Genomic DNA, 40652 nt, shown 5'->3' on the forward strand with positions numbered 1-40652 from the left:
TGAAGGCTGGTCTATCCCGTTTGATTGTTATTGAAGGTGACCTGAAATTATTGGTTGAGCAACTCACCATGTTGGCGGCAGGAAACCAAGCACCAGCTAGACCCGATCCAATAATGTCTAAAGCGACTAAACAAATGCCAACGTCCGTTTCGTCAGATTCAATAGCAGTAGCAAGTTCAACGATGGAGGTTAAACACCAAATTTCGAGCCAAGTCAGTGACAATAAAGTTGACGAAGTACAGGTTGAGCAAATGGTTGCAGCTGAGAGCTCGAAAACAGAGGTTAATGTGCCACAAGCTTTAGCTATTAGAAGTTACGCATCAGCATATCCGGGCGGGCCTGAGCAACCTATCGAGTCTAATCCAAAGGTTTTGAACTATGCGAATAAGATGCAAGCAGAAGCTAAAGCAGCAGGGAAGAAAAGTGGTTTTGCATTGCAGTTATCATCAGTGGATAAATTCTCTCGTATCGAGCCTACTTGGTTTGAGTTAAATAGTCGTTTTGGCACTCAGTTAGCTCGTTATGTGCCGAGGTATGAGCGTGTTTTAGTTAACGGAAAAACATATTACCGAATTAAAGTTGGCGAGTTTACCCAGCGTCAACAAGCATTGTCAGCTTGTACTAGCATGAAGCAAAGCGGTTTGGATTGTATTATTGCAACCAGCACAGGTATTAACCTTTATAGTAGCTAGTCCACGCAATTGTTGTTGATATGATGGGTTAGTGAGTCTTAATATTGGATTTTAAAAAGTGGGAAAATTAATTGTCCACTTAGGTTTCTAGTTTGCGTAATCCCTATGGTTAGTCATGCAATGCTAAAGCAACGCCAAAACCGATAAGCGCAACGCCACAGAGTTGGTTGAGTCTACGTTGCGCTTTCATTAATACGCTTTGTAGCGGCTTTGAAGTGAATAGTAGTGCTACCAGAAGGAACCAAAGCAAATGTAATAGCATGATATACACGCCATAAAGTAATGCCACTTCATTATTGCTATCTAAAGTCATTACTTGACTAAAAATACTCAAGAAAAACAACATGGTTTTTGGATTCAATACATTACATAAGAAGCCTTCTAGTAAGTAACCAGAATAATTCTCAGGTATCTCTGTATCCGCTTGGACGCTAAGGTTTTGAGGTTTAGCGAGCAAGCCAGTTATTCCCAAATAGATAAGGTATAGAGCGCCTGCATATCGGATAAGGTTAAATAGCCATTGGTTGTGTGAGACTAGGTAACCAATTCCCAGTAATGAATAACCAATATGCACACTAATTGCTAAGCTAATGCCTATTGCTGTATAGCATCCGGCTTTACGACTTCGATTTATACTATTTTTAAGCACTAATACAAAGTCGGCCCCAGGACTAATAACAATAATAACTCCTAAAATAGCTAGACTGAAAATTTCCACAACACCTCCTGAATTCGATAAGTAAGGCGGCATTGTAGGAGGCTTTATCGCTAGTTATAATCGAAACAACTTCACTATACCTGTGAGATATATTCACATATGAGACATTTGAAATCATTTTATACTTTTCATGTTGCAGCTTCCTCTCGCAGTTATAGTGAAGCAGCTAATAAACTGCATATTACGCATGGGGCGGTGAGCAAACAGATAAAGGTACTGGAAACCTATCTCGGCGTGCCACTTTTTTATAAGCAGGGAAGAAATGTTCATCTCACCCGAGAGGGATTGGAGTTGCTGCAAGTAACTCAGCAAACATTTGATACGTTAACTTCTGGGGTTAAACGTGTTCAGCAGTTAAATCAGCATTATCTTGAGGTGAGCTGTGAACCAACATTGACCATGCGTTGGTTGATGCCAAGATTATCAGCCTTTAATGAACAGTTCGGTATTGATGTTAGGCTTTCAACTGCTGGTGGACCTGTTACGCTTGGGGCTACTGGTTTGTCTATGGCGATTCGTCGCGATGATTTCATTATTCCTGAATATTATCTACAGCAGGCACTTGTTGAGGAGTGGGTTGGTCCGGTTATGTCGCCCGATTATTGGCAAGTCATAAGCAAAGATCTGTCCAGAATGAAGCTGCTACATAGTCAAACAAGACCCCAAGCATGGGAACGCTGGTTAGAAACTATAGCTGAACAGCCAAGTCATAAACTGGAGCAGCAGACGTTTGCGCATTTTTATTTTTGTTTTCAGGCTGCAGTTGATGGATTAGGCGCAGCACTAGGTTCGTACCCTTTAGTTATTGATGATTTAAGGAGAGGTAACCTAGTTGCCCCTTTTGGCTTTGTGCCATCAGGTCATAAATATGTGGCTATAACAGATGCCAATTCAGTGAATGTCGATCAGCAGACATTTTCAATATGGTTAACGCAGCAATTAGCGAGTTGTGTGCCTTTAGCTGAGGAGCTTGGGAAAGCAGATGTTCCCAAGCTTACAGAAGCAATTATCATTTAAGGGTTAATTAAGCAGTTCATGCTCTGGGGGTAGTTGGCGACTGATCCACAATACCAGTTTGTGCTTCATATTGGGGCCGTCTTCTTTGTCTTTTGAAAGAGCTTGAATAAGGTTGTCTTGTACTAATAAGCGGTAAATACATTCGACCTTGTCTTTGGGCGAAATCCCTTGGCCAAAATCGGCAAAGCCTCTTTTCTTGGCGTAGCCAACACCAATTTCCATCGCGAGTTTCAGTAGCTGTGCATCGTGCTTTCCTGGCTTCATAGTGACGCTTCTTATGTAGGTTGATGTTGTTCTAACGTTACCTGAATATCACATGATAGCAAGTGTGAGCATGCTAATTAAATCGTTAAAATTCTATTTAGATACAATCTACTATTTAACTTTCTGCTGTTTGTACTGGAGCGGTGACAATCCATACCAGCGTTTAAATGCGCGCGTAAAATTACTAGGATCTTTAAAGCCTAATCGAAATGAAACATCGATGACCGCCAGTTGGTCATTGGTTAAGTATTTTATTGCTAACTCTTTACGAACGTTTTCAACTAACTCGCTAAAACTGGTGCCTTCTTGGCGTAATTTACGTTGGAGATTACGACTGCTCATATGGAAAGATTGAGCAACCGTATCACGCAAAGGATTGCCTAGGCTCATGGCAATGGTAATAGCTTCAGTCACCTTCATGCTGAAGGCGTGCTGACTAATCGTTTGAAAGTAAGCCTGAATAGCTTCATCGTTGCTTAATGCGAGTTGTCTATTGGCTGACGGGAAAGGCTGTTGTAGATCGCTGTTGAAGTAATAAATTTTATTGCTGTTGGCGGCATATTTAATCGGACAATTAAATAGGTCGTTAAAAGGTTTTGAATCAAAAGGCTGTCGACGTTCAAGCTCTAATCGACAGGGGGTGACTTGCCCATGGCTGACCTGAAATGCCATTAAATAGCTAGTGGCCATAAACGCATCTATGGCTTCATCTGCATAGTGCCTTTCGGCAATTTTATTAAAACATAATGCCGACTCATGTTCGCCATGCTCTATATCCATCTCGAGTACATTACTGATAATGGCGTAATAGCGTTTTACTCTTGCCCAAGCATCGCTAAGGGATTCACTCACGAGTAAAGAAAAACTCAAAGCATTAAAGCTAGTTGGCTGGACAAAATTGGCGACTTTTAGCCCAATTGCTTCATCCCCTGTTAGCAACACAGCTTTGCGCCATAGCTGTGTCATTTGGCTCACAGGTAAGCGGGCATGGGGATCAATTAATACAGAGGGCTCAATGGCAAGTTCGTCCAGAATTTTTTGACTGTCAATACCCGCGGCATCAATGGTGCGGCACACTGCTAATGCCCAAGAGGCGATAGTTGTAGATTCTACTTTAGTTATACTCTTGTCCTTTAAAGTCATAAACCTGTCTCTCGCCGACCATTAATTCAAAGCATCTTAGTTTAGGTTACAAATAAAGCGGCTTAAGCTCAATATTTATCCAATATACAGTTAACCAGACATAATTGGATTTGTATCGGGCATTAAGAGAGAGGCATGCTGCCGAGTAAATTAATAAGGAATAATAATGAAAAGTTACTCATTTCTATCAACAAGGCGATTAGCCAAGAGGTTCGCTACTGTTTTAGGTTGCTTGTCTGTAGCATTAATTGCTGGCTGTGACAGTGACTCTGGAGCTCAAGAACTAGGTAAACAGATTGAGCCAAGCGCCTGTTTTTGGGTTGGTCCTTATAATATAGACCATCCTGCTCGTAATTTTGCTTACCCGGATACTGGCGCTAATTACTGGCATGCAGGATACATTTTACCAGAGGGAGCTAGCCTGACTTTGCACGGCGAGTACCCATACGCTCGTTATATTTCGCTTAATAGCTATCGCGCAGATACTTCACCAGCAACAGCGATAACAGACAATCAAATTTTGCCTGATGAGGGTTCTTATAACCCATTTTTACAGGGAGCTGAACGACAAAAGTTGCAACGAGAGTTCACTTTAACAATTGCTCAAGGAGAGCCTGATGGTGAGATCCCTGCAAATACTCTGTACGATTACGCCAGCCTTGGTAATAAGGCGGTGCTGATTTACAGAGTATACGTTGCTGATGATGGCCGCGATGGTCAAGGTGGAGTCGAGTTACCGGCGGTTGAGTTAACCTTATCAACAGGCGAGCAGCTCTATGGGCAACAAGCTTGTGACGCGCTGCAAGTCGACACTGATAATCTAGCAATTCCACTGGTGCCTAAAGAAACTTATGCCAAGATCCGCTCAAATCCAGCATTTGACCCCGCTAAAAGCCCTGCAGTTTGGCGTGCGGCATATAACGGCGCTTTTGGGTTGCAGTGTAATTTTTTAGGCCAATGCGGTGGGGAGCCAAAGCGTCAAGTGAATTATTACGCTAATGCTGATAACCAATACGTAAGTACTTTTTTAGACAATCGTTTAGGAGAGGTGGCAGTAACAAGAGGTAAGTTACCAAAGGTGCCGAATACATTAGCTGCAGATAGCATATTCGATGAAGTTGATTCGCAAATGCGGTATTGGTCAATTTGCCAGAACGAATACTACTCGCAAGTGGTTACCGCATGCCTATTTGATGAGCAGCTGATTACTGACGAAGAGGGCTATTACACTGTGGTCACGAGTCCCGGTGCGACTAAACCAAGTAACGCGAGCATTGAATGTGGATACAACTATTTACCTTGGACTGAACAAGGTGATGGCTTTGGCCGCGTGGTGGAAGGAGGATCGAATAAGTTTAATGAAGCCTTACTCATAGTGCGGAATATGTTACCAAAAGCCGACTTTGCAGAAGCGATCCAAAATACTCAGCGTCCGGGTGATGAATTCGCGATAATGGCAGAGTATTTACCAACAACTGAATATATGTCCCAAGCTGATTTTGAGGCTTTGGGTTGTAATACCAAATCTTTATAGTAATTGGTATAAGTTATAGTAATGCAAAAAACCACCTCAAATGAGGTGGTTTTTATGTTTTAAAACAAACAAGCTCCTATTGAGCTGAGAAGTCGTTCTCAACTAACTGCTGCTTGTTTTCAGCTTGCGGCGTGTGGCACTGAGTACAGTTGTAGTACTCGTTGTTTAACTTGCCATCAGCCAACATATGCGATGGATCCACTGCTGTCGCCTTCATGCGTTTGGCTTTAGCTGGACTATGACAACTGATGCAACCATTACGCTTAAGCGTGATTGGGTAGTCTGCTTTATGCGGGATCATCGGTGGTTGATGCACAAAAGTCCGCTCAATAGATTTACCACGCTTTGGATATAGCGGCGCAGGATCTGCTGCACGAATATCGGTGATTTCAGACTTACCCAATGAGCTGATGTTTACAGGCTCTGCTTGAGTATTCGCTTGCTGACCAGAGCAAGCACTAAGCGCCATTACTAGCGCAGCTAAGGTGAGTACTTTTTTCATTGGTTGTTCTCCGCCTTTAGGGCAATTCGATTTTGATTCTTTCGATTCTGAAACTGGAAAACGCGTTGGGCGCAAACGTCGATACAACGGCCGCATTGAGTGCAATCACTGTTGGTGATCATAGGCTGTTTACCTTTGAGTGCAGGCTTTAATACCTGTCTTTCAGGGCATACAACAAAACAATCCATGCAGTTGTCGCAGTCTTTTGCATTTACAGCAGATACCTTTACCGGGCTGACCTTGCCAAGCAGACCAAAGAGTGCACCTGTTGGGCACAAATGTCCGCACCATGCTCGCTCACTGATAAACAGATCCAGTAAGAAAATGGCGGCCAATATCCATAAACCACTGCCTGCGCCAAATAGTGCCGCGCGGTACAAAACAGGAACGGGGTTAACCCATTCCCATACTGTAATGCCGGTCAATACTGGCAATAGCAGTACGAGTGCAAGTAGGTAATAGCGTAAGTTTCTTGGCATCTCTGAGGTGCGAGGCAAATTCATCTTACGGCGTAACCAACTCGCTAAGTCTGTCACCATGTTCACGGGGCAGACCCAGCTGCAAAATACTCGACCGCCTAATATTGCATAAAACAGCGCAATAATAACGGCACCTAGTATTAGGCTTAACTCGGGTAAATGGCCTGTCATTAGTACTTGCAAGGTGGCAAGTGGATCTGACAAAGGCACAACGCCGAAAAGTTCGCTGGCAGAAAGGTTACCTTTAAGTAACCAAACGCCAGCCCACGTTGCGATAAAAGGGCTAAGGGCAAACATGGCAAAGACACTGGCCTGACTTATACGGCGTAAGAACAAGAACTTGTGGGCGCGCCACCAGCCTAGCTCTTTTACCGCCGCATCAGCAAAGCCATGTGTTGTCGGTTTTTGCTTTAGTGTCTGGCTCATAAAACAAGCCCCTTGTTTAGCATCTCAAGCGTGGTTTCTTCGGTGTTGATATAAGTATCGTGTGCGGCAGTTTTACCAACAGCAATATGAGTCGGTAGCACTTTGATAGCAGCTTGCTCAAGCACGCAAGCATGTTCACATTTACCACAGCCAGTGCAGCTGTCGCTGTTGACTGTAGGTAAGAACATAGCGTGGTGGCCACTGCGTTCATTGTGCTGCATTTCAAGGGTTATCGCATCGTCAATTAGCGGGCAAACCCGGTAACAAACATCACAACGCAACCCTTTAAAGTTAAGGCAATTTTTCTCGTCTATTAATACCGCAACACCCATCTTAGCGTCTTCGATATCCGTTAGCTCATGGTTAAGCGAACCCGATGGGCAAGCTTTAACACAAGGGATATCTTCACACATCTCACAAGGGATACTGCGCGCAGTAAAGTAGGGCGTCCCCGTTGGTACACCTTCAAACCAGCGTGCTAGTTTGAGGGTATCGTAAGGGCACGCATCTACACACAAACCGCAGCGTACACAGGCTGAGAGAAAATCGTTTTCACTTAATGCACCTGGCGGTCGAATCGCGAGCGGGTCTAACTTGCTTGATTGCTTAGCAACAGCTGTTAACCCCATTCCTAGTAAGCCCATTGCACAGCTAGCTTTTGCCGATGTGGCTAAAAACTGACGGCGATTGACGCCTTTGGCTGTGACCTTACTTTGATTGACCGTACTCATTTGCGTTAATGTTCTCCGCTTTTGCTCAAGCGATTAAAGTTAAGTTTGTTAATGAGAGCCTAAGCTTTCATTACTTTTACTGGACACTTCTTGAAGTCTGTCTCTTTTGACAGCGGATCAGTTGCATCAAGTATTAACTTGTTGACCAGCTGGCGCGCATCGAAGAATGGCATAAACGCCACGCCTCTTGGCGGCTTGTTACGGCCTTTAGTTTCAACACGGGTTTTCACTTCGCCGCGAGGTGAAGCAACGATGACTTCATCACCACGTTTTAGACCACGAGCTTTAGCATCTTCTGGGTGCATAAAGATCTGTGCATCTGGGTAAGCGCGATAAAGCTCAGGTACACGTGCAGTCATTGAACCTGTGTGCCAATGTTCAAGTACACGACCGGTAGATAACCAGATATCGTATTCTTCATTTGGCTCTTCAGCTGCAGGCTCAAATGGTAGGGCGAAAATAACCGCTTTACCGTCTGGCTTGCCGTAGAAGTCAAACTCTTCACCGTTCTTCACATACGGGTCGCCCTTTGAGAAGCGGCGTAGAGTTTCTTTACCATCAACCACAGGCCAGCGGAGACCGCGTGTTTCATGGTAAGCATCAAAGTTTGCTAAATCGTGAGCGTGGCCGCGACCAAACTGGGCGTACTCTTCGAATAGACCTTTTTGCACGTAGAAACCAAATGCTTCAGACTCGTCGTTGTACTCGCCTTTACATTCGCTTGCTGGGAACTTGTTGACCACGCCGTTGGCGTAAAGCACGTCAAATAGCGTTTTATCAGCCAGTTCAGGTTGCTTAGCAATTAGCTCTGCAGGCCATACTTCAGATACTTTAAAGCGCTTAGAGAACTCCATTAGCTGCCAAAGATCAGACTTAGCACCTTCTGGTGCTTTAACTTGCTGGTGCCACATATGAGTACGACGCTCTGCGTTACCATAAGCACCTTCTTTTTCTACCCACATTGCGGTTGGCAGAATCAAGTCGGCTGCCATTGCTGTAACCGTTGGGTATGGATCAGACACTACGATGAAGTTTTCTGGATTACGGAAACCTGGGTACATTTCATCGTTAATGTTTGGACCCGCTTGCATGTTGTTGGTACACATGGTCCAGTAACAGTTCAGCTTGCCATCTTTAAGCATACGGCTTTGCAGTACAGCGTGGAAACCTGGCTTAGGCGGAATAGTGCCTTCTGGTACTTGCCATAGTTTTTCAGTAATCGCGCGGTGCTTAGGATTATTTACTACCATGTCTGCTGGTAAACGGTGCGCAAACGTACCGACTTCACGTGCGGTACCACACGCTGAAGGCTGGCCTGTTAGCGAGAACGGGCTGTTACCTGGAGTGGCGATCTTACCGGTTAGCAAGTGGATGTTGTAAAGCATGTTGTTCGCCCACACACCACGGGTGTGCTGGTTAATACCCATGGTCCACAGGCTCATCATCTTCACGTTTGGATCTGCGTAAGCTTTAGCCATAAGCTCTAGCTTTTCAGGCTCAACGCCACTCATTTCAGCTGCATATTCTAGCGTGTAAGTGCTAACGAATTTCGCGTACTCATCGAAGCTGATTGGTGCGAACTTGCCGTTGCCTGGGTTTTTGGCTTTTTTCTCAAGCGGATGATCTGGACGCAGACCGTAACCGATATCGTCAGTACCTAATGCAAAAGTGGTGTGCTTGTTCACGAAGTCTTTGTTTACTGCATCGTTTTGAATGATGTAGTTGGCTATGTAGTTAAGGATCACCAAGTCAGACTGTGGACGGAACACCATCGCGTTGTCAGCTAAGTCGAAGCTACGGTTTTCGAAAGTCGATAACACGTGGACGCGGCTGGTTGGGCTGCTTAGGCGGCGATCTGATAGACGTGCCCATAGGATTGGGTGCATCTCTGCCATGTTAGCGCCCCAAAGCACGAATTGGTCTGCAGCTTCTAGGTCATCGTAACAACCCATTGGCTCATCGATACCAAAGGTACGCATAAAGCCAACAACCGCTGACGCCATACAGTGACGCGCATTTGGGTCGATGTTATTCGTTAAGAAACCGGCTTTGTGTAGTTTAGAGGCGGCATAACCTTCCCATACTGTCCACTGGCCAGAACCAAACATACCAACTGCAGTTGGGCCTTTGGTTTTAAGGGTGTTTTTCCACTTGTCAGCCATGATGTCGAAAGCGCTATCCCAGCTGATTGGGGTAAATTCACCTTCTTTATCGTATTGGCCGTCTTTCATGCGAAGTAGCGGCGTAGTTAGACGATCTTTACCGTACATGATTTTAGAAAGGAAGTAGCCTTTAATACAGTTAAGGCCTTTGTTCACAGGGCTTTCTGGATCACCTTTGGTGGCAACCACTTTGCCATTATCTGTGCCCACAAGCACACTACAACCTACGCCACAAAAACGACAAGGTGCTTTGTCCCACTTGATGCTATCTTTTTGCTCTGCTGCTTCAACTATCTTAACAGGCAGAGTCGCACCTACGGCTGTTGCAGCGGCAACGGCGGCGTTGGCTTTTAGAAACTCGCGACGGCTAATGCTCATGGTGTTCCTCACTCTTTTTCTCTACTGGATCGACTTGATGATAAATTAGACTGCTATTTAACACGCCTTCTAAGGCGTTAATCGCTTCAACGCTATCGAGGATGGCTCGTTGCGTCTCACCTTCTACGGTGACCACAAATTTACCTTCATCAGTAACGGCATGGATTTCGGTGCCATTAAGAGCAGAAATTCTGCTATTAATCTCGGCAACAGCATGTGGCGCGGCATGCACAACTAAGCTGGTAATGTGAAATTCTTGGCTCATCTGTTTACCTTTTATTGGCTGGTAAATAACTTAGATTGAAGTCGGTTAGCTGCTATCTACCAAGGTTAATATCGAGTCTAGACCTCATATAAATTGTGGGTATACCTCACAAGAGGTAATGAGAGTTTTTGTCGACCAAGATCAACTTTTTGGTGGTGATCTAGTTCTCAATTTTACTAATAAATATTAGGCGGCTGTTCGAAAATTGTCCATCTAAAATGTTAGCTTGCGCTACATTAAAAAACCAAGATATTCAAAAGCTTGGTTAATGAGAATGGTTCGTATTTGCTGGTGGTGAAAATGGCAAAAAAGGCAATGTTATTAACCTTAATTCACTCAGTTTTATGGCTAAATCGATGCTGTGGTGATCAGATTTAAGTATTGAAAATTGATAGGGTTGTTATGAGGCAAGCAGTGTAACTTGCCTCATAAGATATAGTCTGATTGTGGGTGGATATTTGACGGCGAGTATAGAGCTTGAAAAGTACTTGCTAGTATTTTTACCTAATTGGTTACCAATCGCTCCCGAGTCGAGCAAGTGATTAGTAGCCAGTTAGCTCCATATAACCCATACCGCTATGGCTGCCCGAAATCGTAATTGGCCCTTCCCAGTAGGGCACTGATAACGGCATGCTAGCATCAGCATTTAGCGCTTGGGTGGATATCTTTATCGACTCAGATTCAATGCTAATATCCCAAGCCACAGGATAACGGCCTGAGTCGGTTTGTTGCCAGTCGGTGGCTGTCATTGAGATCTGGTCGCTACTAATAAGTGTGCCGCTGCCATCTGGATACATGCGCTTAGCACTGTAAAAGTCTTGCTGTTTGCCGCTGTTATCCCTTAGTTGAAACAGCATTAATGCTGAGCCGTCATTCAGCCTCAGGGCAAACCAATCCCAGCCTTGTTGAGTCTTAGATAAAAACTGCGAGCTCCACTCTCTATCTAGCCAGGCATCGCCGCTAACTTTAATGGTTTTGCCATTACGTTCTATGCTGCCACTGACTTGAATAAAAGGCTGACTATAGTAGTAGCTCGCTACCGTGCCTGTGGCGTTTTTACGGCTATAGCCGTTATCGCCTTGCAGTTGAAAAGGTGCTTGACTGTCGAGTTGCAATTGGTAGCTAAAATCCGCTGTAGTGACATCAAGCGTTGCAGGAAACAGTTGCTGATTGTGACTGCGCCACTGCCAATCATCTTGTTGGATAATTAAAGGGTTGGCTTGTGTGCCAGAAAAGTTAGCGTTACCTCTAGACCATCTTTCAGCTGCTAAATGCTCATTTGTTGAGGTGAGAGCGGTATGCGACATATAAAGCTGCTCAGTCTGCCAGCTGTTTGGCTGAGCAACTGTCTTATTTTGGCTATGAGTGGCCGTTTGAATTCGTGGCTTAGCAGCCGACTGCTGCATGACAGTAGCTTCAGTTGTGCTTGGCGGCGCTAAGGCGATGCGAAATTGGGTCCACTGCATACCAAGTTGTTCGCCGGTTTCAGTGGTTAGGTTGGCGGTTAAGTACCACCATTCTTGGCGAAAACTATCATGGGCCTGATGATCTTCTGGAAAACTTAATGTTATTCCGGGCACTACGGGGCTGTAGCCGTCAGTGTCACCATCTAATAGTTGCCCCATGCCTGCTGTCGGCTTTTCGCTGTTATTAAAACAACCGCTAAGCAAGACACAGGGCAGCAAAGCGAGTAACGCGTAGTTAACGGGCTTCATAGTGCCTCCTGCTGCAAGCTGCTAATCAGTGGTTTTCTGGTTTGCCAAACTAACGGCGCTATAACTGCCACGGCGCTGGCTAAAACGGCTATCAACAATACTCTAAAGTAAGCTTGCCAATCCCAAACCATAGCTATGCTCCAGCCAAAGGCTTGCAAGGTCACTTTATTAATCAGCAAATAACCCAGCAAGGCTCCCGTTGGTAGTGCTAATAAGCAAGTAAATAGCACGATTAACAGCATTTGCCCTGACACTAAAGCGCGCAGTTGATTACGGCTTACGCCCAGTGCATAAAGGCGTGCCAAAGGTGCTTGCCGAGCCTGAGTCAGCATCAAGCAAGCGCTGAATAACCCGATAGCAGCAACCAGCAAGGTCAAACTATTTAGCACAAGTGTGATTGAAAAAGTGCGTTTGAAAATCTCCAATGCTCGCTGTTTTATCTTAGTTTGGTTATACATTTGCGCTTCGCTGAGCGACAGCTTTTGCTGCAGTAGGGTTTCCAGCTCAGTGATGTTATTGGCGTAGCTAGCGGCAATGCTGGTGGGCAATTCTGATAAGCCCAGTTGTTGCCAGGTTGGTTGGCTTACAATTACTTGGCCGAGGGGATTACCATAATCATAAAAAATAGCGCTTATCATTAACGGCTCAATGTTTGCCTGTTCAAATTCCGGCAAGTTGATTTTGTCACCCACATTGAGTTGGTATTTAATGGCGAGCGGTTCACTGATCATCACACTTTTAGCGTCGAAGAATGATTGCCAGTGATTGTTACTGCTGACTTTTATTTGATTACTATTACGCAAAGAGTGGGCATCGCGCGTCAGTAAACTCAGTGGTACTTGTTGATACTGACTGTTGTGGACCCATTGACCAAAGATGGCAGTGACTTTTGGCTGTGTGCTCAAAAATGCTTGGGTGGCGGCAATTTTGTCATTAGGTGGGCGAATATATAGGTCGGCATAAAGCCTGTCATGGAGCCAACTCTTCAAGGTTATTTCAAAACTGCCAACTAAAGTATTCATCGAGATATTGGCTGTTAGCGCAAGTAACATCGCCATCATGGCTAGTGATAAAGGTGCAATAAGTTCTTTGCTTTCAGCTACTGCATATTGCCACAGACCATTTTTAGTAAAACGCTCAACTAAGGTTAAGCCGCTTTGCAATGTAAAAGGCAATAGCAAGGGAATGGCAAATGTCACCACACCAAGCAGTGCCAAACTATGCTGGTAATCACGAGTTAGCGGGAACAGCAATCCTGCAACCCCAAGCAGACACAGTGCAATAATAAATAACTTTTTATGTTTTTGCTTGGCTTGGCTTTGTTGTTCAAAGCGACTGGCACTGCGCGCCAATGGTTGTTTTGCCAAGGTAGTAAATAGTGGGTAACAGGCGAGAAGCGCCGCCACGAAGGTCAGTCCAATGGCTTGATACAGCCAGCTCCATTGCCAAAGCCCCGGCAGTAGGCGAGCACCGTAAAGCTGCTCAAGCGTTAGGGCTATCATAGGTTGTAACCAGTGGCTGAGTTGCAGACCAAGCACAAAGCCAGCAAGCGAGCCGATAAGTACTAAACTAAATAGCTCGATGAGTAGGGCAAACAGCAGCGCCTGTTGTGGCACACCTTGTTGTTGCAGCTGAACCAGCAGTTTTTGCCGCTTAAGCAGGCTATAGCGTACACCGTTATACGCAATAAAAAGGCCGACAACAAAGGCGAGTAGGCTCATGGCGGTAAGGTTTAAATGAAAGCTGCGGGTGAGACTAGTGAGTCCTTCGCCATCATCTTGCACCGCAATATCAAAATATTGGCTGGTTTGATGATTAAAGACTTGATTGAGCTTTTGCGTTAGCTGTTCTGTTTGACCAAATAGCGCGATATAACTTAATTGCCCGGGACGATTAACCAGACGTTGGCCCAGTGATATATCCATCAAGATGGCATTGCCAAGCCCTAAGTTGTCGGGGAGTGTAATAATGTTGAGGTCGACGCCATTGAGTCGCATGCTTGCCGATGGAGCAACTTTATCAGCAAAGCTTTGACTCATTAAGATGTAAGGCGCACCAGTGAGTAACTTATCTAAAGGCAAATCGACAGAAAGTAAAGACGCACTTTGTTGCTCATTGGCTGGCGTGTATTTATCAGGCTGCTTTTGTTGTGCGGCATCTTGGGCTGTTTGAATTGAAAGGGCGGCGACTAAATCACTGGCTTGTATATCCCAGCGCTGGCCTTGTTCATCGGTAACAGTATCGTTAAGTACTGCTAATGCTTGAGTGACTCCGGCTTGTCTGAGTTTAAAGTAGATCTGCTCATCGACAGATTTTTGTGCAGCACTTGGCGCTAATAGTAGTTGCGCTCTTTGGCTCAATAACTCAGTGGCTTCTGAATAGCTGCGTACCGCATTTTCGTTAGTCGCTCTAACGCCTATCAGCAGCGTTACCGCTAGAATGATACCTAATAAAATTGCGCCAGCTTGTAATGGAGACTTGAGGTAGTGGCGAGCAAACACGCCTAGACCTAGGCGTATCGTCAGTCCTAGCGCTGCAGTAGAGCTATTCATGAATTAACCCTTGCTCTAAATGCCAGCGCCTTTGCATAAACGCTGCGCATTCATTGCTGTGGGTTACCATTAAAATGCTGGTTTGGGATTCTTGGGCTAGCTGTGTTAGCAGTGACATCACCTGCTGCCCGGCTTTTTCATCTAAGTTACCGGTTGGTTCGTCAGCTAATAACAGGCTTGGCTTGTGGGCGAGTGCACGAGCAATAGCTACGCGTTGCTGCTGACCGCCAGAAAGGGTTTCTACATTACGGTTTTTGACTTCATCAAGACCAAGCTGACTTAGTAAGTAGTCACACCATGGGCTCCAGTTTTGTTGATTTAAGCGCAGCGAAAAGGCAATATTGTCGCGTACATTAAGCGGTGTGAGTAAGTTAAATTGCTGAAAGACAACACCTAAGTGTTGGCGACGAAACTGGCTCCATTGTTTATCTTGCCAGTTAGAGGTATCGCTGCCATTTAGCAGCAATTGGCCTTGTTTGATAAATTCAAAGCCACCAATGATATTTAAAAGGGTGCTTTTACCACTGCCACTAGGGCCTGTAAGAGCAACGGTGTCAGCAGGATTAATGCTGAGATTAATCCCTGTGAGAACTTGATGGTATTTATCACCATCGTTAAAGCCTTTTGAAACCTGACGCAAACTAACAATAGCGTGACTCATGACTTCCCCTGTAAAACCTACTTCCTTGAGGCAAGGTTAATTTAGCATGTTTTTTGGTCTATACGTATTTGTATCTCAATAAGATCTCATATTCTTAATTAGATGATTTTAGAGGGAGGACTAAACCTTTTGGGTATAAACGAGATAATTTGATAAAATATCGAGCTTTGTTTATGTTGGCATTCGTTCTCCTCTCTATATTGTGCAATATCAGCTGTTATTTTGGTGGCTAAATGCTTACCTTTCTATACTTGAATTAATTGAGTTAACGTACAGACCTTATTGGTTGCAGCACTTTATAAAGTGGCATCCTTATTAACAACGTCCTAGTTACAGTGGAATAGGAATATGAGCAGACTTCGTACTTTTCGCAGCCGTATATTAGCGCAAATTGCTTTGCCATTAATTGCCATTATGGCAATGGTGTTCGGCGCCAATGCTTGGCTGAATTATCAGAGCGAAAAGCAAGATATTTATGATCAGTTAGCACAAGGTGCAGATAATGCAGCGCTGCATTTGCAATATCTGCTTGAAAGTGCTGAAACTGATACTCGCTCTACTGCTGATTTGCTTACCGAAGCCAGCCATCAAGGTATGTTGCCTGATGAGGAAAGATTAAAGCTGCTGCTTATCCGTCGGCTAGAAAGGCATGAAGACTTTTATGGTAATACGATCGCATTTCGCGAAAATGTGGTCGCAAATAAGTCAACATTCGCACCCTATGCTTACCGTGATGGCAGTAAAATACTCACGCTTGATATTGGGTCTGAAGGTTACAATTACGCTAATGGTGAGTGGGATTGGTGGAGCCAAGCGATCAATAACGATAATGGCTATTGGACTCCTTCCTATTTTGATGCTGGAGGGGGGAATGAGCTGATGATCACTTATGCGCACTCATTCGGTGAGCAAATACCTTATCTCGGCGTAGTCACTGTTGACTTAGCTCTAAGTCAGATTCCTAAAATTCTTAACATTGCAGCTAATAAAGTGGTCATTATTGATGATCAAGGCCAGCTCATTTATCACAATAATCACAGTTTACTACTTGAACAAGGAACCGAGCATTGGTTGGCTAAATCAAAAGGTAATCAGGCTTTTTTAGATATAGTTGAAACTGGTGCTGCGGGGCATGCAAGGATTGAAAATGCAGAGGGTGATAAATATCTTGCCAGCATTGCTATTGTGCCTGCACTCAAATGGCGAGTCGTCACCCTGACATCAGATAAGTTACTTCATGCGGAGTTACTAAAAGACATCTTATCGTTGGGCTTAATCTTATGTTTATTAGCTATTTTGTTGCTGCTAACAGGCTACCTTACGGCAAAACGTCTTACTCGTCCGATTGAAGAATTAGCTGAGGGGATCGTTGCTTTTGGTGCAGGGAATACTAAACGCATTAGCAAACCTGTAGGTGCAGCAAGCGAGATTGTTACACTTACAAATAAATTCAATGATATGGCTGAAGTGTTGGAGCAAAGAGAGGAAGCGTTGCTTGACTCTAGCGGTAACCGGTTCGCCAAACTGATAGATGGTATGAGTGATAAATCTTTTTATTGCTCAGTGTTTCCAGATGGCTTGTTGGGTCAAGTTAGCGCTGGTGTCGAAAAAGTACTGGGTATAACGCCTGAATTGTTGAAAAGAAAGTATCAAAGAATGTTCTCAGGTAACCCCATTAATGAACTTAATTGGCAGTACATGGATAAGGCGTTACTCGGTGAGAACGTGCCGCCGCATCAAGTTGAGATGGTTGATGCCGCAGGCAAGCTGAGACGGCTAGATGTATTTATGCAGCCCTTAATATCAGATAATCAAGAAGTACTCTCGGTTGAGATGTTGTTTAATGATGTTAGCGAACAATTTAGCGCTGTAGCATGGTCAAATGCTGTACTGGAGTCGGCTCCTGAAGCGATATTGATCGTTGAAGAAAGTGGTCATCTAGTCTTCAGCAATAGCCGATGTCAGAGACTGTTTGGTTATGACGAAGAACAGATGAAAGCGCTATCTGTCGATGAACTTGTACCTGATGCGGCTCGTGGAGCGCATGCCGAACAACGGGCACAGTTTATTAGTGAAGGTCGTGACCGAAAAATGGGCTCAAATATAGATTCGCTCCTAATGGGAATAAAAGCTGACGGTACAGAGTTTCCTGTTGAGATAAGCCTAGGATTACTGCCTAGAAATGAAGATGGAGAGCAGCAAGTCGCTGCAACAGTAAGAGATATTTCAGCTGAACTAGCTGTCGCTCAGCAAATAAAAGACAGTGAAAATCGTTTTCGCGGCCTTGTGGCTAATATTCCTGGTGTTGTTTATCGTACAAGTATTGGTGACTGCTGGATGATGGAATATGTCAGCGATAACATTAGTCACATCAGTGGGTACCCTGCATCGGACTTTATTGAAAGTAGTGGCCGTAGCTACCAGAGTATAATTGTCGAAGAAGATATACCTTTGGTCAATAACACTATTGAAGAGGCACTTTTAGAGCAGAAGAGTTTTGAAGTGCAATATCGCATCAAGCACAGGGATGGCAGCATTCATTGGGTGCAGGAAAAGGGCAAAGCCATTTACGATGATAATGCAATTGCTCTATGGTTCGATGGCAGTATTCATGACATCACCAGTAGTAAGCTTGCTCAAGAGGCGATAGCACAGTCGCAACAGCAATTAGAGACGATAACAGAATCAATTCCGAGCACTGTGTACCAAATGCACTGGTGTAGTAATACTGAGCGTAGATTTACCTTTTTATCCAGCGCTTGTATTGCAACGCTAGGTTTCCACCGAGACGAAGTGCTAAATAACTTTGACCGTGTTGCTGAGTGCATTGTTAGTGAAGAGCGCGCCGGTATTATCGAAGCCCTGTCGGGCAAAAGCAGTAAAGGGATGAAATGGACTAAAGAGTTTAGGTACCAGCACCCAGTAGGCGATACACGTTGGTTGCAAGCGGGGGCTCATGGCGACCTTCAAAATGATGGCGGCATCATTTGGAACGGTTACCTAATGGATATTACTGACCGTAAACAGGTTGATAAAGAATTAGAGGAGCGAGAAGCGCACTTTAGGGCATTATTCGATAACGCAGGCATTGGCATTGTAAATGTTGATGAAAAAGGCACGATACTAGATTGTAACGAGCAATTTAGTTTCTATTTGCAGATTGGTGCCGATGAGGTCATTGGTCGTTCCTTTTTTGATTATCAGTTCGATGAAGATCGAGATACAACTAGAGCGTTATTCCGTGAACTCTCCGTGAATGGTAACGATTGTATCACTGCTGAGGTTCGTTTAATCAATCAGTCCTCTGAGTGTATGTGGATGGATCTAAGCTTAACGCGGTTACAAAACTCAGAAGGTGAATTAAGTTCTATGGTGCTATCTATGGCCGATATCACCTCGTTAAAGCAACTTTCTCAGCAGTTGAGTCAAGCAAAAGACATTGCCGATGCTGCCAACCAAGCTAAGAGTGATTTTTTAGCCAATATGTCCCATGAAATCCGCACACCGATGAATGCCATTATTGGTATGTCTCAGCTTTGTTTGCAGACGGAGCTCGATGCTAAGCAGCAAAACTATGTGCAGAAAATTGATAGAGCTTCTAAGTCACTGCTGGGGATCATTAACGACATTCTTGATTTTTCTAAGATTGAAGCTGGCAAACTTGATATCGAGTCTGTGCCATTTCAGCTCGATACCATGCTTGAAGATCTTAGCGATATGTTCTCAACCAAAGCGGCTGAGAAGCAATTAGAGTTGTTGTTTGCTGTAGCGCCAAATATTCCAAGGCACCTTGAAGGAGATCCATTACGTCTGAGTCAGGTATTGATTAACCTGATGAACAATGCGATTAAGTTTACCGAGCAAGGCGAGATATTGTTATCCATTAGTCAATTGGAGTTGGTTGATGAACAGATATTACTGAAATTTAGCGTACGCGACAGTGGTATTGGCTTACTTGAGGAGCAGCGCAACAAGCTGTTTAAGTCATTTAGCCAAGCTGACACTTCAACCACACGCCGTTATGGCGGCACAGGGCTTGGGCTAGCGATTAGCAAGCAGCTAGTCGAGTTAATGGGCGGTGAAATCGGTGTCGATAGTCAGTTTGGTCATGGTAGTACCTTTTATTTCACTGTCAGCTTGAATGTTGCTGATAAAAAGGTGCTAAAAGTCAAACAAGAAGTTGAGGGGATGCGTATCTTAGTTGCTGACGACAACGCGACCGCCCGTGACATCTTGCGTACGACTCTAGAGAGTATGGGCTTTGAGGTAGATGTAGTTAAGAGTGGTGCTGAAGCGGTACAGCACTGTAAAACCCATGATTATGCTGTAGCACTCATTGATTGGCTTATGCCCGAAATGAACGGTATTGAAGCGGCTAAACAGATATTAGCTAATCAAGCTCAGCCACCCAAAGTCCTTATTGTATCGGCTCATGCCAATCATGAATTAACCGATGAACTCGAACAACTCGATATTGCCGGGTTTATCACGAAACCGATTAGTGCTTCACGTTTGCTCGACGGCATCATGCTGTCGTTAGGTGAGCAAGGCACTATGCCCGTGAGGCAAAACACATCTAATATCAGTCAATTATTGTTAGCACAGCTAAAAGGCAAACGCATTTTACTTGTTGAAGATAATGAAATGAATCAAGAGGTGGCTAGCGAGTTTTTAGAGCAAGTCGGTGTGGTGTTGTCCATTGCTGAAAATGGCCAAATAGCATTAGAAAAACTGACAATGCAAAGCTTTGATTTAATATTGATGGATTGCCAAATGCCGGTTATGGACGGTTATCAAGCTACTCAAGCGTTGCGAAATATGCCGGGACTGGCCGACATACCAGTGATAGCAATGACAGCTAACGCAATGGCCGGTGACAAAGAGATGTGCCTACAAGCTGGCATGAATGATCATATTGCTAAACCGGTTGAAGCGTCATTGTTATATACCAAGCTGCTGCATTATTTAGTCGATGATACTCAGGTTAGGCAAGATGCAGACTGCAAGCAGAACAATGATATCCAATCTTGGCCGAACCATCATACTATCGATGTCGATAAAGGTCTGCAGTTGGTACAAAATTCTGTGCGTTTATATCAGCGGATTTTTGAGCGTTTCAGCAGCGGTCAGATTGATATTGCAGCGCAAATAGAGCAGGCCTTGGATGATGGTAAAGTAGATGATGCAATTCGTTATGCGCATACCTTAAAAGGGGTTGCTGGTAACCTGTACTCTGCTGAGCTGAGTGAGCTAGCGAGAACGATAGAGGCCAAACTGCAAGATTCATCGACAGCCGATGTTAGCCAAGAGCTAGCTAAATTGGCGACGTTAGTGGAGTCAATTTGCTGTGCGATTACAGAGTGGATGGCGCAACTGAACTCACCGCAGCTCGATCAAACAGTCGCGATTGAAGAGATCGCAACAGCAGGGCAGCTAAATGATGCTGTTAGCGAGTTACTACAAATGCTTGAAGATGCTGATGCTGACGCGGTCGAAAAAATGGATGCAATGCGCTCTCAGGTTTCTGAGTCGTTATGGCAAAAAATGAGCCCAGCAGTCAATATGGTTAATCAATATCAGTTTGACGAAGCAGCCCAACTCATTAAGCAGTTATTTAAATTGTCGTAATTGTTTGTGACTCGAAAAGTTAAGCCAAGCAAGCATGGTTTGCCACATGGTTATTGCTGTTTGGCTATACTAAACATCAAAAATTGCCGCAAAAAGTGTTGCAGTAAAGGAGCAAGAGGTTAATGGACAACGCTACTGTTTTAGTTGTTGATGATACACCAGAGAATATCGATATATTGGTGGGCATTCTGGCACAAGACTATAAAGTTAAGGTCGCTATTGATGGTCCTCGTGCACTGACGTTAGCGGCAAAAACTGTTCCCGACCTTATTCTGTTGGATGTGATGATGCCAGGCATGAACGGTTATGAGGTGTGCAAACGTTTAAAGCAAGATCCTCTAACGAGTCATATCCCGGTTATTTTCGTCACGGCATTAACCGAGGTTGCTGATGAAACTCAAGGGTTTGAGCTTGGTGCTGTAGATTACATTACTAAGCCTGTGAGTGCGCCAGTGGTTAAAGCGCGAGTGAAGACTCATTTAGCTTTATACGATCAAAAGCGCTTACTGGAGCAAGAAGTAAAAGCGCGCACCAAAGAGTTAGAAGACACTCGTTTTGAGATCATTCGTCGCCTTGGCCGCGCTGCAGAGTATAAGGATAATGAAACTGGCCTGCACGTTATTAGAATGAGCCACTATGCGCGCTTGTTAGCGGTGCAATCAGGCTTACCTGATAAATATTGCGAGCTGATTTATAACGCCGCACCTATGCACGATATCGGTAAAATCGGCACCCCAGATGCTATTTTGAAAAAGCCAGATAAACTCGATGAGCAAGAATGGCTAGAGATGCAACGCCATGCAGAAATCGGCGCTGAAATCATAGGTGAGCATAGTGACCCACTATTGGAAATGGCGCGCAGAATAGCCTTAAGTCACCACGAAAAGTGGGATGGTAGCGGTTATCCATTTGGCTTATCGGGGACTGATATTCCTATTGAGGCGCGCATTATTGCTATTGCCGATGTGTTCGATGCCCTCACTTCAATTCGGCCCTATAAAAAAGCTTGGTCAGTGGCCGATGCTGTTGCTTTGATTGAAAGTGAGTCGGGTAAGCATTTTGATCCAGAGTTAGTCAATCACTTTAAGCAAGTTATAGATGAGGCCGTCAAAATTCGTGATAGCCACAATGAAACGGCATAGCTAAAGTTGCAGGTAGCAAGGTATAGAAATGAAAAAGGCGCTTACAGCGCCTTTTATATTTTTGTTTACTCTTAGGTTTTAAAGTCTAGAACCTAGTCTTGCTCTTCTAGCGAGTATGGCAGTGCAATAAGGCTTAATGTTGAAGCTTCATCACCGGCAACTCTTAATTTTGCATCAAGCTCAGTATCGTTAGCCAATACCGCTGTTAGCAATACTTGCTCACCACGCTGAGTGCTTTCGATAATCGTACCTGCACGGCGGTAACCTTCACCATCTTCTAACGCGATTTCAAGTTGGCTATCATCTGTTAATGGCGCCGATACCTTGCCACTAATAATATACAGTGCACGTTTATTACCGCCACGGTACTTCATACGCGCTACAGTTTCTTGGCCCATGTAGCAGCCTTTCTTAAAGCTGATGCCGTTAACTGCTTGTACGTTACACATTTGCGGTACAAATTGACCTTGGTGACTAGCGCCAAGATTTGGGTAACCGGCTAAGATCTCAAGCGCTTGCCATGCATCTGCGGTTACAACACCAGTGTCGATTTTTGCTGTCAGTGCATCTGCGTGAGCACGTTCAATGGCCACAATATAACGACCAGCGTCATGAATAATCATGCCGTTATCGATCAAGGTTAGCTCTGGGCTCAATTGGCCAAATTGCTCAGTTAACCAAGTCTCAGCTTGCTCGCCAGCAACCCCGAGTAATAACCAAGCATCAGTTACATCAGTAAGCTCTACTTTACTAAATACTGCGTATTTCTGCAGTTGCGGTAAGTCTAATGCCAAAGTCTGTTTTGGCATCATTAAGAATAGGGTTTCATCTTTAGCAAATGTTCTAAAGGTAGCTAGCATCTTGCCTTTTGGATCACAATGCGCGCCCCAGCGCCATTGGTCATTTTCAAGTGAGCTAATATCGGTAGTCACTTGGCCGTGAATAAAGCTGCGACCTTGCTCACCTGTGACAGACATTAAACCTAAGTGTGAAAGTTCAGCAAAAAGTAGTTCTGGCTGTGGGCCGGTAAGAGGCCAAGTAGGTTGAGAAGTTGACAACGTCATGTGAGAGTCCAAGAATTGAATCAAGTAAGGACAATGATTGTACCGCTAAATTCTTACTCTGCAAGCGTAGTTGTTCAAACAATTTGTGTCGAAGTTAATAAAAACAAAGGCCGTATAAACTGATTTATACGGCCTTATTTTCCATGCTATTAGGTTTGTGCTAATGCATCTGGTTTACAGCTTCAATTAGTGAAGTAAACGGGTTCTAATCGTACCTTCAATGGCCTGCATCTCAATCAAGGCTTCATCAGCTTGATCTGAGTCGACTTCCATCACCACGTAACCAATTTCAGCGGTAGTTTGTAGATACTGAGCAGCAATGTTGATGCCTTTCTCTGCAAACGCCGAGTTAATCTTGATTAGAATACCTGGGCGGTTGTGGTGAATATGCAGCAAGCGAGATGTGCCAGTATGTTGTGCTAGCGACACTTCAGGGAAGTTAACTGCTGTCATGGTTGAACCATTATCAGAGTACTTAGCAAGCTTGCCAGCAACTTCAATGCCGATGTTCTCTTGTGCTTCTGCGGTACTGCCACCAACGTGTGGAGTAAGCAGTACATTGTCTAAGCCGCGCAGTGGGCTGACAAACTCATCGTCATTTGACTTAGGTTCAACCGGGAACACGTCAATTGCCGCACCAGCAAGATGTTCTTCTTTAAGTGATGCCGCTAATGCATCGATATCAACCACTGTACCGCGAGATGCGTTAATCAAGATGCTACCTTTACGCATAAAGGCAAGCTCTTCATGACCAATCATCTCTTTGGTTTGTGGTGTTTCAGGTACGTGTAGGCTCACTACATCTGCCAATGAAAGCAGTTGCTGTAGTGAATGCACTTGTTGCGCGTTACCTAACGGTAGCTTGTCTTCGATATCGAAGAAAATCACTCGCATACCTAATGTTTCAGCCAAAATACCTAACTGAGTACCAATATGGCCGTAACCAATGACACCTAAGGTTTTGCCACGCGCTTCAAAGCTGCCTGAAGCACTCTTTAACCAACCGCCGCGGTGGGCTAGGGCGTTGCGCTGTGGAATACCACGTAGCAACATAATGATTTCGCCCAATACCAATTCAGCCACACTACGAGTGTTTGAGAAAGGCGCGTTAAACACTGGGATCCCCAGTTTTTCAGCAGCTTTTAAGCTCACTTGGTTGGTACCAATACAGAAACAGCCAATACCAACTAGTTTTTCAGCGCGGGACAAGACATCTTCAGTCAATTGGGTACGGGATCGAATACCAATGAAATGCGCATCTTTAACGGCCACATGAAGTTCATCTTCAGCTAGCGATGCTTTGTGATATTCAATATTGGTGTAACCAGCACGTTCAAATACATCTACCGCAGATTGGTGGACGCCTTCCAACAGCAGGATCTTAATTTTATCCTTGTCCAGCGAATGTTTCGCCATGATTTATGTACCCTTTTAGTTTATATGTATTATGTATACTTAATGCCACCGCAGAGCCGACTAAACTCTACGTTGTAGGAGTGGTTTGGGTATAGACTGTCAATGTACTAAGGACTGAAAAGCCTTCCAACTGAAATTTACGTCGAAAGCGTAACAGAGGTAACAAAGTAGCACTTTTTTTGGTTGCTGTGGAGGGCTAGATGGCTAAAGTGTTTATTCGTAATTTAGAACAATATGGTATATGAGGGAGTTATTTTGAATAAAAGCACTGTGTGGCTAGTGATATTCTTCGCTGTATTGATTTGGTCAGGGATTAACCCTAAAGACCAATTTACTTGGTTTTTAGAAGTGGCGCCGGCGATTATTGCCTTGCCAATACTTATCCTTACTCGTAAGAGTTTTGCGCTCACCAGTTTAGCTTATGGTTTGATCTTAGTGCATTGCGTGATCTTAATGGTCGGCGGGCATTATACCTATGCTGAAGTGCCGTTATTTGACTGGATTGCAGATTGGACCGGCGGTGGTCGTAACAATTACGATAAGGTTGGTCACTTAGCACAAGGTTTTATTCCTGCTTTGCTGGCGCGCGAAGTGTTTATTCGTCTTAATGTGGTTAAGGTCGGGGCTTGGTGTAACTTCTTAGCCGTTTGTTTTGCACTGGCATTTTCAGCTTTTTACGAGCTGATTGAGTGGTGGGTTGCAGAGCTAACAGGTGAAGATGCCGAAGCCTTTTTAGGTACTCAAGGGTATGTTTGGGACACGCAGTCTGACATGGCAATGGCATTGATAGGCGCAATCGCTTCAGTGTTATTACTCGGGCATTTGCATGACAAGCAATTGAGTGTAAAACTAGCTCAGCAGAGTTAACATTAAACTAACAGGTTAAACCACTCAAATGCAGCAGAGGGTGAATAAACTCTGTATACTCTCGCTGCTTTTGGCGGATCGCATGATGCGGTCTGCATAAATATTTAATAATGCCGTAGTCATCTCCGTTATCGAGTCGACATATTGCAAATGTAAACTGCTATCACAGCAATAACTACATTAGCGTTTGTTTTATTTGGCGGACAGGCATAACTTTTCAGGGAGAAAAGTGATGAGTAAAATTGACGAAATAGTCTTCCTCCATCAAGTGGCTTCCCCTTGCCATTTAGCTATTCTTGCAGACTCTATAGGATTAAAAACACGGGTTGTCTCGGATATTGAGCAGTTAGAAACTGATACCAATAAACGTTGCTTTTACCTGGTGTCTCAGCAAGGTGCAGCGTTAGATAATAATGGTATTCCGTTAGTGGCTACGCAGCTGGTTAAGCATGTACCTGTTGCCTTATATCAAGTTGAGCGCGAGCGTTTAAATGGTGAAGCAGCATTATTAGGTGGCTTTTGTGGCTTGCTGTTTCTTGAGGAGCGCATGGACTTGCTGCTTACTGGATTACGCAAGATGTTGGCCGATGAGCTTTGGTTTGATAGACCTTTGCTAAGCAAGGTATTCCGTCATTTAGTCAGTAAGGTTGAAGTTTCTCAAGACTTGACCACTGAGAGCGCTGAAACTTTAGAAGTGCTAACAAACCGTGAAAAAACCATTATTCAGTTAGTCTCTAGTGGTGCACGTAATAAAGAGATCGCCAATAAACTCAGTATTAGTGAGCACACAGTTAAAGCGCACATTTCCTCGATTTTTAGAAAAACCCAAGCGCGAAATCGAGTCGAGTTGCTGCGCTGGGCACAATCATTTCAAAGTCACTTAGACTTATTCGCCCTGACTCATTAAAAGTGAATTTGCTGAAGTCTAGCCGATGAAAAGCGGCTAATTAAAAATGTGTTAGTTAAAGATTGAATCATTAAAAGCTATAACTCGCTTAGTTATAGCGCTAGGCAATTAGAGCCTTAACTTATAATAGCCATCAACTAAAGCTGCTTGCTTGGGCTGATGATTTTTGCAGGCAGATTTAATTTATGATTAATCTAGTGCAGTTAATAATGACTAATCGCACCGTGAGTACCTAAAATCGCTGTTAAGCATGAATAATCTAAATTTAGGGTTGTTTATTTAAGTTATAAAATTACAAAACTGTATCTAATTGATCGGTTTTTGGCTGTTTTAGGCCGCTAAATTTGTTTGTCCTTCCCTTTTTATAAATCACTTCAAATGTAATTCACTGTGGTCTTATTTGGCGGCTCAGTTTGGTTTTTGTCTAATTTTTGTTTTGCTAATGTTTACTTTTGTGCGATTTTTACTTGCTTCGCAGTAGTTGAGGCGCGAACTCGATAAAATTCCAAATTATCTGCAGCAAATCATGGTGAACTCCTTGCAGCAAACTTTTGCCTGTATACACTGCGGACACATCAAGATTTAAATGGTAATAAAGTTATGGAAGTTTTCATCAGTTTGTTCGGTATGCTGTGTCTAATGGGACTGGCAGTAGCCTTATCAGAAAATAGAAAAGCAATTAACCTTAGAACAGTATTAGGTGCACTTGCGTTTCAAGTCGCCTTTGGTGCATTTGTTATGTATGTGCCAATGGGCCAAGCGGTGCTAGATGGCGCATCAAACGGCGTAATGCATGTTATTGGCTATGCAAACGAAGGTTTGACCTTCCTATTTGGCGACTTAGCGAAATTTGGTGTTGGCTTTATCTTTGTGATTAACGTGTTATTTGTGGTGGTCTTTATTAGCGCATTAATTGCCGTACTTTATTACCTTGGCATTATGCAGATGGTTATTGGCCTTATCGGTGGCGGCTTATCTAAGCTACTGGGGTCAAGCCGTGCAGAATCATTATCGGCAACGGCTAACATCTTTGTGGGCCCAATCGAAGCGCCATCAATGGTGCGTCCTTTCGTAAAACACATGACTCGCTCAGAGTTATTCGCAGTGATGACCGGTGGTTTAGCATCAGTTGCCGGCGGCACCATGATCGGTTATATCCAGATGGGTGTTGACGTTAAATACGTGCTAACTGCAGCGTTTATGACGGCTCCTGCTGGTTTATTGTTTGCCAAACTAATGTGGCCAGAAACCGAAACACCGCAAAACGACATCAAAAAAGTGATGGACGATGTGGAAGACAAGCCAGCTAACGTGCTTGATGCAGCCGCGGGCGGGGCAGCAATGGGGATGCAACAAGTATTGTCTGTATCAGCCTTGTTGTTAGCGTTCGTAGCGCTTATCGCTATGGTGAACGGCATGCTAGGTGGCATTGGTGGCTGGTTCGGTATTGAAGGCCTAACCATGCAAGCTATTTTAGGTTACCTGCTTGCACCACTTGCGTGGGTGATGGGTGTACCTTGGAGCGAAGCGACTCAAGCGGCATCGTTTATTGGCCAAAAGATGGTTATTAACGAGTTCGTTGCTTATATCGACTTCTTAAAAGTTGCAGATCAGCTATCTGAAAAGACGCAAATTATCATTAGTTTTGCCCTGTGTGGTTTCGCTAACATTGGTTCACTAGCCATGGTAATTGGTGGCTTGGCGGCGCTTTGCCCTGAACGTCGTCACGACTTAAGTGCTCTAGGTATGAAAGCCCTAATTGCTGCTGCACTGGCGAACTTAATGAGCGGTACTATTGCAGGTTTACTATACAGCCTAGCGGGTTAATGTACCTGTAAGTCTGGCTTGAACTATTTATATTTTTATCGCGAGCCGTCGTTTACTAGCGCAAACAACGGCTCAATTTTTGAGGAAATATCATGACTCCACATATCAATGCCGAAAACGGTGCATTCGCTAAAACAGTATTAATGCCTGGCGATCCACTACGTGCTAAATACATTGCTGACAACTTTTTAGAAAACGCTGTATTGATTACAGACGTACGTAATATGTTGGGTTACACCGGTGAGTACAAAGGCAAGAAGATCTCTGTTATGGGTTCTGGCATGGGTATTCCATCGATCTCTATCTACGCTAAAGAGTTGATCACTGAATACGGCGTTGAGAATATCGTTCGCATCGGTTCTTGTGGCGCAATCAGCGATAACATCAAGTTAATGGACGTTGTTATGGCAATGGGCGCGAGCACTGATTCTGCAGTAAACAGAACTCGCTTTGCACACACTGACTTTGCAATGATTGCTGATTTCAACCTACTTAAGCGTGCTGCTGACTCAGCTGAAAAGCTAGGTGCTAACTACCATGTCGGTAACCTTTACTCTTCAGATCTATTCTATAGCGCTGACGAAGAACGTTACGACCTAATGGAAAAGTACGGCATTTTAGGCGTCGAAATGGAAGCGGCTGGTCTATACGGTGTGGCGACTGAATATGGCGCTAAGGCATTGGCAATGATGACAGTAACTGACCACATTCGCCAAGGTTTGCATTTGACTGCTGAAGAGCGTCAGCAAACGCTGAACGACATGATTAAGCTTACTTTAGACGCGGTAGAAGACTTACTTTAATCAATATTAATGGTTGCTTAAGCTAACTAAAGTATTTTGCGACCGATTAATAATGTAAAGCTTTACCCTATGGCCCGCAGTTACGCATATTAAGTTGAACGCTACGGCGATTCGACAACAAAAACATAGCGTAACAGCGGGTCAATTTCTTATTTTATTCGCTCATTATTCGTGCTCGCTATATGCGAGTCGGCCCTTCCAAGCCTGCTCTATTTTCTGTTCTATCCTGGCAAAGCGTTTCTCTGCACAAGTTCTCTGTTAAATAAATAAGCCTCTATAAAGATCTGCCTAGACAAAGTAGACTGTGGCCAATAATTGCAACAATGGAAAATAATAATATGTCGATTTGGTTTAAGCCTGTTAGCCTCGAAATTTGCGCTCAAATGGATGCGGGTATGCATGGCAAAGGCACCTTGATGCAAACCATGGGGATCACGATTACCGAAATCGGCGACGACTATATGGTAGCCACCATGCCTGCAACACCTGCGATCCATAATCCATTAGGTATTGTTCACGGTGGTGCAAATGTGGCATTAGCGGAAACGGTTGCTAGCTATGCGGCAAACTTTGCTGTCGATTTTGAAAATTACTACTGCGTTGGCCAAGAGATCAATGCCAATCATTTAAAAGCATCGCGTAATGGTTTGCTAACGGCAACGGCGAAACCTATTCATTTGGGCAAACGTAGCTCGGTGTGGGAAGTGCTCATCCATAATAGTGCTGGTGAGCTTTGCTGTATTTCGCGTATGACAGCGGCGGTAGTTAAGCGTTAAATCTAACTTTTAAGGCCAATATCCTCTTGCTCAGCGTAATTTGTTGGCTGTAACCCTGTTTTGTTGCTGCTTTTTTGATCATAATAAACTCATGTTTCGAGTCGCTATATTGCAGTAAGCCAATTACTGTTAAAGAAAGTGGCTCGAATAAAACATAAGATCAAAGAGGGTGAGCCATGGATAATGCAACAATTTGGGAATGGGTAGGATACCTAGCATCGGTCGTCGTCGCGATATCGCTGATGATGTCTAACATTAAAAAGCTGCGCTGGTGGAACCTAATTGGTGCTGCGTTATTTGTGGCTTACGGATTAGCCATTGACGCTATTCCGGTTGCATTAGTGAACTTCTTTATTGTGCTGATTGATGCTTACTATTTAGTGAAGCTTTATAAAGCCGATGCACAAATTAACAACACCACAGAGTTATAAAAAATAACCAATTAGGGGAAGAAATGACTCATTCTTCCCTTTTTTAACAAATGTAAATAGAGTAAAAACACTACCTTCTGGAGTTATCCTCTGTTTTCTTCTCAATATATCGTTGATTTCTAGTGTTTAAAACTCACAAACTTAAAACTTGTTGGTGATTAAATCTGAACATTTTATTTATTGATTAGCATCAAGACTGTTAATTAAATTCAACACTACTCTCCAAACTCCTAATTAAATTGAAGTTTATTGAGCACTATTTTTCCCATTACTCTCTAATCTGTAATTTAGTTTAAGCTTATCGTCTTTAATCGTTTTATTGTTTTTTGTTGAGTGTTTATTCTTATCCCATCGACAAGCGGCCAATAACCGCATTGCCATAGCATATCGCAGATGAAGGATAAACCATGGCCACCCTATTTGATTTAATCGAAACTTGGCTTGAATCTAGCCAAGATTGAGGAGTAATTTATGAGTCAGCAAAACCGAGTTCTTACCGCACAAAATGGCGCCCCAATCAGTGATGACCAAAACTCACTTTCAGCAGGCGAGCGTGGTCCACTATTACTGCAAGATTGGCACCTTATTGAGAAGCTTGCACACTTTAACCGCGAGCGTATTCCAGAGCGTATTGTGCACGCTAAAGGTACCGGTGTTTACGGTAAGTTCACTCTAACTCGCGATATGAGCGAGTACACAATTGCTGACCACTTCAACGGTGTAGGTAAAGAGACTGAAACCTTTGTACGTTTCTCTACAGTTGGTGGTGAAATGGGTTCTGCAGATGCAGAGCGTGATCCACGCGGTTTTGGTCTACGTTTTTACACTACTCGCGGTAATCACGATATCGTAGGTAACAACACGCCGACGTTCTTCTTACGTGATGGTATTAAGTTCCCAGACTTTATTCACACGCAAAAGCGTAACCCACAGACGAACCTGAAAGATCCACATGCAATGTGGGACTTCTGGGCACTAAATCCTGAAGCTATGCACCAAGTTACTGTGTTGATGTCAGATCGTGGTATCCCAGCTAACTACCGTCAAATGCACGGATTTGGTTCGCACACTTTCTCTTTCTGGAATGCTGAAGGTGAGCGTTTTTGGGTGAAATTCCACTTTAAGACTAAGCAAGGCATCGCTAACTTAACGGCTGAGCAGGCGGATATCCTTAAAGGTATTGACCCGGATTCGTCACAACGCGATATGGTGGCAGCGATTGCCGACGGTAACTTCCCTAAGTGGGCTGTTAAAGTGCAAATCATGCCAGAAGCTGAGGCAAATACTTACAAGATCAACCCGTTTGACCTAACTAAAGTATGGCCACATGCTGACTACCCACTGATTGAAATTGGTGAGCTTGAGCTAAACCGTATGCCGCAAAACTACTTCGCTGAAGTTGAGCAAGTTGCATTAGCGCCAAGTAACTTGGTACCAGGTGTCGGGGCGTCGCCAGATAAGATGCTACAAGCACGTTTGTTTGCCTACGCAGATGCTCAGCGCTACCGCATTGGTGCTAACTACAACCAGTTACCAGTTAACTGCCCACATGCAACAACGGCTAATCATCACCAGCGTGGCGGAGCTATGGCGGGTACACAATGTCCGTTCTCAGGTAGCCAAACCGGTGGCGATGCAAGCAGAAACTACGGACCAAACAGCTTTGATGGCTTGCAAGATCAAGCGCAATTTGCTGAGCCACCACTACGTTTAGATGGCGAGGCTGATCGCTATAGCCGTTACGACCAAGATGACTTTAGCCAAGCTGGTGACTTATACCGCTTACTACCTGAAGATGAAAAGGCACGTTTGATTGCTAACATCGCCGGCACATTAAGTGTGGTTAGTGAAGCGACTAAGTTGAAGATGGTTGAGCATTTCACTGCAGCTGACAGCGATTATGGTCAACGCGTAAAAGCAGCAATCGGTATGTAACGCGACTCCGCTAACTTTGCTTTAGCAAGCATTAGTCATAAGCTAGCAATAAGAAAGGCAAAACAGTGAGACTGTTTTGCCTTTTTTGTAGGTTTAAAAAACTAAGGTTGCAACACCTAGCAGGGCAAACAAGACCGCACAGCCGCGGTGGATCCAGCTCATCGGTAATTTTTCTGCGCTAAAGTGTCCGGCAATAACTGCGGGCACATTAGCGATTAACATACCAAGTGTTGTTCCAAGTACTACCATAGCTAAGGCGTCGTATTTAGCCGATAACACCATAGTTGCTATTTGAGTTTTATCGCCCATTTCAGCAATGAAGAACAAGATGAAGGTGGCTAAAAAGGGGCCCATGGCATAAAAACGGCTTTCTTCAGCATCAACTTTATCTGGGATTAACACCCAAAGCGCAATCGCAAAAAATGAAGCAGCGACTAAATAGCGCCCCACATCTGGGCTTATCCAAGATATTGCCCATTGCCCGAGCCAAGCGGCTGCAAAGTGATTAACTAAGGTCGATAGAAAGATACCTAGCACAATGGCGGTTTTATTTTTGAAGCGCGCAGCTAAAATCAGCGCTAATAGTTGGGTCTTATCGCCGATTTCGGCAATGGCTACGGTAAAAGTAGAGGCTAGCAGTGCTTCCAAGAGTTAATCCTAATGGGGAATGCAATAAACTAAGCACAGCAACTCTTCCCCAAATATCAGAGATGCAGTGCTCAGGTCTTGCTGGGCGGCTTAAAAACGGACGTTTTAAGCGGCTGTATGTACCATGGCATTGTGGCCAATTATGTTGATACACACTCAGAAATGACGTTCACTGACATTAAACTCAGTGTTGCCATTTTACTGATAGCTACTCCCCTGAAGCGAGGCGGCATTATAACGGTTGCGCTGCTTTTTTCAACGCTTAAGGCGCGGAGGCCATTAAATTAATCGGTAATTTAGGACTAAGTAACGTAGCTGTCGCTTAATCTTTACGCCTATGTTAATGAGTCGTGCCAAGTTGATTTTAAGTGCTCTACAGGGCTTGCCCACAGGGAATACTGCTGTTAATGTCGGGGCAGTCATTTTTTAGAGAAAGAGCCGTAATGAAACAATACACTCTGTATTTTCCACGATTTATCCAGCCTCAGTGGCTAAGTTGATAAGGTGAATACACGTTTTATTTAACTAGCCGTTGGGGCCAATTGGAATCGCAAGGTCAAAGATGACCAGATTCGATTGGGGGCAGTTATTGATATTGTTAACTTGCAAAATTCTCTCCCTCAAAGTCGTTCTAAATCTGACCTACAAAAATAAATTATAAAATTTAACAGGACAATTTTGTGAACTCAAAAATACTTGGCTCAGTTGCCATTGTTGCTGGTACGGCAATTGGCGGCGGTATGTTAGCTTTGCCTTTAGCAACAGCTTCACTAGGTACCATTCCCGCTTTACTTCTACTGGTTGCTATTTGGGGCGTATCGATTTACACCTCATTACTCATGCTTGAAATTAACCTACGCACAGGCGTGGGTCTTAACTTGCACTCAATCACAGGTAAGAATTTAGGCCGTGTTGGCCAAATAATCCAAGCTGCTTCTTTCTTAAGTTTATTATTTGCCTTAACCATGGTGTATTTGATGGGCGGCTCGTCGCTGCTTGAATCAAAAATGGACTTGATTGGCATGAAGATGGACAACCAAGTTGCGGTGCTGATCTTTACCGCTATTTTTGGTGGTTTGATTGCCGTTGGCGTGCGCTGGATTGATAAAGTGTCGCGCGTCCTATTCACCTCTATGATTGCCTTATTGGTAATTGTAGTGGCTTACTTGCTGCCAGAAGTTGATATGAGTCTGATGATGCGTGACTCAACGGAAGGCTTAGTAAGCGGCAGTGCGTTAACTAATCTGTGGTTGGCGGCGATTCCAATTGTGTTTACTTCGTTTGGTTTCCACGTGTGTATCGCTACTATTGTGCGTTATTTAGATGGTGACGCCGTCTCTTTACGCAAAGTGCTAATTATTGGTTCAACCTTACCGCTAGTGTGTTACATCCTCTGGCTAATGGTGACCTTAGGCACATTAGGTGGCAAAACGGTTTACGGCTTCGATGGTTCTTTACCTCAGCTAGTTAGCGCATTGCAAAGCGTTGCAGAGTCGTCAGTGTTACAACAGTTCATTGATCTGTTTGCTAACTTAGCGCTTGTGACTTCTTTCTTAGGCGTGACTATGAGCTTGTTTGACTATATCGCTGAGCTTATCCGTGCTAAAGAAAGCACCATGGGGCGTGCACAAACATGGCTGATCACCTTTATACCGCCATTGCTATGTGCACTGTACTACCCAGACGGTTTCTATAAGGTGTTAGGTTTTGCCGCTATTCCATTAGTGGTGATGATTATTTTCCTACCGATTGCTATGGCACTGCGCCAGCGTAAGAAAAACTTAGGTGGATACCAGGTTAGTGGCGGCACACCAGCTTTAGGTTTAGCGGGTCTTGCGGGTTTAACCATTATTCTCGCTCAGTTATGGGTAGCCCTATAATTTAAGCCATATTGAAACAGCACATCAGTGCGATATAAAAGACTTTGTAAGAGATTAATTCTTACCCTGTTATGAACCGCACTGGCTATGATAGAGTCGAGTACTAATATGCAAATAATTGCAGATATTGGTCTCGGCTCTTTTGTTTTTGAGTCCATATAAAAGCGATTACTTGCAGACAAGCAATCAACAAAAATTCTTAATAAAAATTCTTTACTAGAAATAAGAAATGGACTTAAAAAAATGAAAAAATGGCTTTTAACCGCAGCTATCACGACCTCTTTTGGCGCTGTAGCTGACGAAGGTATGTGGCAGCCTCACCAGCTTCCAGCTATGGCTGATGAGCTTAAAGCAAAGGGATTAGAAATTGATGCTAAATCGATTTCAAAACTCACTGAATTCCCAATGAATGCAGTAATTAGCCTAGGTGGCTGTACCGCATCATTTGTATCACCAAAGGGCCTAGTGGTGACTAACCATCACTGCGCTTACGGCTCTATCCAATACAACTCTACGCCAGAAAACAATCTGCTACGTGACGGCTTTTTAGCTAAGTCGTTTAGCGACGAGCTACCAGCAACACCGGGCTCTCGCGTGTTTGTAACTGAAAGCGTGGTTGATGTAACAGACAAGGTAAAAAATGGCCTTGAGAATAAAACCGGTAATGCATTTTACAAGGGCATTGAGCAACAAGAAAAGAGCCTAGTTGCTGAGTGCGAAAAAGAAGATGGCTACCGCTGTAAGGTTTATAGCTTTCATGGCGGTCTAGAGTATTACCTTGTTAAGCAGTTAGAAATTCGCGATGTACGCTTAACTTACACTCCAGCATTGAGCGTAGGTAAGTACGGTGGCGATATTGATAACTGGATGTGGCCACGTCACACCGGTGATTATGCTTTCTACCGGGCTTACGTATCAAAAGATGGTAAGCCAGCAGATTATAGCGAAGACAATGTGCCATTTGAGCCAAAGAGCTTCTTGAAAGTATCGGCTAAAGGCGTCAGCGAAGGCGACTTTGTTATGGTTGCTGGCTACCCTGGCCGCACCAACCGCTACCGCACAGCCAACGAAGTTGAAAACCAGTTTGAATGGGCGTATCCAGAAGGTAAGATCTTGCGTGAGCGCATTATCGAGATCATCAAAAATACAGCTCCAGAAGGCAGCGATGAGCGTATTAAGTATGAAAGCGCGATTGCGGGCCTAGCGAACTACGCCAAAAACTTCACCTCAATGATCGAGTTCTACGGCAAATCAACCATGCTTGATGACCGTAAAGCCCTAGAGCAAAAACTGGCTGATTGGATTAACGCCGACAGCAAGCGTAAGCAGCAATACGGTAAGGTGCTAGCCGAGCTTGATAAGCTGATTGCTAAAGGTCAGCAAGGTCAAGAGCGTGACTTGCTATTAAGCTACATGGGTTACAGCACTATGATGAGCACAGCTGATCGCTTGTACCGTTTAGCCAATGAAAAAGCGCTACCAGATATGCAGCGTGAGCCGGGTTATCAAGAGCGTGATATGACCCGCTTTACTTCAGGTATGGAGCGTATCGAGCGCCGTTATGCGGCAAGTGTTGATAAAGCGATACTGGCAGATCTAATTAGCCGTTACGCAGCATTGCCAAAAGATCAGCGTTTACCAGCGTTCGATAAAGCCTTTGGTATTGGCAACAATTTTGATATGGCTAAGTTTAATAAGACGCTAGATAAGATGTACGCCAATACTAAGTTGTCTGACAAAGACACTCGCCTAGCGTGGATGGACAAGTCTGTTGCTGAGTTTAAAAAGTCAAAAGACCCATTCATTCAATATGCTGTAGCCACCTATGACGAGCGCATGAAGCGCGAAAAGGCTGAAAAGCAATTAGCAGGTGACTTAATGAAGGTGCGTCCTATGTATATGGACGCCATCATTGCTTATAACCTTGAGCAAGGTAAGCCTGTTTATGCTGATGCAAACTCGAGCCTGCGTGTCACAGTAGGTCATGTTAAAGGTTACTCGCCAGAAGATGGTCTTAAGGCTGTGCCGTTTACTCGCCTAGAAGGTATTTTGGCAAAAGACACAGGTGTAGAGCCGTTCAATGCACCAGAGAAGCAGTTAGAGCTTATCGCTAACAAGCAGTACGGTGATTACTACGTGAAGTCACTGGACTCAGTGCCAGTTAACTTCTTATCAACGCTAGATACCACAGGTGGTAACTCAGGTTCGCCAACACTAAATGGTCGTGCTGAACTAGTAGGTCTGCTGTTTGACGGTGTCTACGAGAGTATCATTGGTGATTGGGGTTACGATCCACAGACTAACCGTTCTATCCAAGTGGATAGCCGTTATATGCTATGGGTAATGAAGTATCTTGATAATGCCGATAACCTGTTAGAAGAAATGGAAATTGTAGATTAATCTACAATCTTGATAGGCCAAGCAGAGCTGAGTCTATTAATAACAAAAGCCGAAACATTAATCTGTTTCGGCTTTTTTAATTTTTATACTTACTAGCATCCGACACGTAATATAAAAACGTTAAATTTTTGTATTTATACTAAGTTGTTTAAGCTTTCTATTATATAAGGGCTAGCTTTTGTCTGGATTAAATAGCGTTAATACGTGCTTAGTATTATTAAAAATCAAATATTAATAATGAGTTATATATTTTAGCTGTTAAAATTTATATTTTTTGATTTAACTATCTATTTAATAATTAAGTTAACTCTCTATTTCCCACCCCCCAACTTTCTTATCTTATCTCAAGTCTTTACCCTTATACTGTTTTCAACTTAAGGTGCTGATTTTAAATGCTTTTGCAGTCTTTACGTTTAAGTTTTCTTCGATGTATTGCATAGTGTTTTAATATGTTTTAGGGAATAATTCACCGTTGCAGTTTTACGCATTAGTAAACTCAAATGGCTTAATGTTAATACTTGCTAACCTAAATTAGTCTCACCTCAAGCTTTTTGTGATCAATAACCAATATTTGTAAATCAATTGCACTAATAATTTAAAATAGATTGCCAATGATAATCGTTATCATTACTGTTCTGTCAACCTCACGCTTGCTGATAGCAAAGTAAGTAATAAAAACTATTAAGTAATAAGAGATTGACGAATGTTTAAAAAGACCTCAATAGCTCTAGCAGTGTTACTTGCGACACAATCTTCATACGCTATTGCACATACCAAAAAAGAAATTAAGCAAAGCACTAATGAGCAGAGCGCAGCTGTGCAGCCAATAGAAAAGATTGAAGTGCGTGGGGTTAGGCAAAGACTAGAGAAGTCTGGCGTACTGTCTGACAGTATCATGAAAACAGAAGTGATTAGCTCAGAGCTGATGGATAACAAGAATGCGGTTAACCTAACTGAGGCAATTAACAACACTCCTGGGGTTAGGGTTTCTAACGAGTGCTCAATGTGCGGTGTTAAGCGGATTATGCTTAATGGTTTACGCGGTGAGCAAACCACGATTTTAGTTGATGGTTTACCTGTACACGCCATGATTGCTGGTTATTACGCCGTTGATGCGATTCCAACAACCGGACTTGATCGTATTGAAGTCGCTCGCGGTGCGGGGGCGTCGTTAATTGCACCAGAATCTATCGGCGGCACTATCAATATTATTACTAAAACAGCCCAAGAAAATGGCGCTACGGTTGATGTATCAGTCGGCGAGAACGGTAATAAAAAGATTGGTTTATTGGGTACAGGTGTCAGTGACGATGGCGCGACTCGAGTAACGCTGATTGGCCAGTTTGATAGTCGTGATCAGGTAGATGAAGATAACAACTTAGTTAACGAAGCACCGTCGCAAGACAACCGCACTATGACGATGCGCTTGTCTCACGATTTCACTGATAAAGACAACATTATTGTGCGTTATTCAAATGTCGACTCAGAGATATTTGGCGGGCCAATGCTCGGTAAAGAATATGCCGATGGCACTGCAACCAGTGCTGGTGGTGTGCTCGCTAGTTATGACGGTGTTGACTCTGATACCTTGTTTGCCGGTAACGATGTGCGCAATGATTTTGTGGGTAAAGCGTGGGAGACTACCGAGTGGATCCATACTCAGCGTGATGAGTTGTCGTTAAGTTGGCTACGTGAGCTAAATGACGATCTCAACATGACCTTGTCAGCGAGTTACTCTGACCATACTCAAGATTCGTTCTATGAAGGGTTTAAGTACTACGCTGAAGACACCATGCTCTATTTAGATGCTCGCTTTAACTACTACTTAAACGATTCACACCTATTAACTTTTGGTGTAGATAATCGCAGTGAAGAGATGCGCTCACGTTCTAGCGGTGAAGGCCATCAAGATTACGTATCAGATTCATTTGACTACGATATGCTAGGTTTCTACCTGCAAGATACATGGCAAGCTACTGACGAGTTAGAGATTGCTATGGCATTGCGCTACGACCATGTAAAAGCGGATTTTATTGACCCGAAAAAAGACGGTGTCGAAATTGATAAGTCGATTTTAGCGCCACGAGTAGACATTCGTTACAACCACAACGACCAATGGACATCGCGTTTATCTGCAGGCCGTGGTTACCGCGCGCCGCTGTCTTTCTTCGAAACCGACCACGGTGTACTTGATGCTGAACTGGGTTTTGAAATCGATATTGAAGAGCTTGAACGCTCAAACTCAGCAACCTACGCCTTAAGCTACAGCGGCGATGCGCTGACAATGACCACATCGCTAGCTTGGACCGAAGTTGAAAACCTTGCCATGCTAAGTGAAACCGACAGTGGCGTCCCTTTACTGACTCAGCTCGATGAAAAAGCGTCTGTGACTACCGCAGATATCGCCCTTGGTTATGATGTGACTGATGATTTAACGGTTAACTTTACCGCTGAAGGCTTCTTCTACGACGATGCGTTTAAGTCATCTTACTCATTAGCGCCAGTTGAAGAGCGTTTAACCTTTAACGCTGACTACTTGATCCATGGCTGGGATATTTTTGCCAACTTAGTTTGGATTGGTAGCCGCGACCTAAGTGAGTACGGTTATGAAGGATACAATCAAGTGGATAGCTCAGGAGCGGTAATTCAAAGCTCTAAGAAATCTACCGATGCACCATCTTACTGGACATTAGATCTGAAAGTGACCAAAGCGGTAACTGACAATATCGACTTCTATGCCGGGGTAAACAACCTATTTGATTACACCCAAGTGAACGAAGGCGAAACACCGTTATTCTTTGATGCCAACGGTGGTTACGATGTGGCTTACATCTGGGGACCATTGCGTGGCCGTGAAGTATACGCTGGCTTTAAGGCAACCTTCTAATCAGGGTTAAAAGTCTGGATTAATTGTACGATTAACGAGGTTTACTATGCTCAACCCCAGCAGCAAATGGAGAGGTCAACAGCTAGCGCTGTTACTACTAGGGCTTGTGGTTATTGCTCCCAAATCACAAGCACTAGAACTGCTGGGGTTTGAGCATGCTAATTTAAAAAGTGGTCAAGTGAGTACCCTTGACCACTTAAAAGGTAAGCCGAGTTTAATGATGTTTTTTGAGCCAGAGTGTCCTTGGTGTTTTAAGCAAGGTAAAGCTTTTAATCGCCTATTAGCTCAGTGCGATAACAAGGTCAACATTGTTGCCATGGGCGCTAATGCAGACCGCTCAAGTTTAAAAAAGACGTTATGGAAGATGCATCTAGATTTTGATGGCTTTGAAGCAGGCCCGACTATGATGCAACAGGTTGGGCAGTTACCCGCCACACCGATAACCTTGCTGCTCGACGAGCAGGGCAATTTGGTGAGTTACCTTCGGGGTTATGTCAAAGACGCTCAGCTACAAGAGTTGTTGCCTAAAGTTTTAGGGGTTAATTGTTTGGTCGATGTGAGTTAGCCTTTGAATGAAGCTTGATTACATTTTTTGTTCGGTGTTATATGGCGGTAATTATTAAATTGATACTTTAGAGTTATCAATCGCCTGCAGCGGGCGCATGTGCAGACACTGCCGTGACACGCTATAAATACATATATGGACACCTCACTTAATTCAAGCGATATTATTGAGCAACAGTGGGTAAAACTGCATACGTATATCCGGCCTGTTTATGAGAAAGTATTATTCTCTGGCCCT

At 43.9% G+C, this 40652-nt stretch carries 30 protein-coding genes (1 of these 30 only partly in view); 16 read left to right on the forward strand and 14 right to left on the reverse strand.

Going from position 1 to position 40652, the window contains the following annotated elements:
• Positions 1-692, forward strand: the 3' portion of a protein-coding gene (locus L2740_RS15640) for an SPOR domain-containing protein (protein ID WP_248951049.1). It extends 181 nt beyond the left edge of the window; 692 of the gene's 873 nt are visible here — the last part of the coding sequence; its start codon lies off the left edge, out of view; it ends in the stop codon at positions 690-692.
• A 109-nt stretch (positions 693-801) separates the two neighbouring features.
• On the opposite strand, the gene L2740_RS15645 is transcribed toward L2740_RS15640, so the two are convergent.
• Positions 802-1410, reverse strand: a complete 609-nt coding sequence (locus tag L2740_RS15645) for a LysE family translocator (protein ID WP_248951050.1) — start codon at positions 1408-1410, stop codon at positions 802-804.
• 99 nt (positions 1411-1509) lie between these two features.
• Here L2740_RS15645 and L2740_RS15650 point away from each other — a divergent pair, with 99 nt between their 5' ends.
• Entirely contained in the window at positions 1510-2427 is a 918-nt protein-coding gene (locus L2740_RS15650) for a LysR family transcriptional regulator (protein WP_248951051.1), read from the forward strand.
• Positions 2428-2430: 3 nt separating this feature from the next.
• On the opposite strand, the gene L2740_RS15655 is transcribed toward L2740_RS15650, so the two are convergent.
• Together L2740_RS15655 and L2740_RS15660 are read right to left on the reverse strand one after the other, a co-directional pair.
• Complete coding sequence (locus L2740_RS15655) at positions 2431-2691, reverse strand: DUF5062 family protein (RefSeq protein WP_202720769.1); 261 nt, start codon at positions 2689-2691, stop codon at positions 2431-2433.
• Between the two features lie 111 nt (positions 2692-2802).
• Positions 2803-3834, reverse strand: a complete 1032-nt coding sequence (locus L2740_RS15660; protein ID WP_248951052.1) for an AraC family transcriptional regulator — start codon at positions 3832-3834, stop codon at positions 2803-2805.
• Positions 3835-4000: 166 nt separating this feature from the next.
• On the opposite strand from L2740_RS15660, the gene L2740_RS15665 reads away from it, so the two are divergent.
• Positions 4001-5368, forward strand: a complete 1368-nt coding sequence (locus L2740_RS15665; protein ID WP_248951053.1) for a hypothetical protein — start codon at positions 4001-4003, stop codon at positions 5366-5368.
• 76 nt (positions 5369-5444) lie between these two features.
• Here L2740_RS15665 and L2740_RS15670 read toward each other — a convergent pair whose 3' ends face one another.
• From L2740_RS15670 to L2740_RS15705, 8 genes are all read right to left on the reverse strand, one after another.
• A complete protein-coding gene (locus L2740_RS15670) occupies positions 5445-5870 on the reverse strand; it encodes a nitrate reductase cytochrome c-type subunit (protein ID WP_248951054.1) in 426 nt (141 codons plus the stop codon).
• Positions 5867-6775, reverse strand: coding sequence for a quinol dehydrogenase ferredoxin subunit NapH (gene napH / locus L2740_RS15675; protein ID WP_248951055.1), 909 nt, complete (start codon positions 6773-6775; stop codon positions 5867-5869). Before napH ends, L2740_RS15670 begins: the two co-directional genes overlap by 4 nt.
• On the reverse strand, positions 6772-7506 hold the full coding sequence (gene napG / locus L2740_RS15680) for a ferredoxin-type protein NapG (protein ID WP_248951056.1): 735 nt from the start codon (positions 7504-7506) through the stop codon (positions 6772-6774). The genes napH and napG overlap by 4 nt, the downstream gene beginning before the upstream one ends.
• 59 nt (positions 7507-7565) lie before the next feature.
• Positions 7566-10046: a nitrate reductase catalytic subunit NapA gene (gene napA / locus L2740_RS15685; protein ID WP_248951057.1), complete on the reverse strand. Its 2481-nt coding sequence runs from the start codon at positions 10044-10046 to the stop codon at positions 7566-7568.
• Complete coding sequence (locus L2740_RS15690; RefSeq protein ID WP_248951058.1) at positions 10036-10311, reverse strand: chaperone NapD; 276 nt, start codon at positions 10309-10311, stop codon at positions 10036-10038. Before L2740_RS15690 ends, napA begins: the two co-directional genes overlap by 11 nt.
• A gap of 542 nt (positions 10312-10853) precedes the next feature.
• Positions 10854-12026, reverse strand: coding sequence for a lipocalin-like domain-containing protein (locus L2740_RS15695; protein ID WP_248951059.1), 1173 nt, complete (start codon positions 12024-12026; stop codon positions 10854-10856).
• The gene (locus L2740_RS15700; RefSeq protein ID WP_248951060.1) at positions 12023-14578 is read right to left on the reverse strand and encodes an ABC transporter permease; all 2556 of its coding nucleotides are present in this window, start codon (positions 14576-14578) and stop codon (positions 12023-12025) included. The genes L2740_RS15695 and L2740_RS15700 overlap by 4 nt, the downstream gene beginning before the upstream one ends.
• Complete coding sequence (locus tag L2740_RS15705; protein WP_248951061.1) at positions 14571-15239, reverse strand: ABC transporter ATP-binding protein; 669 nt, start codon at positions 15237-15239, stop codon at positions 14571-14573. The genes L2740_RS15700 and L2740_RS15705 overlap by 8 nt, the downstream gene beginning before the upstream one ends.
• A gap of 348 nt (positions 15240-15587) precedes the next feature.
• Here L2740_RS15705 and L2740_RS15710 point away from each other — a divergent pair, with 348 nt between their 5' ends.
• Together L2740_RS15710 and L2740_RS15715 are read left to right on the forward strand one after the other, a co-directional pair.
• Positions 15588-20867, forward strand: a complete 5280-nt coding sequence (locus L2740_RS15710) for a PAS domain S-box protein (protein ID WP_248951062.1) — start codon at positions 15588-15590, stop codon at positions 20865-20867.
• 122 nt (positions 20868-20989) lie between these two features.
• On the forward strand, positions 20990-22009 hold the full coding sequence (locus L2740_RS15715; protein ID WP_248951063.1) for a response regulator: 1020 nt from the start codon (positions 20990-20992) through the stop codon (positions 22007-22009).
• A gap of 92 nt (positions 22010-22101) precedes the next feature.
• Here L2740_RS15715 and ygfZ read toward each other — a convergent pair whose 3' ends face one another.
• Both ygfZ and serA read right to left on the reverse strand, forming a co-directional pair.
• Positions 22102-23073, reverse strand: a complete 972-nt coding sequence (ygfZ, locus tag L2740_RS15720; RefSeq protein WP_248951064.1) for a tRNA-modifying protein YgfZ — start codon at positions 23071-23073, stop codon at positions 22102-22104.
• Between the two features lie 186 nt (positions 23074-23259).
• Entirely contained in the window at positions 23260-24489 is a 1230-nt protein-coding gene (serA, locus tag L2740_RS15725; protein WP_248951065.1) for a phosphoglycerate dehydrogenase, read from the reverse strand.
• Between the two features lie 255 nt (positions 24490-24744).
• Between serA and L2740_RS15730 the strand changes: the two genes are divergently transcribed.
• From L2740_RS15730 to katB, 7 genes are all read left to right on the forward strand, one after another.
• The gene (locus tag L2740_RS15730) at positions 24745-25356 is read left to right on the forward strand and encodes a DUF2238 domain-containing protein (RefSeq protein WP_248951066.1); all 612 of its coding nucleotides are present in this window, start codon (positions 24745-24747) and stop codon (positions 25354-25356) included.
• Positions 25357-25588: 232 nt separating this feature from the next.
• Positions 25589-26263, forward strand: coding sequence for a helix-turn-helix transcriptional regulator (locus L2740_RS15735; protein ID WP_248951067.1), 675 nt, complete (start codon positions 25589-25591; stop codon positions 26261-26263).
• Between the two features lie 600 nt (positions 26264-26863).
• On the forward strand, positions 26864-28090 hold the full coding sequence (locus L2740_RS15740) for a NupC/NupG family nucleoside CNT transporter (protein WP_248951068.1): 1227 nt from the start codon (positions 26864-26866) through the stop codon (positions 28088-28090).
• Positions 28091-28179: 89 nt separating this feature from the next.
• Positions 28180-28893 (forward strand): purine-nucleoside phosphorylase, encoded by a 714-nt coding sequence (gene deoD, locus L2740_RS15745; protein WP_248470239.1) that lies wholly within the window; start codon positions 28180-28182, stop codon positions 28891-28893.
• Between the two features lie 338 nt (positions 28894-29231).
• Positions 29232-29669: a PaaI family thioesterase gene (locus L2740_RS15750; RefSeq protein WP_248951069.1), complete on the forward strand. Its 438-nt coding sequence runs from the start codon at positions 29232-29234 to the stop codon at positions 29667-29669.
• A gap of 176 nt (positions 29670-29845) precedes the next feature.
• A complete protein-coding gene (locus L2740_RS15755; RefSeq protein ID WP_248951070.1) occupies positions 29846-30100 on the forward strand; it encodes a YgjV family protein in 255 nt (84 codons plus the stop codon).
• 471 nt (positions 30101-30571) lie between these two features.
• On the forward strand, positions 30572-32035 hold the full coding sequence (katB, locus tag L2740_RS15760) for a catalase KatB (RefSeq protein ID WP_248951071.1): 1464 nt from the start codon (positions 30572-30574) through the stop codon (positions 32033-32035).
• Between the two features lie 93 nt (positions 32036-32128).
• Here katB and L2740_RS15765 read toward each other — a convergent pair whose 3' ends face one another.
• Positions 32129-32683: a TMEM165/GDT1 family protein gene (locus L2740_RS15765; RefSeq protein WP_248951072.1), complete on the reverse strand. Its 555-nt coding sequence runs from the start codon at positions 32681-32683 to the stop codon at positions 32129-32131.
• Between the two features lie 680 nt (positions 32684-33363).
• Here L2740_RS15765 and L2740_RS15770 point away from each other — a divergent pair.
• From L2740_RS15770 to L2740_RS15785, 4 genes are all read left to right on the forward strand, one after another.
• Positions 33364-34563 carry an aromatic amino acid transport family protein gene (locus tag L2740_RS15770; RefSeq protein WP_248951073.1) on the forward strand — a complete coding sequence of 400 codons (1200 nt, stop codon included), beginning with the start codon at positions 33364-33366 and terminating at the stop codon, positions 34561-34563.
• Between the two features lie 243 nt (positions 34564-34806).
• Positions 34807-36963 (forward strand): S46 family peptidase, encoded by a 2157-nt coding sequence (locus tag L2740_RS15775; RefSeq protein WP_248951074.1) that lies wholly within the window; start codon positions 34807-34809, stop codon positions 36961-36963.
• 703 nt (positions 36964-37666) lie between these two features.
• Positions 37667-39850: a TonB-dependent receptor plug domain-containing protein gene (locus L2740_RS15780; RefSeq protein WP_248951075.1), complete on the forward strand. Its 2184-nt coding sequence runs from the start codon at positions 37667-37669 to the stop codon at positions 39848-39850.
• Positions 39851-39896: 46 nt separating this feature from the next.
• On the forward strand, positions 39897-40415 hold the full coding sequence (locus L2740_RS15785; RefSeq protein ID WP_248951076.1) for a TlpA family protein disulfide reductase: 519 nt from the start codon (positions 39897-39899) through the stop codon (positions 40413-40415).
• Positions 40416-40652: the final 237 nt, after the last annotated feature.

It is taken from the genome of Shewanella pneumatophori (assembly GCF_023283895.1).
Taxonomy (GTDB): Bacteria; Pseudomonadota; Gammaproteobacteria; order Enterobacterales; family Shewanellaceae; genus Shewanella; species Shewanella pneumatophori.

What these genes read in the sequence shown, in the direction of transcription:
- L2740_RS15650 (WP_248951051.1), top strand. Translation starts at nt 1,510, where the DNA reads ATGAGACATTTGAAATCATTTTATACTTTTCATGTTGCAGCTTCCTCT.
- L2740_RS15655 (WP_202720769.1), bottom strand. Translation starts at nt 2,691, where the DNA reads ATGAAGCCAGGAAAGCACGATGCACAGCTACTGAAACTCGCGATGGAA.
- L2740_RS15660 (WP_248951052.1), bottom strand. Translation starts at nt 3,834, where the DNA reads ATGACTTTAAAGGACAAGAGTATAACTAAAGTAGAATCTACAACTATC.
- L2740_RS15665 (WP_248951053.1), top strand. Translation starts at nt 4,001, where the DNA reads ATGAAAAGTTACTCATTTCTATCAACAAGGCGATTAGCCAAGAGGTTC.
- L2740_RS15670 (WP_248951054.1), bottom strand. Translation starts at nt 5,870, where the DNA reads ATGAAAAAAGTACTCACCTTAGCTGCGCTAGTAATGGCGCTTAGTGCT.
- napH (WP_248951055.1), bottom strand. Translation starts at nt 6,775, where the DNA reads ATGAGCCAGACACTAAAGCAAAAACCGACAACACATGGCTTTGCTGAT.
- napG (WP_248951056.1), bottom strand. Translation starts at nt 7,506, where the DNA reads ATGAGTACGGTCAATCAAAGTAAGGTCACAGCCAAAGGCGTCAATCGC.
- napA (WP_248951057.1), bottom strand. Translation starts at nt 10,046, where the DNA reads ATGAGCATTAGCCGTCGCGAGTTTCTAAAAGCCAACGCCGCCGTTGCC.
- L2740_RS15690 (WP_248951058.1), bottom strand. Translation starts at nt 10,311, where the DNA reads ATGAGCCAAGAATTTCACATTACCAGCTTAGTTGTGCATGCCGCGCCA.
- L2740_RS15695 (WP_248951059.1), bottom strand. Translation starts at nt 12,026, where the DNA reads ATGAAGCCCGTTAACTACGCGTTACTCGCTTTGCTGCCCTGTGTCTTG.
- L2740_RS15700 (WP_248951060.1), bottom strand. Translation starts at nt 14,578, where the DNA reads ATGAATAGCTCTACTGCAGCGCTAGGACTGACGATACGCCTAGGTCTA.
- L2740_RS15705 (WP_248951061.1), bottom strand. Translation starts at nt 15,239, where the DNA reads ATGAGTCACGCTATTGTTAGTTTGCGTCAGGTTTCAAAAGGCTTTAAC.
- L2740_RS15710 (WP_248951062.1), top strand. Translation starts at nt 15,588, where the DNA reads ATGAGCAGACTTCGTACTTTTCGCAGCCGTATATTAGCGCAAATTGCT.
- L2740_RS15715 (WP_248951063.1), top strand. Translation starts at nt 20,990, where the DNA reads ATGGACAACGCTACTGTTTTAGTTGTTGATGATACACCAGAGAATATC.
- ygfZ (WP_248951064.1), bottom strand. Translation starts at nt 23,073, where the DNA reads ATGACGTTGTCAACTTCTCAACCTACTTGGCCTCTTACCGGCCCACAG.
- serA (WP_248951065.1), bottom strand. Translation starts at nt 24,489, where the DNA reads ATGGCGAAACATTCGCTGGACAAGGATAAAATTAAGATCCTGCTGTTG.
- L2740_RS15735 (WP_248951067.1), top strand. Translation starts at nt 25,589, where the DNA reads ATGAGTAAAATTGACGAAATAGTCTTCCTCCATCAAGTGGCTTCCCCT.
- L2740_RS15740 (WP_248951068.1), top strand. Translation starts at nt 26,864, where the DNA reads ATGGAAGTTTTCATCAGTTTGTTCGGTATGCTGTGTCTAATGGGACTG.
- L2740_RS15750 (WP_248951069.1), top strand. Translation starts at nt 29,232, where the DNA reads ATGTCGATTTGGTTTAAGCCTGTTAGCCTCGAAATTTGCGCTCAAATG.
- L2740_RS15755 (WP_248951070.1), top strand. Translation starts at nt 29,846, where the DNA reads ATGGATAATGCAACAATTTGGGAATGGGTAGGATACCTAGCATCGGTC.
- katB (WP_248951071.1), top strand. Translation starts at nt 30,572, where the DNA reads ATGAGTCAGCAAAACCGAGTTCTTACCGCACAAAATGGCGCCCCAATC.
- L2740_RS15775 (WP_248951074.1), top strand. Translation starts at nt 34,807, where the DNA reads ATGAAAAAATGGCTTTTAACCGCAGCTATCACGACCTCTTTTGGCGCT.
- L2740_RS15780 (WP_248951075.1), top strand. Translation starts at nt 37,667, where the DNA reads ATGTTTAAAAAGACCTCAATAGCTCTAGCAGTGTTACTTGCGACACAA.
- L2740_RS15785 (WP_248951076.1), top strand. Translation starts at nt 39,897, where the DNA reads ATGCTCAACCCCAGCAGCAAATGGAGAGGTCAACAGCTAGCGCTGTTA.